General features: G+C 62.2%; 49 protein-coding genes and 1 pseudogene (2 of these 50 only partly in view). 21 read left to right on the top strand and 29 right to left on the bottom strand.

The annotated features are described in order from the left end of the window. From HJB82_RS08375 to HJB82_RS08335, 9 genes and pseudogenes are all read left to right on the top strand, one after another. A protein-coding gene (locus HJB82_RS08375) for a hypothetical protein (RefSeq protein ID WP_207583548.1) crosses the window boundary here: on the top strand, positions 1-352 show its 3' portion. Its footprint begins 74 nt before the window's first position; the window shows 352 of its 426 coding nt (coding positions 75-426); its start codon lies beyond the left edge, outside the window; the stop codon is at positions 350-352. A 51-nt stretch (positions 353-403) separates the two neighbouring features. Continuing rightward, positions 404-1598: pseudogene (gene ccmI / locus HJB82_RS08370) on the top strand (c-type cytochrome biogenesis protein CcmI). Next, on the top strand, positions 1595-2083 hold the full coding sequence (gene ccmE, locus HJB82_RS08365; protein ID WP_207583550.1) for a cytochrome c maturation protein CcmE: 489 nt from the start codon (positions 1595-1597) through the stop codon (positions 2081-2083). Before ccmI ends, ccmE begins: the two are co-directional and overlap by 4 nt. Beyond that, positions 2080-4077, top strand: coding sequence for a heme lyase CcmF/NrfE family subunit (locus HJB82_RS08360; RefSeq protein ID WP_207583551.1), 1998 nt, complete (start codon positions 2080-2082; stop codon positions 4075-4077). The genes ccmE and HJB82_RS08360 overlap by 4 nt, the downstream gene beginning before the upstream one ends. After that, on the top strand, positions 4074-4529 hold the full coding sequence (locus tag HJB82_RS08355) for a cytochrome c-type biogenesis protein (RefSeq protein WP_207583552.1): 456 nt from the start codon (positions 4074-4076) through the stop codon (positions 4527-4529). Before HJB82_RS08360 ends, HJB82_RS08355 begins: the two co-directional genes overlap by 4 nt. A gap of 170 nt (positions 4530-4699) precedes the next feature. Continuing rightward, positions 4700-6301, top strand: a complete 1602-nt coding sequence (locus HJB82_RS08350; RefSeq protein ID WP_207583553.1) for a Do family serine endopeptidase — start codon at positions 4700-4702, stop codon at positions 6299-6301. A gap of 67 nt (positions 6302-6368) precedes the next feature. Then, positions 6369-7124 carry a response regulator transcription factor gene (locus HJB82_RS08345; RefSeq protein ID WP_405048986.1) on the top strand — a complete coding sequence of 252 codons (756 nt, stop codon included), beginning with the start codon at positions 6369-6371 and terminating at the stop codon, positions 7122-7124. Next, complete coding sequence (locus HJB82_RS08340) at positions 7121-8530, top strand: HAMP domain-containing sensor histidine kinase (RefSeq protein ID WP_221115325.1); 1410 nt, start codon at positions 7121-7123, stop codon at positions 8528-8530. The genes HJB82_RS08345 and HJB82_RS08340 overlap by 4 nt, the downstream gene beginning before the upstream one ends. A 137-nt stretch (positions 8531-8667) precedes the next feature. Next, positions 8668-11625 (top strand): bifunctional [glutamine synthetase] adenylyltransferase/[glutamine synthetase]-adenylyl-L-tyrosine phosphorylase, encoded by a 2958-nt coding sequence (locus HJB82_RS08335; protein ID WP_221139814.1) that lies wholly within the window; start codon positions 8668-8670, stop codon positions 11623-11625. A 24-nt stretch (positions 11626-11649) separates the two neighbouring features. Here the strand turns inward: HJB82_RS08335 and HJB82_RS08330 are convergent, their stop codons facing one another. From HJB82_RS08330 to HJB82_RS31895, 3 genes are all read right to left on the bottom strand, one after another. Then, positions 11650-13959 (bottom strand): PAS domain-containing sensor histidine kinase, encoded by a 2310-nt coding sequence (locus HJB82_RS08330; RefSeq protein ID WP_221139813.1) that lies wholly within the window; start codon positions 13957-13959, stop codon positions 11650-11652. A gap of 191 nt (positions 13960-14150) precedes the next feature. Further along, a complete protein-coding gene (gene pepN, locus HJB82_RS08325; RefSeq protein ID WP_221139812.1) occupies positions 14151-16799 on the bottom strand; it encodes an aminopeptidase N in 2649 nt (882 codons plus the stop codon). Positions 16800-16986: 187 nt separating this feature from the next. Next, on the bottom strand, positions 16987-18093 hold the full coding sequence (locus HJB82_RS31895; RefSeq protein ID WP_221139811.1) for a methyl-accepting chemotaxis protein: 1107 nt from the start codon (positions 18091-18093) through the stop codon (positions 16987-16989). A gap of 338 nt (positions 18094-18431) precedes the next feature. On the opposite strand from HJB82_RS31895, the gene HJB82_RS08315 reads away from it, so the two are divergent. Together HJB82_RS08315 and HJB82_RS08310 are read left to right on the top strand one after the other, a co-directional pair. Further along, a complete protein-coding gene (locus HJB82_RS08315; RefSeq protein WP_221139810.1) occupies positions 18432-19370 on the top strand; it encodes a DMT family transporter in 939 nt (312 codons plus the stop codon). A gap of 245 nt (positions 19371-19615) precedes the next feature. Continuing rightward, positions 19616-20488 carry a hypothetical protein gene (locus HJB82_RS08310; protein ID WP_221139809.1) on the top strand — a complete coding sequence of 291 codons (873 nt, stop codon included), beginning with the start codon at positions 19616-19618 and terminating at the stop codon, positions 20486-20488. On the opposite strand, the gene HJB82_RS08305 is transcribed toward HJB82_RS08310, so the two are convergent. The 6 genes from HJB82_RS08305 to HJB82_RS08280 all read right to left on the bottom strand — a co-directional run bounded on the left by HJB82_RS08305 (position 20489) and on the right by HJB82_RS08280 (position 27936). Next, positions 20489-20644: a hypothetical protein gene (locus HJB82_RS08305; protein ID WP_207583561.1), complete on the bottom strand. Its 156-nt coding sequence runs from the start codon at positions 20642-20644 to the stop codon at positions 20489-20491. Between the two features lie 45 nt (positions 20645-20689). Next, positions 20690-20881, bottom strand: coding sequence for a hypothetical protein (locus tag HJB82_RS08300; protein WP_007626614.1), 192 nt, complete (start codon positions 20879-20881; stop codon positions 20690-20692). A gap of 132 nt (positions 20882-21013) precedes the next feature. After that, positions 21014-21919, bottom strand: a complete 906-nt coding sequence (locus HJB82_RS08295) for a uracil-DNA glycosylase family protein (RefSeq protein ID WP_221139808.1) — start codon at positions 21917-21919, stop codon at positions 21014-21016. Positions 21920-21987: 68 nt separating this feature from the next. Continuing rightward, on the bottom strand, positions 21988-23280 hold the full coding sequence (locus HJB82_RS08290) for an Hsp70 family protein (protein ID WP_207583564.1): 1293 nt from the start codon (positions 23278-23280) through the stop codon (positions 21988-21990). Positions 23281-23500: 220 nt separating this feature from the next. Further along, positions 23501-26617 carry an efflux RND transporter permease subunit gene (locus HJB82_RS08285; protein ID WP_221139807.1) on the bottom strand — a complete coding sequence of 1039 codons (3117 nt, stop codon included), beginning with the start codon at positions 26615-26617 and terminating at the stop codon, positions 23501-23503. Continuing rightward, positions 26614-27936 (bottom strand): efflux RND transporter periplasmic adaptor subunit, encoded by a 1323-nt coding sequence (locus tag HJB82_RS08280; protein WP_221131468.1) that lies wholly within the window; start codon positions 27934-27936, stop codon positions 26614-26616. The genes HJB82_RS08285 and HJB82_RS08280 overlap by 4 nt, the downstream gene beginning before the upstream one ends. A gap of 292 nt (positions 27937-28228) precedes the next feature. On the opposite strand from HJB82_RS08280, the gene HJB82_RS08275 reads away from it, so the two are divergent. Then, complete coding sequence (locus HJB82_RS08275) at positions 28229-29107, top strand: phosphotransferase family protein (protein ID WP_207583567.1); 879 nt, start codon at positions 28229-28231, stop codon at positions 29105-29107. A gap of 10 nt (positions 29108-29117) precedes the next feature. On the opposite strand, the gene HJB82_RS08270 is transcribed toward HJB82_RS08275, so the two are convergent. Beyond that, positions 29118-29906, bottom strand: coding sequence for an SDR family oxidoreductase (locus HJB82_RS08270; protein ID WP_207583568.1), 789 nt, complete (start codon positions 29904-29906; stop codon positions 29118-29120). Positions 29907-30158: 252 nt separating this feature from the next. Between HJB82_RS08270 and HJB82_RS08265 the strand changes: the two genes are divergently transcribed. Together HJB82_RS08265 and HJB82_RS08260 are read left to right on the top strand one after the other, a co-directional pair. Beyond that, the gene (locus HJB82_RS08265) at positions 30159-31823 is read left to right on the top strand and encodes an electron transfer flavoprotein-ubiquinone oxidoreductase (protein ID WP_221115316.1); all 1665 of its coding nucleotides are present in this window, start codon (positions 30159-30161) and stop codon (positions 31821-31823) included. Positions 31824-31957: 134 nt separating this feature from the next. Further along, positions 31958-32572: a L,D-transpeptidase gene (locus HJB82_RS08260; protein WP_221115315.1), complete on the top strand. Its 615-nt coding sequence runs from the start codon at positions 31958-31960 to the stop codon at positions 32570-32572. Positions 32573-32653: 81 nt separating this feature from the next. Here the strand turns inward: HJB82_RS08260 and HJB82_RS08255 are convergent, their stop codons facing one another. Then, the gene (locus tag HJB82_RS08255; RefSeq protein WP_207583571.1) at positions 32654-33559 is read right to left on the bottom strand and encodes a DMT family transporter; all 906 of its coding nucleotides are present in this window, start codon (positions 33557-33559) and stop codon (positions 32654-32656) included. 144 nt (positions 33560-33703) lie between these two features. Between HJB82_RS08255 and HJB82_RS08250 the strand changes: the two genes are divergently transcribed. Further along, positions 33704-34177 (top strand): Lrp/AsnC family transcriptional regulator, encoded by a 474-nt coding sequence (locus HJB82_RS08250; RefSeq protein WP_207583572.1) that lies wholly within the window; start codon positions 33704-33706, stop codon positions 34175-34177. Between the two features lie 31 nt (positions 34178-34208). Here HJB82_RS08250 and mgtE read toward each other — a convergent pair whose 3' ends face one another. Next, complete coding sequence (mgtE, locus tag HJB82_RS08245) at positions 34209-35582, bottom strand: magnesium transporter (protein WP_221115314.1); 1374 nt, start codon at positions 35580-35582, stop codon at positions 34209-34211. A gap of 264 nt (positions 35583-35846) precedes the next feature. Further along, positions 35847-37073, bottom strand: a complete 1227-nt coding sequence (locus tag HJB82_RS08240; RefSeq protein WP_221115313.1) for an MFS transporter — start codon at positions 37071-37073, stop codon at positions 35847-35849. A 300-nt stretch (positions 37074-37373) separates the two neighbouring features. On the opposite strand from HJB82_RS08240, the gene HJB82_RS08235 reads away from it, so the two are divergent. Next, on the top strand, positions 37374-38318 hold the full coding sequence (locus HJB82_RS08235) for a diacylglycerol kinase family protein (protein ID WP_207583575.1): 945 nt from the start codon (positions 37374-37376) through the stop codon (positions 38316-38318). 15 nt (positions 38319-38333) lie between these two features. Here the strand turns inward: HJB82_RS08235 and HJB82_RS08230 are convergent, their stop codons facing one another. Continuing rightward, complete coding sequence (locus tag HJB82_RS08230; RefSeq protein ID WP_221139867.1) at positions 38334-39686, bottom strand: glutamine synthetase family protein; 1353 nt, start codon at positions 39684-39686, stop codon at positions 38334-38336. A gap of 80 nt (positions 39687-39766) precedes the next feature. On the opposite strand from HJB82_RS08230, the gene HJB82_RS08225 reads away from it, so the two are divergent. Further along, the gene (locus HJB82_RS08225) at positions 39767-41134 is read left to right on the top strand and encodes an aspartate aminotransferase family protein (protein WP_221139806.1); all 1368 of its coding nucleotides are present in this window, start codon (positions 39767-39769) and stop codon (positions 41132-41134) included. 6 nt (positions 41135-41140) lie between these two features. Here HJB82_RS08225 and HJB82_RS08220 read toward each other — a convergent pair whose 3' ends face one another. The 4 genes from HJB82_RS08220 to HJB82_RS08205 form a co-directional block, all read right to left on the bottom strand. Then, entirely contained in the window at positions 41141-42628 is a 1488-nt protein-coding gene (locus HJB82_RS08220; protein WP_221139805.1) for a glycosyltransferase family 39 protein, read from the bottom strand. After that, a complete protein-coding gene (locus HJB82_RS08215; RefSeq protein WP_221139804.1) occupies positions 42629-44128 on the bottom strand; it encodes a glycosyltransferase family 39 protein in 1500 nt (499 codons plus the stop codon). A gap of 12 nt (positions 44129-44140) precedes the next feature. Continuing rightward, complete coding sequence (locus tag HJB82_RS08210) at positions 44141-45157, bottom strand: glycosyltransferase family 2 protein (RefSeq protein WP_207583579.1); 1017 nt, start codon at positions 45155-45157, stop codon at positions 44141-44143. Positions 45158-45294: 137 nt separating this feature from the next. Beyond that, positions 45295-46788 carry a glycosyltransferase family 39 protein gene (locus HJB82_RS08205; RefSeq protein ID WP_221115309.1) on the bottom strand — a complete coding sequence of 498 codons (1494 nt, stop codon included), beginning with the start codon at positions 46786-46788 and terminating at the stop codon, positions 45295-45297. 196 nt (positions 46789-46984) lie between these two features. Here HJB82_RS08205 and HJB82_RS08200 point away from each other — a divergent pair, with 196 nt between their 5' ends. Then, positions 46985-47947 carry a lysylphosphatidylglycerol synthase domain-containing protein gene (locus HJB82_RS08200; RefSeq protein WP_221139803.1) on the top strand — a complete coding sequence of 321 codons (963 nt, stop codon included), beginning with the start codon at positions 46985-46987 and terminating at the stop codon, positions 47945-47947. On the opposite strand, the gene HJB82_RS08195 is transcribed toward HJB82_RS08200, so the two are convergent. The 4 genes from HJB82_RS08195 to HJB82_RS08180 are packed head-to-tail and all read right to left on the bottom strand — an operon-like array spanning position 47915 to position 50254. Then, positions 47915-49156 (bottom strand): RNA polymerase sigma factor, encoded by a 1242-nt coding sequence (locus HJB82_RS08195; protein WP_221139802.1) that lies wholly within the window; start codon positions 49154-49156, stop codon positions 47915-47917. The two genes, HJB82_RS08200 and HJB82_RS08195, sit on opposite strands and share 33 nt — an antisense overlap. A gap of 9 nt (positions 49157-49165) precedes the next feature. Beyond that, entirely contained in the window at positions 49166-49525 is a 360-nt protein-coding gene (locus tag HJB82_RS08190) for a YciI family protein (protein ID WP_221115307.1), read from the bottom strand. Positions 49526-49527: 2 nt separating this feature from the next. Beyond that, complete coding sequence (locus HJB82_RS08185; RefSeq protein ID WP_207583584.1) at positions 49528-49887, bottom strand: YciI family protein; 360 nt, start codon at positions 49885-49887, stop codon at positions 49528-49530. 10 nt (positions 49888-49897) lie between these two features. Then, positions 49898-50254 carry a YciI family protein gene (locus HJB82_RS08180; protein ID WP_207583585.1) on the bottom strand — a complete coding sequence of 119 codons (357 nt, stop codon included), beginning with the start codon at positions 50252-50254 and terminating at the stop codon, positions 49898-49900. Between the two features lie 155 nt (positions 50255-50409). Between HJB82_RS08180 and HJB82_RS08175 the strand changes: the two genes are divergently transcribed. After that, positions 50410-50628 carry a hypothetical protein gene (locus HJB82_RS08175; RefSeq protein WP_207583586.1) on the top strand — a complete coding sequence of 73 codons (219 nt, stop codon included), beginning with the start codon at positions 50410-50412 and terminating at the stop codon, positions 50626-50628. A gap of 9 nt (positions 50629-50637) precedes the next feature. Here HJB82_RS08175 and HJB82_RS08170 read toward each other — a convergent pair whose 3' ends face one another. The 3 genes from HJB82_RS08170 to HJB82_RS08160 all read right to left on the bottom strand — a co-directional run bounded on the left by HJB82_RS08170 (position 50638) and on the right by HJB82_RS08160 (position 53012). After that, positions 50638-52140, bottom strand: a complete 1503-nt coding sequence (locus tag HJB82_RS08170) for an AMP nucleosidase (protein ID WP_207583587.1) — start codon at positions 52138-52140, stop codon at positions 50638-50640. A gap of 88 nt (positions 52141-52228) precedes the next feature. Next, the gene (locus HJB82_RS08165) at positions 52229-52408 is read right to left on the bottom strand and encodes a hypothetical protein (protein WP_164010299.1); all 180 of its coding nucleotides are present in this window, start codon (positions 52406-52408) and stop codon (positions 52229-52231) included. A 265-nt stretch (positions 52409-52673) separates the two neighbouring features. After that, positions 52674-53012, bottom strand: a complete 339-nt coding sequence (locus tag HJB82_RS08160; protein WP_207583588.1) for a DUF2147 domain-containing protein — start codon at positions 53010-53012, stop codon at positions 52674-52676. A gap of 444 nt (positions 53013-53456) precedes the next feature. On the opposite strand from HJB82_RS08160, the gene HJB82_RS08155 reads away from it, so the two are divergent. Further along, entirely contained in the window at positions 53457-53723 is a 267-nt protein-coding gene (locus tag HJB82_RS08155) for a sel1 repeat family protein (RefSeq protein WP_018071017.1), read from the top strand. A gap of 200 nt (positions 53724-53923) precedes the next feature. Here HJB82_RS08155 and HJB82_RS08150 read toward each other — a convergent pair whose 3' ends face one another. The 3 genes from HJB82_RS08150 to HJB82_RS08140 form a co-directional block, all read right to left on the bottom strand. Next, positions 53924-55036 (bottom strand): pyridoxal phosphate-dependent aminotransferase, encoded by a 1113-nt coding sequence (locus HJB82_RS08150; RefSeq protein ID WP_207583589.1) that lies wholly within the window; start codon positions 55034-55036, stop codon positions 53924-53926. Between the two features lie 160 nt (positions 55037-55196). Continuing rightward, on the bottom strand, positions 55197-55598 hold the full coding sequence (locus HJB82_RS08145) for a PilZ domain-containing protein (protein ID WP_116405296.1): 402 nt from the start codon (positions 55596-55598) through the stop codon (positions 55197-55199). A gap of 235 nt (positions 55599-55833) precedes the next feature. Then, a complete protein-coding gene (locus HJB82_RS08140) occupies positions 55834-56235 on the bottom strand; it encodes a DUF2177 family protein (protein ID WP_221139801.1) in 402 nt (133 codons plus the stop codon). A 161-nt stretch (positions 56236-56396) separates the two neighbouring features. Between HJB82_RS08140 and HJB82_RS08135 the strand changes: the two genes are divergently transcribed. Beyond that, entirely contained in the window at positions 56397-56843 is a 447-nt protein-coding gene (locus HJB82_RS08135) for a host attachment protein (protein ID WP_207583591.1), read from the top strand. 105 nt (positions 56844-56948) lie between these two features. Here HJB82_RS08135 and HJB82_RS08130 read toward each other — a convergent pair whose 3' ends face one another. After that, positions 56949-57671, bottom strand: partial view of a LysR family transcriptional regulator gene (locus HJB82_RS08130; protein WP_207583592.1) — the 3' portion only. It continues 144 nt past the right edge of the window; 723 of the gene's 867 nt are visible here — the last part of the coding sequence; the start codon falls outside the window, past its right edge; it ends in the stop codon at positions 56949-56951.

Below are 57671 nucleotides of genomic sequence, written 5' to 3'. Positions count from 1 at the left end.
GAAGGGTGCCGCTTCACGCGGCATTTTTTCGAGCAAGCCCTCGGCCTCGGCCGCCTTCCTCACCGCGCTGCAAGGCGGCCTTGCCGGCCGCAGCGGCGTGAGCTTGAGCGATAGCGACAAGCAGCGGGCGCTCGAGGCAGAATATCGGGCGCTGGAAGGCGCAGCCGTCGGCCAGCCGGTGCTGTGGACCGGCGAGGACGTCACCGGCAAGGTGGTCGCGGCAGCACCCTATCAGGTCGGTTCGCAGAACTGCCGCCAATATACCCATACGCTGACCGCCGACGGCAAGGACACCGTGGTGCGAGGCGTTGCCTGCCGCAACAATGACGGAAGCTGGTCGCCGCTCGGCTGAATCTGGTGAGTTGCGGCTCAAATCTTTGTCATTCCGGCTTTGGCAGTTGGAATGGCGGCGCGCATCAAGTATTTGGGCCGATATGCTGTTCTGGATTCTCGTTGCCGTTCTGACGGCAGCCGTCGCCATCATCCTGCTTTACCCCCTTCTGCGCGGAGCGAAGGCGGCGGAGAATATCCGCGCGGGCGAGGCGGCAGTCTACCGTGACCAACTGCGCGAACTCGACCGCGATCTCAATGGCGGACTGATCACGCCTGAAGAAGCTGACTATGCCAGGGCTGAAATCGGCCGGCGGTTGATCGCCGTTTCTGCCGATGAGCGGGAAGAAACGCCGAAACCCGCACGGCATCGCCGTTTCACCGAGGCCTTCGTGCTGCTGGTCCTGCCGGTTCTCGGGCTCTGTCTTTATTTGACGACGGGCAGGCCGGACCTGCCCTCGCAGCCGCTGGAAGCGCGGCTGGAAAATCCCGGCAACGATATGGCTGTGCTGATCACCAAGGCGGAACGGCACCTGGCGCAGAATCCCGATGACGGCAAGGGCTGGGACGTGCTGGCGCCGATCTATGTCCGCACGATGCGCGTGAACGATGCGCAACTGGCCTATCGCAATGCCATCCGGCTTCTCGGCCCAAGTCCGGTCCGGCTGGACGGCCTGGCCGAGACGCTGATGGCGATCTCCGACGGCGTCGTGACGGAGGAGACGCGCCAAGTGCTGGAACAGTCGCTGACGCTGGAACCCGACAATCCCCGCGCCCGCTTTTATATCGCGCTCAGCATGGAGCAGGCCGGACGGCCCGATGAGGCGCGCCAGGCCTTCGAGGCGCTGGCGAAACAATCGCCGGCCGATGCGCCCTGGCTGCCGCTGGTCAACCAGCATATCGCCATGAACGGCGGCGCGCCGGCAGTTCCCGATCAAGCAGCCCCGATTACCCCGGCTGCCCCGGCTGCCCCGGGCAATCCCACGCAGCAGGATTTGGCCGCGGCGGACAACATGAGCGCCGGCGACCGGCAGCAGATGATCCGCGGCATGGTCGAGAGCCTCGACGCCAAGCTGAACGAGGATCCGAACAATTTCGAGGGATGGGTGCGGCTCGTCCGCTCTTACGCCGTATTGAACGATAAGGATCGCGCCGCCGCTGCGCTGAAGCGCGGGCTTGCTGCCTTTCCGTCGGCCGGCGAGCAGGGCAGGCAATTGCTGGCGCTGGCCCGGGAACTCGGCATCGCCACGGAGGGAATGACGCAATGACGCGCAAGCAGAAGCGCCTGGCGGTGATCGCGGGCGGCATGGGCTTCATTGCCGCCGCCGTGTTGCTGGTGATGTTCGCCTTCAGCCAGTCGGTCGCTTATTTCTATATGCCGGCCGATCTGGCGAAGACGCCGGTGGCGCCGGAAACCCGCATCCGGCTTGGCGGCCTGGTCGGCGAAGGCAGCGTTGTGCGCGGCACAGGCTCGACCGTGGAATTTGCCGTCACCGACGGCAGCGCCAATGCCGTGAAGGTCAAATATACCGGCATTCTTCCCGATCTCTTCCGCGAAGGCCAGGGTGTCGTCACCGAAGGCATGTTTGCATCAGGGACCAACGTCTTCGTTGCCGATACCGTGCTTGCCAAGCATGACGAAACCTATATGCCGAAGGACGTGGCCGACAGGCTGAAGCAGCAGGGGCTGTGGAAGGAAGGCCAAGGCCCAACGAAGGAAGGTCAAGCCCAGGAAGTGAAGGCGACGCAATGATCATCGAGATCGGCCATTACGCGCTGGTGCTGGCGCTGGCAACGGCGCTCATCCTTTCCATCGTGCCGGTGATGGGAGCCCGTCGCCACGACCGGGCGATGATGGATGTGGCGACGGTCGGTTCGCTGGCGATGTTTGCGCTTGTCGCCTTCTCCTTCGGCGTGCTCACCTATGCCCATGTCGTCTCGGATTTCTCGGTCGAGAACGTCTGGGAGAATTCGCATTCGCTGGTGCCGCTGATCTACAAATATTCCGGCGTCTGGGGCAATCACGAGGGATCGATGATGCTCTGGCTGTTGATCCTGACGCTGTTCAGCGCCCTGGTCGCCGTCTTCGGCCGCAATCTGCCGGAGACGCTGAAGGCCAATGTGCTGGCCGTGCAGGCCTGGATTTCGGTCGCCTTCACGCTGTTCATTCTGCTGACCTCCAATCCCTTCCTGCGGCTCGATCCGGCGCCGGCCGAGGGCCGCGATCTCAATCCGGTCCTTCAGGATATCGGCCTGGCGATCCACCCGCCGCTGCTTTATCTCGGCTATGTCGGCTTTTCCGTCTGCTTTTCCTTTGCGGTTGCAGCACTCCTCGAAGGGCGCATCGATGCCGCCTGGGCCCGCTGGGTGCGGCCTTGGACGCTGGCCGCCTGGACTTTCCTGACGCTCGGCATCGCCATGGGCTCCTACTGGGCCTACTACGAACTCGGCTGGGGCGGCTGGTGGTTCTGGGACCCGGTGGAAAACGCCTCCTTCATGCCGTGGCTCGCCGGCACCGCATTGTTACATTCCGCCCTCGTCATGGAAAAGCGCGAGGCGCTGAAGATCTGGACGGTGCTGCTTGCCATCCTCACCTTCTCGCTGTCGCTGATGGGCACCTTCCTGGTGCGCTCCGGGGTGCTGACCTCGGTGCATGCCTTTGCCAGCGACCCGAGCCGCGGCGTCTTCATTCTCTGCATCCTGCTGATCTTTATCGGCGGCGCGCTGTCGCTGTTTGCCTTCCGCGCTCCGAAGCTGTCGGCCGGCGGCCTGTTCGCGCCGATTTCGCGCGAGGGCGCGCTTGTCGTCAACAATCTGATCCTGACGGTTGCCTGCGGCACGGTTCTCACAGGCACGCTCTATCCGCTGCTGCTGGAAACGCTGACCGGCGACAAGATCTCTGTCGGGCCGCCCTTCTTCAACCTGACCTTCGGCCTGCTGATGGCGCCGCTGATCGTTGTCGTGCCATTCGGACCGCTGCTTGCCTGGAAGCGCGGTGATCTCCTCGGCGCCTTGCAGCGGCTCTATGTCGTCGCAGGTCTCGCCTTCACTGCTGCGGTGGTCTTCTTCTATCTCCAACATGGCGGCCCGGTACTGTCCGTGCTCGGACTGGCAGCCGGGCTGTTCCTGGTTCTGGGTGCTGCGGCCGATCTCTGGTATCGCGCCGGCATCGGCAAGGTGGCGGGCAACGTCGCCTGGCGCCGTCTGACCGGCCTGCCGCGTTCGGCCTTCGGGACCGCCCTTGCCCATGCCGGGCTCGGCGTGACCGTGCTCGGCATCGTCGCGGTGACGACGTTTCAGACCGAACATGTGGTCGAGATGAAGCCCGGCGAGACCACCGATGCCGGCGGCTATAGCCTGCATTTCGACGGCATGCAGCCGGCGACCGGGCCGAACTATACCGAGGAGCGCGGCCACTTCACTATTCGCCGCGCCGGTGTCGCGGTCGCCGATACCTGGTCGGCCAAGCGCCTCTACACCGCCCGCCAGATGCCGACGACCGAGGCGGGCATCCTCACCTTCGGGCTTAGCCAGCTCTATGTCTCATTGGGTGACGCCACCAAGGACGGCGGAATCGTCGTGCGCATCTGGTGGAAGCCGTTCATCCTCTGCATCTGGGGCGGAGCGGTGCTCATGGCCTTCGGCGGCCTCGTCTCGCTCAGCGACCGGCGCCTGCGCGTCGGCGCCCCACGCAGGAAGGCGAAGGCCGCAAAGCCGGTAGCGCCCGCAATGGAGCCGGCGGAATGATGCGACGTCTCCTCCTGGCTTTGGCTTTGGTGCTGATGGCCGCGCCGGCCTTCGCCGTCAATCCGGACGAGGTGCTGGCCGATCCGGCGCTGGAGGCGCGGGCGCGGGGCCTTTCGGCGGAACTGCGCTGCATGGTCTGTCAGAACCAGTCGATCGACGATTCCAATGCCGATCTCGCCAAGGATCTGCGTCTGCTGGTGCGCGAGCGCATCACCGACGGCGACAGCGACGATGAGGTGCTGAACTATATCGTCTCGCGCTACGGCGAGTTCGTGCTGCTGAAGCCGCGTTTCAGCATGAAGACGAGCCTGCTATGGGGCGCCCCGGCGCTGCTGGTGCTCGCCGGCGGGCTGTCACTGCTGGTTTTTGCGCGCAGGAGGGCCGGCAAGCCGACGGGAAGCAAGCTGACGGCGGATGAGCAGGCGAAGTTGAGCGAGCTTTTGAAAAAGTAGGCAGTCCGCCGGCGGCAATCGTCCGCCGCAACCGGGCCAAGCATTTTCATACATTACCAATTTTTCATTGGCCGGACAGTTCGCAGTAAGGTGCGGCGTCCTATATCTTCATTCATCGACTGATCCGGCGCCGCCGGTCTGAAGATTTAAGAACAAGAGAAGGTGCTCCAATGCTCAAGAATTTCAACGGACGTCCGTCCCTCGCCACTGTGCTCAAGGCTTCTACCGTCGCCGGTATCGCAGCCGCTGTGCTTGCAACCGGCGTTCCGCTCGAAATCACCCGGTCTTATGCCGAAGCAGTCAAGGTTCAAGCACCTGCTGTCCCGAGCTTTGCCAATGTCGTCGATGCCGTTTCGCCGGCCGTGGTTTCCGTCCGCGTTGAAAACCGCGTCAATCCCGTCTCTGACAATGACGGTTTCTCCATCGAAGGCCGCGGCTTCGACGATCTTCCCGATGATCATCCGCTGAAGCGCTTCTTCAAGCAGTTCGGCGGTCAGGACCCAAATGATCAGCAGGGCCATCAGCGGCGCTTTGGCCAGAACGGCCCGGGCGGCCCGAATGGTCCCGGCGGCCCGAATGCCCCCGGCGGCAAGGGCCGTCTGCGTCCGGTCGCTCAAGGGTCCGGCTTCTTCATCTCCGAGGACGGTTACATCGTCACCAACAACCACGTCGTTTCCGATGGCCAGGCCTTCGTCGCCGTCATGAATGACGGCACCGAGCTCGATGCCAAACTGATCGGCAAGGATCCGCGCACCGACCTCGCCGTCTTGAAGGTCGACGGCAAGGGCAAGAAGTTCACCTACGTCAACTGGGCCGACGACAATAACGTCCGCGTCGGCGACTGGGTCGTTGCGGTCGGCAACCCCTTCGGCCTCGGCGGCACGGTCACAGCCGGTATCGTCTCGGCCCGCGGCCGCGATATCGGTTCCGGTCCATACGACGATTACCTGCAGGTGGATGCCGCCGTGAACCGCGGCAACTCCGGTGGTCCGACCTTCAACCTCAGCGGCGAAGTCGTCGGCATCAACACCGCGATCTTCTCGCCGTCGGGCGGCAGCGTCGGCATCGCCTTCGCCATTCCCGCCTCGACCGCCAAGGACGTCGTCGCCGATCTGATGAAGGACGGCCAGGTTTCGCGTGGCTGGCTGGGTGTGCAGATCCAGCCGGTGACCAAGGACATCGCCGAATCCATCGGCCTTTCCGAGCCGAGCGGCGCCCTCGTCGTCGCCCCGCAGGCCGGATCGCCGGGTGACAAGGCCGGCATGAAGGCCGGCGACGTCGTCACGGCGCTGAACGGTGAAACGATCAAGGATGCGCGTGACCTCAGCCGCCGCATCGGTGCGATGCAGCCGGGCAGCAAGGTTGAGCTTTCCGTCTGGCGCGCCGGCAAGGCCCAGCCTCTCACCGTCGAACTCGGCACGCTGCCGGCCGACCAGAAGGATGCGTCCGCCGATGACAACAGCCAGCCGCAGCAGCCTGAGGCACCGGCTTCCGAGAAGGCGCTTGCCGATCTCGGCCTGACGGTCGGTCCTGCCGATGACGGCAAGGGCCTGGCGATCACCGGCATAGACCCGGACTCCGACGCCGCCGACAAGGGCATCAAGGAAGGTGAAAAGATCACCTCGGTTAACAACCAGGAGGTCTCCAGCCCCGCCGATGTCGTCAAGGTGTTGAACCAGGCCAAGAAGGACGGCCGCACCCGCGCGCTCTTCCAGATCCAGTCCAGTGAAGGAAGCCGTTTCGTCGCGCTTCCAATCAACGGCCAGGGCTGATCCTTTAAGAAAACAGGAGCCGTGCGGATGAAAATCCGCGCGGCTCAATTCTTCTGACCTTTGAAGGATGATCGCGATGAGCGCCGCCCCGCAGGAAGATGCTTTGAGCCTTGCCGAAACGCAGCCGGTGGGTAATGTCGGCCGCATGAAGATTCTCATCATCGAAGATGATCTCGAAGCCGCGGTATACCTCACGAAAGCCTTTCGCGAGGCGGGCATCGTCGCCGATCACGCCAGCGATGGCGAGGCCGGCCTGTTCATGGGGTCGGAAAATACCTACGACGTCATCGTCATCGACCGCATGCTGCCGCGCCGGGACGGTCTCTCCGTTATCAGCGAGCTGCGCCGCAAGGCGATCCATACGCCGGTCCTCATTCTCTCGGCGCTCGGCCAGGTCGATGACCGCGTCACCGGACTTCGTGCCGGCGGCGACGATTACCTGCCGAAGCCCTATGCCTTCAGCGAACTGCTGGCCCGCGTCGAGGTGCTCGGCCGCCGCAAGGGCACGCCGGATCAGGACGTCGTCTATCGTGTCGCCGACCTCGAACTCGACCGACTTTCCCACGAGGTACGCCGCGGCGGCAAGGAGATATTGCTGCAGCCGCGCGAATTCCGCCTGCTCGAATACCTGATGAAAAATGCCGGCCAGGTGGTGACCCGCACCATGCTGCTTGAAAATGTCTGGGACTATCACTTCGATCCGCAGACCAATGTCATCGATGTGCACGTCTCGCGCCTGCGCTCGAAGATCGAGAAGGATTACAGCCAGCCGCTCCTGAAGACCATCAGGGGCGCGGGGTACATGATCAAGGACGAGGGATGAGCCGTTTCAGGGTTCTTTTCAAGTCCACCGCAGTCCGCCTCTCGGCACTCTATATCCTGCTTTTCGCCATCTGCGCCGCGACGCTCGTCTTCTATGTGACGGCGATGTCGGAACGGCTGCTGACCGGCCAGATCCGCGATGCCGTCAAGCAGGAGGTGGAGCAGGTACAGCGCGCCTATGACACTGGCGGCATGAACCTTCTCTTGCGTACCATGGAGCGGCGCGCCCGTCAGCCAGGCGCCAATCTCTACATCATCGCCGGTCCTTCGGGCGATATTCTCGCCGGCAACGTCGCCTCGGTGCAGCCGGGTGTTTTCGAGGAAATCGGCTGGACGTCCGCGTCTTTCATCTATCAGCGCTATACCGACAGCGGCGTCGAGCGCCGCCACAAGGCGATCGCCAATATCTTCGTGCTCGACAACGGCCTGAGGATTTTGATCGGCCGCGACCTCGGCGATCCCGAGCGTTTTCGTCTCTTGGTACGCCAGGCGCTGATGGTGGCCTTGGCGATCATGGGGCTCGGCGCCATCATTATCTGGTTCGCCATCGGCCGCAATGCACTGAAACGAATCGACCGCATGTCGGATGCGAGCAAGAAGATCATGGCCGGCGACCTGTCGCAACGCCTGCCGGTCGGCGGATCCGGCGATGAGTTCGACCGGCTGTCGATGTCCTTGAATACCATGCTGGAGCGCATCGAGAAGCTGAACGAGGGCCTGCGGCAGGTCTCCGACAATATCGCCCACGATCTCAAGACGCCGCTGACCCGGCTACGCAACAAGGCGGCCGATGCACTCGATATCGCCGATGGCGAGACGCGGCGGGGAGCGCTCGAAGGCATTATTTCCGAATCAGACCAGCTGATCCGCACCTTCAACGCGCTGTTGATGATCTCTCGCGTCGAGGCCGGATCGGTGGCGGCCGAGATGTCGCCGGTCGAGCTTTCGGCGATCGTTTCCGACAGCGCCGAGCTTTACGAACCGGCGGCCGAGGAAGCCGGGCTAGGCCTCACCGCCAGCGTCGAACCAGGTGTCGAAGTGCAGGGCAATCGCGAGTTGATCGGCCAGGCAATCTTCAACCTGCTCGACAATGCCATCAAATATTCCTCCGATACCGAAGGAGCAGGCACGGTATCGCTGAAGCTTGCCCGCCGCCCGGATGGCATCTGCCTTTCGGTGGCCGACCACGGACCGGGCGTTCCCGCCGAAAGGCGCGACGACGTGGTGAAGCGCTTCGTCCGCCTTGATGAAAGCCGTTCGAAGCCCGGGACGGGGCTCGGGCTTTCGTTGGTGGAAGCGGTGATGGAGCTGCACAACGGCCGGCTGGAACTCTCCGACACCGATCCCGACAGACCCGGACAGCGCGGCTTGACCGTCAGCATGATTTTTCCGGCCAAGGCCGCCTGAACTCTTCTGCCGAATGACCATCGGCCGAATCGCGTATTGGCGGTTTGGCGCCAAGACCCTAGTTTAATTCCGATCGAAGCAGACGGTTCGCGGTTCTATGTGGCCGTTTTCTTCCGCTCAAAAGCCAGGGAGAGCGCATGCTGACGAAATCGACGCATGGCCTGAAGGATGTGGTCGAAGGGCTGCTTCGTCCGCTGAGCCAGACGGAGCTGAAGCTGGCGATGGCCGATCTTCAGGAGGCCGGCAAGAGCGAGCGGTCGGTGGCTGCAATGCTCAAGACCGACGGTCCGCTGCGCGATTTCATCGCCGCCGCGCTGACGCTGTCGCCTTACCTGCGCGAAATCGCCAATCTCGACCCTGCCGTCCTCGCTGGCGCCATCAGCGAGCCGCTGGAGCCGCAAATCGAGGCGCTGGTCGCTGAGGCCCGGCACTGCTGGCGGCCGAACGGCGAGGGGACAGCACCTACGGAATCCGTGGTGATGAGCAGGCTGCGCGTCATCAAGCGCAAGGTGGCCTTCCTCGTCGCATTCGCCGATTTGGCGCGGATCTTCGACGGGCGGGCGACGACGGCCTGGCTGAGTGCGCTGGCCGAAGCTTCGGTCGCGGCCGCAATCGACCACCTGCTGCTGTCGGCGCATGAGGGCGGAAAGTTGAAGCTGCACAATCCGGCAGCACCCAGCGACGGCTCCGGCCTGATCGTGCTCGGCATGGGCAAGCTCGGCGCTTCCGAGCTCAACTATTCCTCCGATATCGACCTCGTTGTCTTCTTCGACGAGGAGGCAGGCATCGTGCCCGACCCGGATGACGCGATCGAGATCTTCCCCAGGATGATGCGCCGGCTGGTGCGCATCCTGCAGGAGCGCACCGCTGACGGCTACGTCTTCCGCACCGATCTCAGACTGCGCCCCGATCCCGGCTCGACGCCACTGGCGATCCCGGTCGATGCGGCGATGATCTATTACGAGGGCAGGGGCCAGAATTGGGAGCGGGCAGCCTTCGTCAAGGCGCGCGCCGTGGCCGGCGACCTGACGGCCGGCAGCGAATTCCTGCGTGGGCTCGCCCCTTTCGTCTTTCGAAAATATCTCGATTACGCCGCCATCGCCGATATCCATTCGATCAAGCGGCAGATTCATGTGCATAAGGGCCACGGCGCGATCGCGGTCAAGGGCCATAACGTCAAGCTCGGCCGCGGCGGCATTCGCGAGATCGAGTTCTTCGTCCAGACGCAACAGCTGATCGCTGGCGGCCGCATGCCGGCCTTGCGGGGCCGGGCAACGGAGCAGACACTCGGCGAACTGACCAAGGCGAAATGGATAGACGCCGAGACCCGTGACGAACTGACCGAGGCCTACTGGTTCCTGCGCGATGTCGAGCACCGCATCCAGATGGTGCGCGACGAGCAGACCCACCTGTTGCCGGAGACGGATGTCGACCTGAAGCGCATCGCCTTCATGATGGGCTTTTCCGACACGCCAAGCTTCTCCGAACGGTTGGTCGGCGTGCTGAAGACGGTAGAGCGGCGTTATGCCCATCTCTTCGAACAGGAGAGCAAGCTTTCCACCGACACCGGAAACCTCGTCTTCACCGGCCAGGGCGACGATCCCGATACGCTGGAGACGCTGAAGAAACTCGGTTTTGGCAGACCGTCCGACATCTCCCGCATCATCCGCACCTGGCACTATGGCCGCTACCGCGCGACGCAATCGGTCGAGGCGCGCGAAAGGCTGACGGAGCTGGCGCCGGAGCTTTTGCGGGTTTTCGGCGAAAGCAAGCGCGCCGACGAAGCGCTGCTGCGCTTCGACAGCTTCATTTCGGGCCTTCCCTCCGGCATCCAGCTCTTCTCGCTGCTCGGCAGCAACCCGGCATTGCTGTCGCTGATCGTCAACATCATGTCCTCGGCACCACGGCTTGCCGAGGTGATCGCCGCCAAGCCGCATGTCTTCGACGGCATGCTCGATCCCGGCCTGATGGCCGAACTGCCGACCCGCGATTATCTCGGCGAGCGGCTGAAGGGCTCGCTTGTCCAGGCGCGCCACTATGAGGAAGTGCTCGATCGGTTGCGTATCTTCGCTGCCGAGCAGCGCTTCCTGATCGGCATTCGACTGCTGACCGGCGCGATCAACGGCCAGATGGCCGCACGTGCCTTCACCCATCTTGCCGACCTCATCATCGCAGCCGCACTCGAGGCCGTCGTGAGCGAGATGCGGGTAACGCACGGCGACTATCCCGGCGGGCGCATTGCTGTCGCCGGCATGGGCAAGCTCGGCAGCTTCGAGCTGACGGCCGGTTCCGACATCGACCTGATCCTGCTCTATGATTATGACGACAACGCTTCCGAATCCGATGGGGAAAAGCCGCTCGACGCGACGCGTTACTTCACCCGCATCACCCAGCGGCTGATCGCCGCCTTCTCGGCGCCGACCGCCGAAGGCGTGCTCTATGAGGCCGACATGCGGCTGCGCCCGTCCGGCAACAAAGGGCCGGTCGCCACCCGCATCAATGCCTTCGGCAAATATCAGCGTGAAGAGGCATGGACCTGGGAGCATATGGCGCTCAGCCGCGCCCGGCTGATCTCAGGCGATGAGAGCCTCATCGCCGAGGCCGAACATATCGTCCGCGAGGTGCTGTCGGCCGATCGCGACATTGCCAAGGTGGCGCATGACGTCGCCGAGATGCGCGAACTGATCGATAAGGAAAAGCCGCCCGCCGGCTCATGGGACCTGAAGCTGATCCCCGGCGGCGTCATCGACCTGGAATTCATCGCCCAGTACCTGGCGCTGATCGCGCCCACCAGGGGCGTCGGCATTGCGGTGAACGGCATGAGCACCGGCGAGGCCTTGAAGCTGCTTGGTGACAGGCTGATGGCAACAGTCGATCTCGACATTTGCCTGGAGGCCTTCGCGCTCTATACCGGCCTTTCGCAACTGATCCGCCTCTCCATCGACGGCCTGTTCGATCCGAAGGAAGCACCTTCCGGCCTCGTCGAACTCGTCTGCCGCGCCGGCGATTGCCCCGACATCAGGACGCTGGAAGGCGAGCTGAAGCGGCTTTCGAAAGCGGTCAGAAAGATTTTCCTGAAAATCGTGAAGGCTTGATGCATCGACGAACTGCGGCGTGTTTTAGACGTCGTCGGGAATGCGCAGCGAGATCACCGTGCCCACCGCTTCGCGGGAGCGGATCTTCATGCGGCCGCCATGCAGAGAGGTCAGCGAGCGGGAGATGGCAAGCCCGAGGCCGGAGCCGCCCTTGCTCTTGGCATACTGGCTCTGCACCTGCTCGAAGGGCTGGCCGATCTTCGCCAGCGCCGAGCGTGGAATGCCGATGCCGGTGTCGGCGATGGTGACGACGACGGCGCCGTCGACACGGCGTGTGCGCACCGCGATGCGGCCGCCATTGTCGGTGAACTTCACCGCATTGGAGAGTAGGTTGAGCAGCACCTGTTTCATCGCCCGGCGGTCGGCCATCAGCGTCAGCCCGGATGAGATACGCTGGTCGATGACGATGTTCTTTTCAGCCGCAGGCATGGCGGTGAAGCGCAGGCTTTCCTCGATCAGCGGCACGAGATCGATGCGCTCGCAGTGCAGCCTGACGTGGCCGGCCTCGATCTTCGACATGTCGAGAATATCGTTGATGACGTTGAGCAGATGTTTGCCGCTGTCATGGATATCGCGGGCATATTCGTCATATTTCAGCGAGCCGAGCGGACCAAACATCTCGTTTTGCAGAATTTCCGAGAAGCCGAGGATGGCGTTAAGCGGCGTGCGCAGCTCATGCGACATGTTGGCAAGGAATTCCGATTTCGCCTGGTTGGCAGCCTCGGCGCGTTCTTTCTCAGCCTGATAGTTGGCGTTCGCCGTTGAAAGTTCCGATTTCTGGCTCTCCAGCGTCTGGCGCGAGGCGGATAGGTCGCCGATCGTTGCCATCAGCCGGCGTTCGGATTCGCGCAGCCGTTCCTGATGGCGCTTCATCAGCGTGATATCGGTTCCGACCGAGACCCTGCCGCCGTCGCGGGTGCGCCGCTCGTTTATCTGCAGCCAGCGCTCGTCGGCAAGCTGCACTTCCGTCGTCCGTGAATAGCCGGAGCCGTCGGCATCGGAAATCCGCCGCTCGATGACAGGACGGGCGGCGGCAGCATTGACGGCCGAGCGCTCAGTGCCGGGCACGAGCACGCTGTCCGGCAAGCCGTAAGCCTGCTGGAAATGCGTGTTGCACATGACCAGCCGATCGTTTTTGTCCCAGAGGACGAAGGCTTCCGAGGTGCATTCGATGGCGTCGGCGAGGCGCTGGTCGGCTTCGGCGTAGCGCTGCGCGAGCCGATGCTGCTCGGTCACGTCCATGGCGATGCCGATCAGGTGCACGCGGCCGGAATTGCTGCGGATCACCTGGGCGCGGGCGCGCATCCAGACATAGTGGCCGCCGGCATGGCGCATGCGGAAGATCTGATCGACCTGACCGGAATGGCCCTTGGCGATGGCGCGGGCGATCTCGTAAAGCCCGCCGTCATCAGGATGCATCAGCCGCGCGGCTTCACCGAAGCCCATCGTCTTGTCGGAACCCGGCAGGCCGAGCATGTCGTACATCGAGCGTGACCAGAAGAATTCGCGGTTCTCGAAATCGAAGTCCCAGAGGCCGCAGCGGCCGCGCGACAGCGCCGTCTCGACGCGCAGGTTCGATTCCAGGAAGATGTCGTCGGCGTCGCGGGCGCGCTTCACCTGCGTGTAATAGGCATAGAGAATGACCAGCAGGATCGAGGAGATGCCGGCAAACAGCGTAACGTTGAGGGCCAGCTGCTCGCGCCAGAGCCGGCTGATCTCGTCGAGCGAGGTGGCGGCGACGATATAACCGCCGGCATTGCCCATCAGCGTGATCTCGGCATAGTGCGGCACGCCGCCTATGGTCGTTTCGATGACGCCGGCGCGATCGCCGAACCGCCGGATCGCCGAGACCTCGGGGAAGAAATCGCTGACGTTGCTGCCGACATGCGAAAGCCCGGCGGTCGTCGCGGCAAAAACCTTGCCGCTTGCCTGCACGAGCAGCACGAAGGCGCCGCTGTCGAGCCGATCCTGCGGCAGGAACCTGGCGAGCCGGGCCTGCGCTTCTGCGATATCGCCGCTGTCGAAAATGTCTGATGTATCGGCAAATACCGCAGAGGCGGTCGCTGCCGAAAGCGCGGTGGCATGGCGAGCCGAGGCTTCCAGGCGGGAGTATTCGCTGACCATGCCGAAGAAATGCGATGCGGCGACGATGAAGAGGAAGGCGACGATCAGCGCCGGAATGGCGCGCTTCAAGAGCAGCTCGGCCTTCGGCAGATGACGCAGAAGAGGTTCCGATGTCGCATGACCGGAAAGGCTGTCTCGCCAGGCTTTCAACCCGTCAAAATCGACACGCAGCCGTCCTCCGGCCACGGTTGCCCGCCGCACGTCCATCATCTCTTCGCCTTGTCCCTCGTGTGATTCGCGCGCCGCTCGCTCGAACCTGACCTAGAGAATCATGGGTGATTCGCCTTGTCCAGAGGCAAAGGTAAAAATCCGTTAACTATCTATGATTTCGTGCTTTTCGGGCGATTCGACTCGCTAGGCAACCGGTCGCCGAATTTTTCGCGACGACCGGTCGAAGCAAATTACCCTTTAAGCGTGCGCTCGACGATATCGCGCACGTCGGTCGAAAGAGCGGCAGCCTGCTCGATCTCGATTAGCGCCAAACGGGCGTGATCGGCACGTGCCGGTTCAAGCGCGCGCCAGGAGCGCATCGAAGTGAGAATGCGGGCGGCAAGCTGCGGGTTGCGTTCGTCGATATCGAGAATCTGACGTGCGAGGAAACGATAGCCTTCGCCGTCGGCGCGGCCAAAGCCGGTCGGATTGGCGAAGGCGAAGGTGCCGACCAGCGCCCGCATCCGGTTCGGATTGGTCCGCTTGAACAGCGGATCGTCCATCAGCGCGCGAATCCGTTCCAGGGTTTCCGCGCCCGGAATGCCGGCCTGGATTGCGAACCATTTGTCGATGACGAGCGCATTTCCCGCGAAGCGGTCGCGGAAGTTTGCCAGCGCCTCGTTTGTCTCCGCGCTGCCGGCGAAACGATGGGCGAGGATCGTCAGCGCATGGCTGAGATCTGTCATATTGTCGGCAGCATCAAAGGCGGCCTTGGCGCGGGCCGGCGTCTGCTCGGCATAGGAGAGATAGGTGAGGGCGGTATTGCGCAAGGCCCTGTGGCCGGCGCTTTTCGCGTCCGGGCTGAAATCGCCCAATGTCGTCATCGCCGCGTAGAGGTCGGCAAAAACATCCTTTCCGGCATCGGCGATCTGCTTCAGAACCGCTTGCCGGCCGGCATGGATGGCATCGGGATCATTGTTGCCGCCGAGTTCGCGGGCGATATCGGATTCGCTCGGCAGAGCCAGCGCCTGGGCGCGGAAGGCAGGCTCGAGGCGCTCGTCGGCGGCCGCCGCAATCAGCGTCTCGACGAAGGTCGCCTCGCAGACGACAGGCTTGCCCTCGCGAGCGTCGCGGGCTGCTTTCAGGAGGTTCGGCAGCGCCAGATCGGTCAGTGCCTGCCAGCGGGCGAAATGATCGGTCTCATGGCGGGCGAGGTGGGCGAGATCGGCCGGACTCTGATCGAAATGCAGGTTGATCGGCGCGGAAAAGCTGCGGTTGATCGAAACGACTGGCCGCGAGCCAATGCCATGAAACACTGCCGTTTGCGTGCGGCCTGTGAGATGCAGCACCTCGCCGGCATATTCCGCGCCGTCGACCGAGCGAGGCTCGATCTTGCCGCCGTTTTCGCCGAAGAGCGCCAGGCTGAGCGGAATGTGCATCGGCTCCTTGTTCGGCTGGCCGGGTGTAGCGGGCGTCATCTGTTCGAGCGACAGGGTGAAGCTGCCGGCGGCCGCATCATAGCTGCCCGATGCGGTGACGAGCGGCGTGCCGGCCTGATGGTACCAGAGCGAGAATTGAGTGAGGTCGCGCCCGCTTGCATCCTCGAAGCATTTGATGAAATCCTCGATCGTCACGGCCTGGCCGTCATGACGATCGAAATAGAGGTCCATGCCCGTCTTGAAGCCGTCCTTGCCGAGCAGCGTCGCGATCATCCGCGTCACTTCACTGCCCTTCTCGTAGACGGTCGTCGTGTAGAAATTATTGATCTCGCGATATTGCGTCGGCCGCACCGGATGAGCGAGCGGGCCGCCATCTTCCGGGAACTGCTCCGACTTCAGATGGCGCACCTCGGCGATGCGCTTGACCGGCCGCGAGCGCTGGTCGGAAGAGAATTCGTGGTCGCGATAGACCGTCAGGCCTTCCTTGAGGCACAGCTGGAACCAGTCGCGGCAGGTGATGCGGTTGCCGGTCCAGTTGTGGAAATATTCATGCGCGATGATCGCCTCGATATTGGCATAGTCGGCATCGGTGGCGAGTTCCGGATCGGCAAGGACGTATTTGTCGTTGAAGACGTTGAGGCCCTTGTTCTCCATCGCCCCCATGTTGAAGTCGGAGACGGCGACGATCATGAAGATGTCGAGATCGTATTCGCGTCCGAACCTCTCTTCGTCCCACTTCATCGAGCGTTTCAGCGCGTCCATCGCATAGGCTGCGCGCGGCTCGTTGCCGTGCTCGACATAGATCTTCAGCACCACCTCGCGGCCGGACATGGTGGCAAACGTGTCTTCGACGACGCCGAGATCGCCGGCGACGAGCGCGAAGAGATAGCTCGGCTTCGGATGCGGGTCGAACCAGGCGGCGAAATGCTTGCCCGGGCCGTAGCCGGCGCCGCCGAGGAAGTTGCCGTTCGACAACAGCAGCGGGTTGGCGTCCTTGTCGGCGATAATGTTGACCGTGAACGGCGCAAGCACGTCGGGCCGGTCGGGGAAATAGGTGATGCGGCGGAAGCCCTCCGCCTCGCATTGCGTGCAGTAGATGCCGCCGGTGCGGTAAAGGCCCATCAGCTTGGTGTTGGCCTCGGGGTTGATGACCGTAGTGATCGTCAGCTCGAAAGGCACGCTCTCCGGCAGGTCGCGCACCGTCAGGCTTTCCGCTGTTGCGTCATAACGCGAAGGGTCGAGCTCCACCTGGTCGAACAGCAGCCCGGACAGCGTCAGCTCGTCGCCGTCGAGCACGATTGGCGCCGTTGTATCGGCGCCCGGGCGGCGATGAAAGATCAGGCGTGCCTCGACTTTTGTCTCCGTCGGGTCGAGTTCGAAGGTCAGGTCCACGCGTTCCAGCACAAAGTCGGTGGGACGGTAATCTGCCAGATGGATGACCTGGCCGGTATCTGTTCGCATGGTGTTTCCTGAAGACCGTTATTTGACAACCGTGGAATACAGAGGCGGGCGCACTCTGCCATAATTTTGCCGGGCATGATTACATTAAAGTCTGAACTAAAGTTAAAGCAAATTGCCCGCGAACACCAAGTTCACGGGCAAAATATCCTCTTCAGAACTGAAGGACGCGGCTGTTGGGCGAAAGGTTCTATTTTAGATTGAGTGCCGCCTTGATCGTCGCGTCGCTTTCCGTCCGCTGCACGACGACGCCGTACCAGCCGAGCCCGTCGTAATCCTCGTAGCCGAGGGTGCGCGCGAAAGCGACGATCGAGCCGTTATTGTCGTAGTAGCTGCCCTTGGCCCGGCCGGACGGATTGGCGAGAGCAAAATGGGAAAACAGCAAGGCGGGATTAGTGGTGGCGATCACCCGGCTCTTGCCGTCGAGCAGCATGACTGTCGTCCTTTCCGCCAGTTGCGGCGGCAGGTTCGCCTCTTTCTCGACGATCGCCTGGCCCTGGTTCTGCCAGTCGAAATAGACGCCGAGCGTGCCGATCAGCCGTCCGTCGAGCTTGCCTTCTTCGCGGATGCCGGTGGCATAGACGAGCGCATGCCTGTTGTCATGGATCGGGCTCGCTTTGACCTCGTCGACACTATACGCCTCGCCGGAGGCGCAGGCAGACGCCGCGCGAAACCATGCATCGCCGGCAAGGCTCGTGCCGGCAATCTTGCGCTGGAACTTGGGATTGGCCGATGCGATCACCTTGCCCGAAAGATCGGTCATGACCAGATCGAGGTAGACGGTGTAGAAGCGGTTGATGGCGCCGAGACGCTCCGCCGCAAAGGCGACGGTTTCCCGATCCGGGTTTCGCAGCGCCTGCCAGAGTGCCGGGTCCGTCGCCCACCAGCGCACATCGGCCGTGCGCTCGAAAAGATTGCGGACAATGAGCTGCACCAGCGTCTGCGCCAGATCGGTGAGGCGAACGCCCTCCATCTCCTCGACCAGCGAATCCGCCATGGCGCGGCTGAGGCCGATGCGCCCGAGCACGTTGCTCTCGAACCTGCCGGTGATGTCGGTGGCGATCTGCGCCAGCCGCTGCACCTCGTTGGCAACGACCGCAAAGCCCTTTCCGGTCTCGCCGGCTCTTGCCGCTTCGATCAGCGCATTAATGGCGAGCAGCTTGATCTGCTTGACGATATTGGTGTTGTCGGCGCTGAAGCGCTCGAGGTCGGTGCTGATGCCGTCGGTGACAACGCGCATCGAGCGCGGCGTCGCATTTTGCGACTGGGCAATGGTTTCGGCGCTAAGCGGCTTCATCAAATGATCATGGAAGGGGCGGGCAATCGTTGCAGGGCGAAGAAAATTTCGAGTAAGCAAAAACGATGCGTGCCTATGGTTTTCAATTGGTTAACACCGACCGGTCAGAGGTGAACATTTTGCGGCGAAATGGCTGAAGAGAGCAAAAAATCGACGCGAGGGCGCGCATTCCGCACCGTCGGGCCTGCGCCGGAAGGTGACTTTGCGATTCTTCCACGCTGCTTGCGATTTTTTCGCCAATCGGGATTTTCTTCGCTACGATGGGAGACGTCATCTTCTGCGTTCCCGAGTCGAACGCGTCTCCCCGTTGCTGTTAAGTCGACATAAGAGCCAGGATCATGCACGCGGTTCTCAAAAACCCGATGAGAGGCATTGCGCTGAAGGTCTCGTCGGTCGTGGTCTTCCTGGCCATGCAGACTTTCATCAAGCTGGCGGGCTCAGACATCCCACCCGGTCAGGTCACCTTCTGCAGGTCCTTCTTCGCGCTTTTCCCGATCATGGCCTATCTCGCCTATATCGGGCAACTGCGCGCGGCCTTCTACACCGCCAATCCGATCGGCCACCTCAAGCGCGGCACGATCGGCATCATGTCGATGGCTTTCGGTTTCTACGGCCTGCTGCATCTGCCGCTGCCGGAAGCGATTGCGCTCGGCTACGCCTTACCGCTCGTCGCCGTCGTCTTCGCCGCGGTTTTTCTCGGCGAGACCGTGCGCATCTATCGCTGGAGCGCCGTCTTGGTCGGCATCGTCGGCGTCGCCATCGTCTCCTGGCCGAAACTCACGCTGTTTCGTGACGGCGGCATGGAAGCCGAGCAGGCCTTCGGCGCGCTCTCGGTGCTGTTTTCGGCCGTTCTGGGCGGCATGGCGATGATCCAAGTGCGTCGTCTCGTCGAGGAGGAGAAGACGGCGACGATTGTGCTCTATTTCTCGCTCATCGCATCGGTCTTCTCGCTGGCCTCCCTGCCGTTCGGCTGGCTCGTCCTGCCATGGCCGTCGGCACTCTATCTCGTCGCCGCCGGTTTTTGCGGCGGCGTCGCGCAGATCCTGCTGACGGAAAGCTACCGCCATGCCGATGTCTCCACCATCGCGCCGTTTGAATATACCTCGATCCTACTCGGCATCATCGTCGCTTATTTCGTCTTCGGCGACGTGCCGAGCTTTACCATGCTGATCGGCACTCTCATCGTCATCTCCGCCGGCATCTTCATCATCTATCGTGAGCACCAGCTCGGCATCGAGCAGAGGGAGGCGCGCAGAGCCACGACGCCGCAAGCCTGACGCTTGCAACCGCATGATATGAAAGCTTTTAAGGCGAATATCGCCGCTTGGGGAAAATTGCTCGCTAAGAGCGAAAAGAATGGTGAATTCTTGGGATATCGCTGCCGCACGGAATATGTTTGTTGAAGATGAGAGAGTATCATTTATTCGAAGCTGTGCATGTCTGAATGGCCGCTGATACCGGGGAAGCTTTCGGTATTGCTGCTCCGAACGCCGGCCGGCGCGCGGAGGTGGAGAAAAGCATAATGGCATTCACGGCGGAGCAATTGGCGGGGAACTGCTCCTTTCTGATGAGCATCCGCTTTTTGGCTGGGCAGATGCGCTGCATGTTCGATGCCGGCCCGCGCCTGGCGCGATTGCTCGCTTCGCATCAGCGCTGGCTTCTGACCCAGACTGCCTATGCCCTCAACCTGGAATATGACCCGCGCGACCCGACCTCGGGTTTCACCGCCGTTCGGCTGACCGGACGCATCACCGCGCATAAGGTGGCGAGCCGCAACACCGTTCTCGCCTTTATCGAAGAACTCTATACCTACCGCTTCATTGTTCACACGCCCGGCGACGAGCGGCGGCGGCCACGTCATTTCGAGCCGGCCGACGTCAGCCATCAGGCGATGTTTGCCTGGATTCATTCCAATCTCGGCGCGCTCGATCTGCTTGACGGCGGTCGAAGGGCAGCGTTTTTTCAGTCAAACCCATCAATGATGCGGCTGGTTCAGCCGCGCATCGCCCGCCATTGCCTGGAAGACGCCGCCTGGCGCGAGCCGCCCGAACAGGTGGCGCTGTTCCTCTGGACGGAGGCTGGTGGCCTCGTCGTCGACAACTTCATCGCTCGAATGGATATGGAAAGCAGCGAGCCGGATAGATTTTCCGTCGGCCGCGTCGAAACCCGTGCGCTCGCCGCCGATTTCATGATGTCGCGCACCCATCTCCAACGGCTCTTGGCAAAGGCGGCGCAGCGCGGCTGCGTCGGCTGGCATGACGAACCACGCAAGGCGCACATTTGGATATCGCGGGATTTCGTCGAGCAATACTGCGCCTGGCAGGCGGTCAAGTTCGCCTATGTCGACGAAGCCTTCGAATGGGCAAAAGCCCAGATCGAGGAAATTGCCGTCTGATCACAGAACGATTGCCGCAACACTTGGTCCAATGCAGGGGGCGGCGTCGACCGGCTTGAGCGATAGCTCGCGCTCATATTCCCGCGCGGCTGAGACCGCGACGCGGATATGCTCGAAGGTTTCGATGTTGCGCAGAAGCGATATCAGGATCGTCATCTTTGAGTACTCTTAACGCAAAAGGGCAGGCGAAGCGCCTGCCGCTCAATATTGCTGGAAGTCCGAAAAAATCGCGTCGGGGCGCGCTGTGCGGCCGTTGATGCCGGTGCCGCGGGCGATCATCTGTTCATTCGCGGCAAAGCCGAAACGGCTGTAGCCGTGAGTGGTACGAACTTGGTCGCCGGCGAGGCGAAGGGTTTCAAACCCGCTATGGATAGGACGAAATCGTTTGTTCATGGCCTTGGTTCCTGTGGTTCCTCCCAAGACACCACTTCATATTGCGGTGCAGCATTGATTCCGCAATGCGTCATGGCGGGATGCAGCCATGCGTAAGGCGCATAGATCGATTCATAATATATTCAACTTTGGCTAATTTCTAAGCAAAGAGAGGGACTTAAGCTTCGCTTGAAAGGCGAGCAGGTCATTCCACGCCAGCCGCTTGTTGACGGGCGCGGTCAACAGATCCTGCGGATGCAGGCTGGCTATGGCAGGAATGACACAGTCCGCAGCGGCAATCTCCTTCCAGCGGCCGCGCAGGCCGTGAATCGTGTCGTTTTCGCCGAAGAAGAAGCGGGCCGAAAAATTGCCGAGCAGCAGGATCGCCTTGGGTTCGGCCAGCACGATTTGCCGTTCGATAAAGGGCCGGCATATGTCAATTTCGGCTGCCGAAGGCGCACGATTGCCAGGTGGCCGCCAGGGGATGACCTGCGTCAGCAGAACGCTCGAGCGGTTCAGCCCGATCGCCGCCAGCATCTTGTCGAACAGCTGGCCGGATTTACCCGAGAAGGGCACACCTTCGCGATCGTCTTCGGCGCCCGGTGCCGAGCCGATCACCATGATACCGCTTTCGGCATCGCCGCTGGCAAAGATGGTCGAGCGGGCGCTGTGCTTGAGGTTGCAGCCGTTAAAGGCTTCGATCGCGGTCTTGAGTTCGCTCAGGGATCGCGCCGTCTCGGCGACGAAACGCGCCTGCTGCACCGCTTCGCCGTCCGGGATCGCCGGCTGCGGGCCGGAAGCGGCGCGTTCGGCCGGGGCCGGGCGTGACGCTGTATTCGGACGCGGCGGTGTCCGGCCGTCCCGAGCTACAGGACCTTCCCCAGTGATGGGAGCTTGTGGCTGCGCCTGTGCCGCCGGGCGTCGGGCCGCCTTCATCGCCTCGAACTCGGCGAAGCGGTCGATCGCCTCTTCCTCCAGCAGCCATTCCACGCCGGCATCCGCATGGAAATGCAGAAGCGCTGCAAGCTCGGCAGGGGAAAGGTCGTTGGCGGAGATCATATGGCAGGTTTAGCGGAGAGACAGTGGCATTGGAAGGGCAGGCGACAGATTGCCCACCCCTGCCTGATCTATTGCACAGTCCATTGCGCGATGTCCTCGCGTTCGCCGATCAGCGCCAGACCGTGGGCGATCGACAACAGCTCGCCACCGCTTTCGATCCGGTCGCGCTCGAAACGCTCGGTGAAGATGCGGCGCACCGCCGGCACGAAGGAGGTGCCGCCGGTCAGGAACACCTTGTCGATCTCCCCGGGCTTTGTCCTGGTCTTGTCGAGCACGTCATCGAGCGCGCCTTCGATGCGGGCGAGATCCTCGGCGATCCAGCCTTCGAAGTCGCTGCGTCGGATGCTGCGATGCCCGCCGCGGCCGAGCGGCGCGAAATCGAAAGGTGCTTCCTCCGCGGCCGACAGCGCCATCTTCGTCGCCGACACCGCCTGATAGAGCGGGTAGCCCTCGTCATGGTCGATGAGATCGATGAAGATTTCGAGCTTTTCCGGCTCCAGGCTGGTGCGCACCAGCTTCTTCAGATCCTCGAATTCGCGGGTGGTCTTGAAGATCGACAGCTGGTTCCAGCGGCCGAAGCTGGAATAGTAGTTGGACGGGACTTCAAGGATCTTGTCGAAGCTTTTGAAATGGCTGCCCTTGCCGATCAGCGGTGCAACGATGTTGTCGATCATCCTGTAGTCGAAATGGTCGCCGGCAACGCCGACGCCGGAATGGCCGATTGGCGTTGCCGTCAGCTTGCCGGCGGCCGTCTCGAAGCGGATCAGCGAATAGTCGGTCGTGCCGCCGCCGAAATCGGCAACCAGCACTGTCGCATCCTGCTTCAGGTTCTGCGCGAAGTAGAAGGCGGCGGCGACCGGCTCGTAGACGTAGTGGATTTCGGGAAAGCCGAAGCGCGACAGCGCCTCGTTGTAGCGTTGGGTCGCGAGGTCAGGATCGGGGCTGGCGCCGGCAAAATGCACCGGCCGGCCGGTGACGATGCGGCTGACATCCGAAGGCCAGTGGTCGCCGGCGTAATTGCGCAGGCGCCTGACGAATACCTCCATCAGATCCTCGAAATTATGCCGCTTGGCGTAGATCAGCGTGCCCTGGAACAGCGCGCTTGCCGCAAAGGTCTTGATCGACTGCAGAAAGCGGCATTCGCCGGGATTGTCGATGAACTGGCGGATCGCGGCATGGCCCGCCTCCACCTTCAGGGCTGAAGCGCCGAGTTGCGCATCCTTCATGAAGGAAAGTGCTGTGCGCATGCTGTCGGCCGTGCCTTCCGTGTTCGTGAACGCCATCGAGCGCGTTGCCCCGCCATCCGCCATGGCGAGAACCGTATTCGTCGTGCCAAAGTCCAAACCCAGCGCCTGAGCCATGCCCGCACCTCTTCATGCCGATTGTTATTGGAGACGGAGCATCGCTCCGCGACGGGCGTAAGCACGCCCCAGATTCAGGAGGGCGGGTGATGCCACAGGGGCGGGACACATTCAAGGGGATCGAAAGCTGATGTGATCGCGGGCGCACTTCTTCTCCCGGTCGGAAGAAGAAGTGCGCCGCAAGGGTTGATTGGCAAATGCCGAATTCAGAGGGCCATCATCATTCGGCAGCCATTGCCCTCGCCTCCTGCACCACCGGCTCCGCAACCTTCTTTCCGCCGATCAGGCGGCCGAGGAAGTTTCCGAAGCGGTCCATCTCGACGAAGATGACCGGGGTGATGAACAGTGTCAGCATCTGCGAGACGATCAGGCCGCCGACGACGGCGATGCCGAGCGGCTGGCGCAGTTCCGAGCTTGCGCCGGTGCCGAGCGCGATCGGCAGGGCGCCGAGCAAGGCGCAAAAAGTCGTCATCATGATCGGCCGGAAGCGTCGCACGCAGGCCTCGTGGATCGCCGCCGTCGCCTTTTCGCCCGTCGTGCGCATGGTCTCCACCGCCACGTCGATCATCATGATCGCGTTTTTCTTGACGATGCCGATCAGCATCAACAGGCCGATAAGCGCGATGATCGACAGATCGAAGCCCATGATCTTCAGCGCCAGCAGCGCGCCGAAGGCCGCGGCCGGCAGGCCGGAGAGGATGGTGAGCGGATGGATGAAGCTCTCATAGAGCACGCCAAGCACGACATAGATGGTCAGCACCGCCGCCAGGATCAAATAGGGCGTATTGCCCTGCGACTGCTGGAAAATCTCCGCCGTACCGCCATAGGAGGTGAAGACGTCCGCCGGTGTGGCGATGTCCTTCTTGATCTGGTCGACCGCCGTCGTCGCATCGCTGAGCGAGACGCCTTCCGGCAGGTTGAAGGAAACAGTGGTCGAGACCAGCTGCCCCGTCTGGTTGATGGTGACCGGGCCGGTGGTGCGTTGCACATGGGCGAAGTTCGACAGCGGCACCAGGCTGCCATTGGCGGAGGCGACACGAATTTCCGACAGCTTCTGGTCGTCCCAGGGTTTGCTGGTGTCGTATTCGACGATGACATTGTAGCTATCGCCGGTCGACTGGATTTCCGCAGCTGAATAGCCGCTGAAGGATTCCTGCAGCGTCGTGCGCAGCGTGTCGTTGTCAATCCCATAGGCGGCCGCCCGCTCGGTATCGATGACGATGTTGGCCTGCAGGGCGTTGTTCTGGGCGTCCGAAGTCACGTCGGTGAACAGGCGGTCCTTGCGCATCGCCGCCTGGATCTTGCCGGCCCAGAGGTTGGTCTGATCGGCACTCAGCGCCTGCACCACCAGCTGATACTGGCTGGCGGTCTGGCGGCCGCCGAAGCGCAGGCTCTGGTTCGGCGTCACGAAGGCCTGCAGTCCGGGGATCTTGTTGATCGCCGTGCGCAGCTCGCGCAGCGTCTGGTCAAGCGGCGGACGCGCCTTCTTGTCCTTGAGTTCGACGAACATCGAGCCGTTGTTCTGCGGTTTGTTCGGATTGCCGCCGATCGTCGACATCACGTGGTTGACCGCCGGGTTCGCCTTGACGGCGGCTGCCGCCTGCTGCTGCAGCGCTTCCATGGCCGAATAGGAAATGTCCTGCCGGGCCTGCGTGCTGATCGTCAGGCGGCCGATATCTTCCTGCGGGAAGAAGCTCGTCGGCAGCGTCATGAAGAAGTAGATCGTCAGCGCCACCGAGCCGAGGAAAACCCCGAGGATTGTGGGGCGATGCTGAAGGCACCAGCCAACCGCCCTGTCGTAGCCGTTGAGCGTCCGCTCGAAGCCGGCATCGAAGATGCGGATGATGAGCGGTGGGCGGCTGTGGTTGTTGGACAGACGCGAGCCGAGCATCGGGGTCACGGTCAGCGAGACGATGGCCGACGAGATGATGGCGATGGCGACGACCATGCCGAATTCGTTGAACACGCGGCCAACGACGCCGCCCATCAGCAGGATCGGGATGAAGACAGCAATCAGCGAAACCGACATGGAAATGATGGTGTAGCTGACTTCGCCGGCACCCTTGATCGCCGCTTCCCGCACCGGCATGCCTTCTTCGACATGGCGCAGGATGTTTTCGAGCATGACGATCGCGTCGTCGACCACCAGCCCCACCGCGAGCGTCAGCCCGAGCAGCGAGATGTTGTCGATGCTGTAGCCAAGCACATACATCATGCCGAAGGTCGAGATCAGCGACAGCGGAACCGCAAGTCCCGGAATGATCGTTGCGGTCGCATGGCCGGTGAAAAGGTAGATGACGAGAACGACGAGGCCGATCGTCAAGAGCAGCGTGAACTTCACGTCGGAAATGGCATCGCGAATGGGTTTTGCCGCGTCGTTCATGACGACGGTGTTCACCGAGGGTGGGATTTCGGCGTGAAGCTGCGGCAGCTTGGCGTTGATCGCATCGACGACATCGACCGTGTTGGCATCCGGCTGACGCTGGATGGCGAGAATGATGCCGCGCTGGCCGTCATACCAGCTTCCGGTATACTGGTTCTCGACACTGTCCTGCACATCGGCGATATCGCCGAGGTGGATCGGCGCACCATTCGGATTGGCAATGACGAGCGAGCGGAATTGTTCGGCGTTGGTGCGCTGCGTGTTTGCCGTGATGGTCATGCTCTGCGAGTTGTTCTGCAGCGTTCCCACCGGCTGCTGGCTGTTGGCCGCAGCTAGCGCCTTGTTGACGGTATCGATGCCGATGCCGCGGGTCAAAAGCTTGTTGGGATCGACCTCGACGCGCACGGCGTAGGTCTGCGCACCGTAGACGCTGACCTGAGCAACGCCGGGGAGTGTGGAAAGCGACGGCGAGATGATGTCCTCGGCGATCTCGTCGAGCTTGCTGCGCGGCATGGTGTTGCTCTGCACCGAAAGCAGCATCACCGGCGCATCGGCCGGATTGGTCTTGCGGTAGCTCGGCGGTGTCGTCAAGTTGTCGGGCAACTGCCGGGTTGCATGCGAGATCGCCGCCTGCACGTCGGCTGCGGCGGCGTCGATATTGCGATTGAGATCGAACTGCAGCACGATGCTGCTGCTGCCGAGCGAACTCGAGGCGCTGATTTCGCTGACCCCGGGAATGGTCTCGAACTGCTTGATCAGCGGCGTGGCAACCGAGGTTGCCATCGTCTGCGGCGAGGCGCCGCTCAACTGCGCCGAAACGTTGATTGTCGGGAAATCGACCTGTGGAAGTGCCGCGACCGGAACGAGTTGGTAACCGGCAAGGCCAGCCAGAATGACGCCGATGGCAAGCAGCGTCGTCGCGACGGGCCGCTGGATACAGAAATTGGGGATCATTGCTGAGCTCCCACCGCGATCGTCTCGGACTGCTGCTGCCGAGGCTCGTCGGCGGAGGCGACATCAAGCGCCTTTTCGTCGAACTGCTCGTTGATCGCCTGCTGATCGCTGAGCTGGCCCTGACCCTCGACGACAACGTGGTCGCCTGCCGAAAGACCCGCGCCGATGGCGGTGAAGCCGCCATTTGCGCGGGCGACGGTGACCGGCGTCAGATGCGATTTGCCGTCCTTGGCGACGAAGGCGAAGAAACCCTCAGGGCCGGGGCTGACGGCAACCGTCGGCACCACCACCTGCTGTTCGTCATTGTTGAAATGCACCACGATGTTGACCGACTGGCCGGGCCAGAGCGCACCGGAGGCATTCTCGAATTTCGCCTTGGCGAGGATCGTGCCCGAGGCCGTGTCGACCGTGTTGTCGTAGAAGCTGATCTCGCCCTTTCGGACCTGTCCCTTGGTGGATTTGGGAACCGTGCTGACCGCGACCGGACCGGCTGCCAGAGCGCTTTTCAACGTGCGCAGGTAGCGCTCCTGCAGGTGGAATTTTATATAGATCGGGTCGTATTTGGCGATGGTGACGATTGCCGCGCCGGCACTGAGAAAAGCGCCTTTGCTGACGGCGATATCGCCGAGCCGACCATCGAAGGGCGCGCGAATGTCGGTGTGCTCGAGGATGACCTGATCGGAGACAAGCGATGCCTTGTCGGCGTCAACAGTGGCTGCGGCGGTATCACGGGCGGCGACCGCCTGGTCGAGGCTCTGCTGGGTGCCCGCCTTCTGGTCGAAGAGATCTCGCGCGCGCGTCAATGCGGTCGCGGCCTCCGAAAGGGTGGCGGTGTCGCGCACGATCATCGCATTGTCCTTGTCGACCGCTGCCTTGGCCGTCCGCCCGTCCAGCTTGGCGATCAGGTCGCCGGTTTTGACGGTCGCCCCATCCTGCGCATCGATGCTGACGATCAGGCCCTGTTCCTGTGCGGCAATGGTCGTGTTGTCATCGGCATCGGCCCAGCCGGTCGCCGTCACATCGGTCGGCAGCGTGGTTTTCACCGCTGCGACGGTCTTGACGACCGTCGGGCCGCCGCCGCCGCGTCTGCGCCCGCCGCCCTGATGTTGACCACCGTTCTGCGTTTGATCGGCCTGCCCTTGGTCGGCCTGCGCCTGATCGCCCCGTGCTTGCTGCCCACCGCCATTGCTGCCGGCCGGCTGCTTGATGAACTGCGAGAGGGTGGGAATGCGAGAGGCATAAGGGATCAGATTCCCGAATTGCCAGACGCCGACGGCGGCAACTGCGATAACGCTGACAGTGATCCAAAATTTCTTCATGGGCGACAGACCGGGTGTTGAACGGGGTTGCGAATTTTATGCTCCGATTGAGCCGCTTATATTGCGGCGCAAAAAAGACATAATTCCCGGGTCGCAATCACTAAGTGGTTATAACGGCTTAAATTTTTGTAATGAATATTCCTTAATATTCAAACTATACTAATATAGGCCGAGCGTGCCCGATTGCCGTTTGACGGCTGCGGCGGGAGACCCTTCGCGAGAAGACGATATCAACCCGCAAGCCGTCGATGGCGCGGGAAAAACGCGGAAAAACCAGAGAAGGCAGGTCGTCATGACCGAGTTTAGCGCCAGCGAATTTCGCTCTCTCATCATAAGCGTGTTTCCCGAACTCACGGCCTCCGTCTTCAAGCTGGCGGCGCAGGGTTGGGACTCGCTTGCCGTCGACGTCGACGACACGCTGATCTTTAAATTTCCCCGCCATTCCGGCGCGGAAAGAGCGCTCGTCAAGGAAGCCGCCCTGCTCGACATCATCAGGCCGTCGCTGTCGATGGCGGTTCCAGACATGTGCATTCACGACGGGCCGCCGATCTTCTCCAGCCATGCCAAGCTCGAGGGCGAACATCTCATCGCCGAGGATTACGATGCGCTTGGCGAGAGTTATCGTCGGCGCCTCGCCGATGATCTTGCGCGTTTTTACGCCGAGCTGCACGTGCTCGATGCCGATCGCATGCGGTCGGCCGGCGCCGGGCCGATCCAGCCCTGGCAATCGTCGGAGGTGGTGCGAACCAAGGCCTTGCCGCTGCTGCCGCTCGACCTCCGGAGTTTTGCGCAGGCCATTATTTCCGATTTCGAAACCCTGCCGCCTGATCCCCACGGCAACATCTACGGCTTCTTCGACGGTCATGGCTGGAACATGGCCTTCGACCATGCGCAAGGGAGGCTCAACGGCATCTACGATTTTGCCGATTCGGGCTTCGGCCCGTTGCACCAGGAATTCATCTACTCGAACTTCATCTCGCCCGATCTCACCGCTCGCATCGTATCGGCCTATGAAATGCTGACCGGACGCCGGCTCGACCGGCGGCGCATTGCGATCCTGACGGGCTTCCATCGGCTTTCCGAGCTCGCCGAATTTGCCGACGATCCGGCCTACCTCGAACAGATGATCCGAAGTGCTGCGACGTGGGCGGGGGCCGTCCACGTCGGCTGAAGTGAAACTGCTAGACTGATCGCGCCGCGCCGCCGTCGCAGCGGATCAGCGAGCCGGTGATGTAGCTTGCCGGCTGGCTGCAAAGGAAGGCAGCCGTTGCGGCAAATTCCTCCACCCTGCCATATCGGCCGACCGGAATGCGCGCTTCCTTGTCGGTACGGATATCTTCGAGGCTCTTGCCCGTCCGCTTTGCCGCCGCCCCGTCGAGCTCGTCGAGCCTCCCGGTCAGGATGCTGCCCGGCAAGAGCAGGTTGGTGGTAACGCCGAAGCCGCCCACTTCGGAGGCAAGCGTTTTGCTCCAGCCGGCAAGTGCCGGGCGCAGCGTATTCGACAGTGCCAGATTGGCGATCGGTTCGATCACCCCTGAGGAGGCGACCGTCAGGATGCGGCCCCAGCCCTGCGCCTTCATGCCGGGAAGCAGCGCATTGGTCAGCGTGATGACGCGGGCGACCATGGAGATAAAATAGGTCTCGAGCTTTTCACCGGTCATGTCCTCGGTCGTACCGGGCTTCGGCCCGCCGGTATTGTTGACGAGGATATCGAGCCCGCCGAATTTTTCGTTCACCGCCGCCGTCGTCGTCTCGACGAAGCGTTCATCCCCGAGGTCGGCCCAGATCCAGTCGGCCCGGCCTTTGCCTTCGGCATTGATTGCCTTGCAGTTGGCGTCCAGCTGCTCGCCGCTGCGCCCGCAGAGCAGCACATTTGCGCCTTCGCGCGCCAGTGCTGCGGCGATGCCGAGGCCGAGGCCACGCGAGGAGGCGAGGACGAGCGCCCGTTTGCCTTCGATGCCGAGATCCATGATCGTTCCCTCCAATATCTTTGAGCGATGTATAAGGCGCATGCGCCGGAAAAGGGAAGGGCGTGTGGTCGGTTCGGCGTCGTTTGATAATTGACGTTCACGTAAACCGCATATAATTCTGGCGTCCAGGGCATATCATTGTGCGAATTGAAGATTGGCTGTCGTATCCCGGCTCGACAATGCTTTCTCGTTTTGACAAGAAAGTGCCTATGACGGGATGACGGCCGCGTGCCGCCAAGCGGAGACGAGTGAATGACCGAGACGACTGAGCTGCCCGAACGCGAGAGCATGGAATTCGACGTGGTGATCGTCGGCGCCGGTCCGGCTGGTCTTTCTGCGGCGATCCGGCTGAAGCAGGTCAATCCGGAGCTTTCGGTCGTCGTGCTGGAGAAGGGCTCGGAAGTCGGCGCCCACATCCTCTCCGGCGCCGTCGTCGATCCGATCGGCATCGACCGGCTGCTGCCCGGCTGGCGCGAAGAGAGTGAGCATCCCTTCAAGACCGAGGTCACCGCCGACCATTTCCTGCTGCTCGGCCCGGCCGGCTCGATCCGCCTGCCGAATGTGCTGATGCCGCCGCTGATGAACAATCACGGCAACTACATCGTCTCGCTCGGGCTCGTCTGTCGCTGGCTGGCCGGTAAGGCCGAAGAACTCGGCGTCGAGATTTATCCGGGCTTTGCCGCAACCGAAGTGCTCTATAATGACGAGGGCGCGGTCATCGGCGTCGCCACCGGCGACATGGGGATCGAGAAGAACGGTGAGCCCGGCCCGAATTATACGCGCGGCATGGAACTGCTCGGCAAATACGTGCTGATCGGCGAAGGTGTACGCGGCTCGCTCGCCAAGCAGCTGATCGCCAAGTTCGATCTGCAAAAAGGTCGCGAACCGCAAAAGTTCGGCATTGGCATCAAGGAACTCTGGCAGGTCAAGCCGGAGAACCATAAGCCGGGCCTGGTGCAGCACTCCTTCGGCTGGCCGCTCGGGATGAAGACCGGCGGCGGTTCCTTCCTCTATCACCTCGAAGACAATCTGGTCGCCGTCGGCTTCGTCGTCCATCTCAACTACAAGAACCCCTATCTCTATCCGTTCGAGGAATTCCAGCGCTTCAAGACCCATCCGGCGATCCGCGGAACCTTCGAGGGCGGCAAGCGGCTCTCCTATGGCGCGCGTGCCATCACCGAGGGCGGTTATCAGTCGGTGCCGAAGCTCTCCTTCCCCGGCGGGGCGCTGATCGGCTGTTCGGCTGGTCTCGTCAACGTGCCGCGCATCAAGGGCAGCCATAACGCGGTTCTGTCGGGCATGCTGGCGGCCGAGAAGGTGGCGGCGGCGATTACAGCCGGCCGCAGCCATGACGAGGTGGTCGAGATCGAAAACGAATGGCGCAAGGGCGACATCGGCAAGGATCTCAAGCGGGTGCGCAACGTCAAGCCGCTGTGGTCGAAGTTCGGCACGGCGCTCGGCGTGGCGCTCGGCGGTCTCGACATGTGGACCAATACGCTGTTCGGCTTCTCGTTCTTCGGCACGCTGAAGCATGGCAAGACCGATGCGCAGTCGCTCGAGCCGGCCGCAAACCACAAGCCGATTGCCTATCCGAAACCGGATGGCGTCTTGACCTTCGACCGGCTGTCCTCGGTGTTCCTGTCGAACACCAATCACGAGGAAGACCAGCCGGTGCATCTTCAGGTCAAGGACATGGGCCTGCAGAAACGTTCGGAGCACGACATCTATGCCGGCCCGTCGACGCGTTACTGTCCGGCCGGGGTTTATGAATGGGTCGAGAAGGACGGAGAGGAGACCTTCGTCATCAACGCCCAGAACTGCGTGCACTGCAAGACCTGCGACATCAAGGATCCCAACCAGAACATCAACTGGGTGCCGCCGCAGGGCGGCGAGGGGCCGGTCTATCCGAACATGTGAGGCGGATTATCCACGCCGCCGACAATTTTACGTGCTGACGCCTTCGTATCGCCTGCGGCGGGCGGCCGTTAGCCGTTCGTTAACCATAATTTCCTTAGCGTGCGACATCTTGTTGACGCACTAAGGACACATTCATGACGATCTCCCGCCGGGGTTTCCTGATCGCTCTGCCGCTTTTTGTCGCCGGCTGCTCTTCGACCGGCCTGAACAGCCAGACCAATTACGCCGCACTTCCGGATGAAAAATTCCCGTTGAGGCAGGTGCCGATCGACAAGATCAAGCCGGAACTCCGCCGTCAGGAAGTGGCCTACGAAACCACCCATGACGCCGGCACCGTGGTGGTCGACACCCCGACGCGCCGTGCCTATTATGTCCTCGGCGGCGGCAGGGCGGTGCGGTACGGCGTTGGCGTCGGTCGCGAGGGGCTGGCATTTGCCGGCAACGCCTATATCGGCCGCAAGGCCGAGTGGCCGAGCTGGACGCCGACGGAAAACATGCAGCGCCGCGAAGAGCGTTATCGCAAGCTCGCCGGCGGCATGCCGGGCGGTCCGAACAACCCGCTCGGCGCACGAGCGATGTATCTCTATCGCGGCGGCGGCGACACGCATTTCCGCATTCACGGCACCAATCAGCCGCAATCGATCGGGCTCGCCATGTCGAGCGGCTGTATTCGCATGATGAACCACGACGTGATCGACCTCTATAGCCGGGTCGAAGTCGGCGCCAGGGTCGTCGTCATCCAGGCTTGAGCGAGCAAAATCACGTTGATTGAAAAAGCCGCCGCAGCGATGGCTGTCGGCGGCTTTCGACGTTCGTTGGTCCGGTGGCGGTCAGCGGCGCTGGGCGGCGATCCCCGTGGAAAGCGCAACGCCCATGCCGGTGATCACGGCGGCGCTGATTTCCGTCAGGCCGATCGGTTCGCCAAGCAGCAAGCCGCCGCCAAGCGTTGCCAGCACAGGCGTCAGCGCCGTGAAGGCGGCGGCCTGCGTTCCGCCGAGCGTTGTGACGGCGGTGCCGTAGGCGACCATGGCGACGAGGCCGGAAAGAATGCCCTGGCTCAGCACCTGCAGGCCGATTTCCGGAAGCGGTGCCTGCTGCAGCGAGATGCCGAAGATGAGGGCCAGCGCGCCCATGATCAGGAAGGACCAGACGGCGATCAGCGCGCTTGCCTGCACGGCCGTCAGGCCGGAGCGGCGGAAGGCATGCGTATAGCTCGCCCACAATACGGCGCCGGCCGGTAGCAGCACGAAGCTCGTCCATGGAAGCGAGGCGTCTGCAAGGCTGTGGGTGAGCAGGATCAGAACGCCGGCGACGATTGCGACCAGCCCGGCGATGCGGGTGGTATCAGGTCTTTCGCCAAACAGCACGATGCCGATCAGCGCCGCCGCGAGCGGCATCGAGCCGCCGAGCAGGATGCCTGAAGACGCAGCCGGCGTCGAATGGATTGCCAGCGTGGTGAGCAGGAAGAAAACGGCGCCGGACCCGGACACCATGATCGCCACCAGGTGCAGCGGCAGGGACTTCGGCAACAGTCCGGTCTTCAGCCAGACCGGCGAAAGCACCAGCGCCGGAATGCCGAAGCGGATCAGCCCGATGTCGACCGAGCCGAGCGGCGTTGCGGCGCTGTGGCGGGTGACGAGAAACCATGTCGCCCAGATCAGTACGGTAACGGTGCCGCCGGCATAACCCAGTGCCTGCGAAGGCGATTTGTCGTTCGTAAATGCAATGGTGGTCATCGTCCTGTCCCTTCCTTCATCCGGAGCCTTTCCGGTTGAGGAAAAGATTAGTCCCAGAGGGCAGGGCATGTCCTTGCTATCTCTGGCTCAAAAATCATATTATGCGCAATATTCTGCCAATCGACGCCAACAGGGATCGCGAAAATGCCAAATCTCGATAAATTCGATATCGCCATCCTGAAGTGCCTGCAGGAGGATGCACGGGCAACCAATGTCGAGATCGCCGAGAAGGTGAACCTTTCGCCGTCGCCCTGCCTGCGCCGCATCCGCAATCTCGAACGCTCCGGTATCATCCGCGGCTACACGGCCGATATCGACCGTAAGGAGGTCGGCCTCGGCCTGACCGTCTTCGTCGAATTCAAGGTCGCCCATCACAGCCGTGAGAATTCCGAGGCGCAGCAGAAGGCGCTGCTCGCCATCCCCGAGATCGTCTCCTGTTTCCTGATTTCGGGCACGGCCGATTTCCTCGCCGAAGTGGTGGTCGAGGATCTCGCCGCCTACGAACGGCTTCTGACGGAAACGCTGTTGACCCTGCCGAATGTCAGCGACATCCGCTCCAACTTCGCCATCCGCAGCATGAAGACGCATGGGCCGTTGAAGCTGCCCGAGGGAAAATAAATCCCCTCGGGCTTGCTGCCATTTGCGGGTGCTACAGCAGCGTCCCGCTGAGGATGAGCAGGGCCACCGAGAAGTAGATGACGAGCCCGGTGACGTCGACCAGCGTGGCGACGAAGGGGGCCGAAGCGCTGGCCGGATCGAGCCGGAGCTTCTGCAGCAAGAAGGGCAGCATCGAACCGCAGATCGAGCCGAAGGTGACGATCCCGATCAGGGCGGCAAACACCGTGATGGCGACCATCTGCCAGTGCGGGCCGTAGTCGTAGAGGCCGGCCGACTGCCAGAAGACGATGCGAATGAAGCCGACGAGGCCGAGGATCGCGCCGAGCACGATGCCGGTCGGCAGTTCGCGCAGCAGCACCTTCCACCAGTCCGAAAGCTTCAGCTCGCCGAGCGCCAGCGCCCGAATGATCAGCGAGGTCGCCTGCGAACCGGAATTGCCGCCCGAGCTCATGATCAGCGGGATGAACAGCGTCAGCACCACGGCCTTTTCCAGCTCGCCTTCGAAATGCTGCATGGCGCTTGCCGTCAGCATCTCGCCGAGGAAGAGGGCGGCGAGCCAGCCGGCGCGCTTGCGGATCATGCCGGCGAAGCCGATCTTCATGTAGGGCTGGCCGAGCGCCTCCATGCCGCCGAACCTCTGGGCCGCTTCCGTCGTGTCTGATATCATCGTGTCGATCACGTCGTCGACGGTGACGATGCCGAGCATCTGCCCATGTTCGTCGGTGACCGGCAGGGCGAGCAGGTCATGCTTGCGGATCAACCGGGCGACATCCTCCTGCTTCATCAGCGGATCGGCCGAAACCGGCGCACCCTTCTGCGCCACCGAGAGGATGGAAGCATCCGGCTCGCCGGTGATGAGGCGGCGCAGCGTCACCACATGCATGAGCGCATGGCTGATCTCGTCGAGCACATAGATGGCGTAGACGGTCTCGCGCGAGCGTTCGACCTGGCGCACATGGTCGAGTGTCTGGGCGATGGTCCAGTTCACCGGCACGCTGACGAATTCCGTCGTCATGATGCCGCCGGCCGTGCGCGGCGGGTAGCCCATCAGGTGCTGGATCGCGATGCGCACCGGCTCGTCGAGGCTGGCAAACAGCCGGGCGCGGGTCTCGCCGTCGAGTTCGAGCAGCACGTCGGCGACACGGTCGTTGGACATGCCATGCAGCAGGCGTGCAGCGTCCTCGGCGCTGATCAGCGCCAGGATCTGTGCAGCGTTGCGAAGCTCCGGCCGGTCGAGGATGTTGACGGCATAGTCGAGCGGCATGCCGGTCAGCACGCGGCCGGCGTCCTGGACGGTCAGCGCGTTCAACGATTCGACGTGTTCGGCGATCGTTGCGCCGCGGCTGTTGTTGATGAAGGCACGGGCGGCATGGCCTGCCCGAAGAGGGAAGCGATTGATATTCATTTGAGGCTCGCCTTTCCGTCGATCCGCCGTAGCGTCCCGACCGGGCGAGCCGACAGGAGTCGGTCAGCGCACGAGGGCCGCGTACGGCAAGGGCAATCGACTGCTACTGTCGCTTGGCATCGTTAAGATGGCTCCGTTAAAATCCGCGGAAGACGAGTGCCGTCCACGTGAGATTCTAGGTGGTCCCGAACGCGAAAAAAGTCAAGCGGGGTAAAAGCTTAACGCCAGAATGTCGCACACCCGCGCATTGTGGGCGGAGACGCTCTACGCGGCCTGCGTGCTCCGGCTGCGACGCTCCAGCCGTGCTGAGGCCGCAAAGACGAAGAGGCCGAGGAAGGACAGTGCTGCGCCGACATAACCGGTTGCCGCAAAACCGTAGCCCCAAGCGATGACGAGACCGCCGAGCCAGGCGCCGATCGCATTGGCGATGTTGAAGGCGGAATGGTTGGAAGCGGCGGCAAGCGTCTGCGCATCGGCGGCGACATCCATCAGCCGTGTCTGCAGCGCCGGGCCGGCGGCAAAACCGCAGCCGACGAGGAAGACGGAGAGGCCGAGCATATAGGGATTGGCGGCGGTCAGCGAGAAGGTGGTCAGCACGACGATATTATAGACGAGCGAGCCGCCGATCGTACCGAGCAGCGATTTGTCGGCGAGCCATGAACCGATGAAATTGCCGGCATTCATGCCGACGCCGAAGAGCACCAGCATGATCGGAACCGCTGTTTCCGGCAGCATCGCCACCTCGGTTGTCGTCGAGGCGATATAGCTGAACATCGCAAACATACCGCCGTAACCGACAGCGGCGATGCCGAGCGTCAGCCACACCTGCGGCCGGCGGAAAGCCCCGAGTTCGCGCAGGAAGCTTGCCTCCTCGGAAACCCTGTCCTTGGGAACGTAGAACCAGATCAGCGCCACCGTCAGCAGGCCGAGCACGCCGACCGAGAAAAATGCGATCTGCCAGTCGAGCGACTGGCCGAAGAACGTCGTCAAGGGCGTGCCGAGAAGTGTTGCGACGGTTAGGCCGAGCATGACGCGGCCGACGGCACGTGCGCGGCGGTGCACAGGCACCATCGAGGCGGCGACAAGGGCTGCGACGCCGAAATAGGCGCCATGCGGCAGGCCGCTGACGAAGCGCAGCAACGTGAAGGTTTCGAAGGTCGGCGCCATGGCGCTGAAGATATTGCCGGCGGCAAAGATCAGCATCAGTGTCAGCAGCAGCGTACGGCGCGCCATCTTCGCGGCGAGCACGGCGATGACGGGCGCGCCGATGACGACGCCGAGTGCATAGGCGCTGATGACGTAGCCGGCTTGCGGGGTCGTGACCGAGAAGGTCTTGGCGACATTGGGCAATAGGCCCATAATCGCGAATTCGCCGGTGCCGATGCCGAAGCCGCCACAGGCGAGCGCCAGCTGGACCAGCGCTACTGTCGTTGCCGAGGGCAGCCCTTCATCCTGGCTATCGATGGAATCATTGACGGTGATCTCACTCACGAGAGCTCCTCGATGCGGTTTTCTGATTGGCGATGGCCTTGGCGCTGGCACGGCCGCGGGCCGATCGTTCAAAATGGCGGGAGGTGGAGACCTGTCTCCGATCCTTCCATCTATCCGTGACGACCCGGCCGGCGTCGAGTGCGTTTTTTGCAGTGCAGCGTCCTGCTATGTGCATATGTCCGTTGCAATTTTTGCATTTCTGTCGTCTCCCGGGAAAGGTACTGGCGCTTGAAATCGCCGATCCCGAAACCATCTGATGGGCAAGGCAGGATTATTTCCGCGCCAGAGACGGGAGCCCTCATGAAGCTTGTAGGCTTTTTCAATCGCGACGGCGGTACCTTCAGGACCACCGACATGCTGGCCTACGAAAAGAGGGCGGAGGCGGCTTTCCGCGAAGCTGGGCACGATTTCGACGCCATCGTCTTCTCCGGAAAGGAGATCATTCCCGCCATGGAGCGGGCGGCCAAGCGCGACGACATCGACGGGATCGTCGCCGGCGGCGGCGACGGCACGATTTCGGCGGCGGCATCGATCGCCTGGAAAAACGGCATTGCGCTCGGCGTCGTGCCGGCCGGCACCATGAACCTGTTTGCCCGCTCGCTGCGTGTGCCGCTCGATATCTGGCAGGCGCTCGATGTGCTTGCCTCTGGCGAGATCGACAATGTCGATATCGCCAGCGCCAACGGCCGGCCCTTCATCCACCAGTTTTCCGCCGGCCTGCATGCCCGAATGGTGCGCTACCGCAACGCCTACAGCTATCGTTCGCGGCTGGGCAAGATACGGGCGAGCACAAAGGCGGCCTTGGGCGTCATCTTCAACCCGCCGGAATTCGAAGTCGAGTTCGAGGCGGCCGGCATGCGCGAGCGCCGCAGGGTGTCGGCAATCTCCGTCTCCAACAATCCCTTCGGTGAGAATGCGCTGCTTTACGCCGACAATCTGAGAAGCGGCGAGCTCGGCTTCTATACGGCAAATCCGCTGAAACCGGTCGGTGTCGCCCGTCTCGCCATCGACATGCTGCGCGGCAAGGTCCGCGAGAATGCCGATGTCATGGTGATGCATCCGGCGGAGGTGCAACTGCATTTCCCGAAACTGCGTTACAAGGCCAATTGTGTCATGGACGGCGAGTTGCTGCCGCTCGAACGCGACGTCTCGATCCGACTGCATCCAGGCGAGTTGAAGGTTCTCGTCAAGCAGGGTCTCGCCGCGCAGGTGGATGCGGCCGAGCGCCGCGAGCCGGCTGTGTAGGTCTTCTGCTGAATTTCAGAGCCGCGGCAGATAAGTGCGATAGTCGAAATCCGAGACGGTGCGCAGATGCGCAAGCGCTTCCTTGCGCTTGGTGTCGCCGTAGAGCGCCTGATAACGTGCGCCGAAGATATCGGCGATGAAGGGCGAGGCACGGAAGGCTTCGACGGCACTCAGGAAATCATGCGTCAGCCGCGCGGTATTCGCCGGTGTGTGCGACGGCGACGTCTCCTCGCCGGGGTCGAGTTCGCCGTCGAGACCGATAAGCATGCCGCCAAGGATCGCGGCGAGCAGCAGATAGGGATTGGCGTCGGCGCCGGCGACGCGGTGCTCGATGCGGGCGGCCGGCCCATCCTTGTCGGGTATGCGGATCGCCGTGCCGCGATGGCCGCTGCCCCAGGTCAGATCGACAGGTGCAAACGAGCCCGGCTGGAAGCGGCGATAGGAGTTGGCGAACGGGGCGAAGATCAGCTGCGCCGCGCGCATGGTGTCGAGCAGGCCTGCTGTCACCGATTTCAGCAGTTTCGGTTCGCCGCCCTTGGCATCGAGAATGTTGCGGCCTTGCACATCGATGATGCTCGCATGCACATGCAGGCCGGAGCCGGCATGGTCGGAATAAGGCTTGGCCATGCAGGTCGATTTCAGTCCGTGGCGGCGCGCCGCCTGCTCGGCGATGCGCTTGAGGTAGAGGCAATCGTCCGCCGCGGCCAGCGCATCGGGGCGGTGCAGCAGGTTGACCTCGAACTGACCAGGGCCGAATTCCGCCGTCGTCGCATCCGCCGGCAGCCCCTGCGCCTTCGCATAGGCCCTCAGCGTCCCGAGATAGACGTCGAGTGCATCGACGGCGCTCATGTCGTAAAGCTGGAAGCCGTTCGGTTCGCCGCGATAGGTGAGGCTTTCGGGCGGGGAGGGGCGGCCGGCCTCGCGCCAGTCCCCTGACATCACGTAGAATTCCAGCTCGGTCGCCACCACGGGTGTCAGGCCGCGTGCACGATAACGATCGAGCACCGAGGCGAGGATGGCGCGCGGATCCATGAAGCTCGGGATGCCGTCGAATTCGTGCATGGTGGCAAGCACCTGCATCGAGCCCTCGGGCGCCCAGGGCATCGGCGCGAGGCTCCGCCGGTCGGGGACGAGCTTGCCGTCCGGATCACCGATCGTCAGCGACAGGCCGGTAATGTCGTCATTGTCGTCGCCCCAGATGTCGAGCGATTGCGTCGAGGTCGGCAGGCGGATGTCGCCGGCCCAGATCTTGTCTTCGGCGCCGGGCAGAAGCTGCTTGCCGCGCAGATCGCCGTTCATGCCGACGATCAGGATCTCAAAACGAGGATCGCCGCCCTCGGCCTTGCCGTCCACCCTGTCGCTCGCCATGACCTTGAAAATCCTCCGGGACAAGGCCAAGCTCCTATCCCATCGATAACAGCCTTTCAATCCGCGAGGGTCTTCCCATTATGCCCGATACCTACCCACCCTCGAACCTTGCGGCGATCGACGCCGCGCATCACCTGCATCCCTTCGCCGACATGAAGAAGCTGAATGCCGAAGGCACGCGCATCATCCAGCGCGGCGAGGGCGTTCATATCTTCGACAATCACGGCAGGAAATATCTCGATGGCTTCGCCGGCCTCTGGTGCGTCAATATCGGCTATGGCCGCCGCGAGATCACTGACGCCGTTGCAAGACAGATGAACGAGCTGCCCTATTACAATACCTTCTTCGGCACGAGTTCGACGCCGGCGACGCTGCTTGCCCAGAAGGTCACCGCCCACGCGGGGGCGCGTTTCAACCATATCTTCTTCACCGGCTCCGGCTCGGAGGCGAACGACACCTGGTTCCGCATGGCCCGCGTCTATTGGAGCGCCGTCGGCAAGCCGTCGAAGAAAATCGTTATAGCAAGGAAGAACGGCTATCACGGTTCGACCGTCGCCGGCGCCAGCCTCGGCGGTATGAAATACATGCACGAGCAGGGCGACCTGCCGATCCCTGGCATCGTTCATATCGGCCAGCCCTATTGGTACGGCGAGGGCGGCGATCTCTCGCCTGATGAATTCGGTCTCAAGGTCGCCCGCGAACTCGAAGCGAAGATCGACGAGTTGGGCGAGGAAAATGTCGCAGCCTTCGTCGCCGAACCGGTGCAGGGGGCTGCCGGCGTCATCATCCCGCCCGAGACCTACTGGCCGGAGATCGACAGGATCTGCAAGGCGCGTAATATCCTGTTGGTGACCGATGAGGTGATCTGCGGTTTCGGCCGGCTGGGCGCCTGGTTCGGCTATCAGCATTTCGGCGTCGAGCCCGATCTGGCGCCGATCGCCAAGGGACTGTCCTCCGGCTACCTGCCGATCGGCGGCGTGCTCGTCAGTGACCGCATCGCCGACGTGCTGATCAACGAGGTCGGCGAGTTCAATCACGGCTTCACCTATTCCGGCCATCCCGTCTGCGCTGCCGCCGCCCTCGAAAACCTGCGCATCATCGAGGAGGAGAAATTGGTCGAACGGGTGCGCGACGATATCGGCCCCTATTTTGGCAAGGCCTGGGCGGCCCTTGCCGAGCATGATCTGGTCGGCGAGGCCGTCAGCATCGGCCTGATGGGCGCCCTGCAGCTGACTGCCGACAAGAGCACGCGCACGCGTTATGACAAGCCCGATCAGGTCGGTGCGCTGGTGCGCAACCATGCGCTGGCGAACGGCCTCGTGCTGCGCGCCACGGGCGACCGCATGCTGGCCTCGCCACCGCTTGTCATCAGCCATGCGGAGGTGGACGAGATGGCAAGAATTACCAGCCTGGCGCTGGATTTGGCCTGGAAGGAACTGAAATCCTGATTTCGCTTAGTCCGGCTGGTTGATCCAGGCATAGCCGAAACGGTAGCGATCCTCGCCGCGCCCGTAGAAATAGGGCGCGTCGATCACCGACCCATCCGGTGCGGACGTGCCGAGATTGGCTTGGAGCCATTGAGCCATGGCCGGCGGGAGGGCTTCGCTTCCCCCTTTCGGCGGTATCAGCCAGACGAGGAGAAGCGGTCGCCGGTCGGTCAGATCCGGATGGAAGCCGGGATAATCCACGGAGAGAACCGGCAAGCCGGGAATATCCTGCCGGAGATTGCCGGCAAGCAGGCTGTCTCCGGCAAGGATCGCCGCCGGCTCGGCCTGTTTGCGCAGGCTTTCCAGCATCGTGGCATAGGGCCTGTTCAATCGTTCGTAGTGACCGGTGAAGCGTGCGGCCGCGACACTGCCGTAAAGGGCCGCTGGCACGCCGATCATGATGATCGCGACGATCGCCATAAAACGCCGGAACGCCCTGCCTGTCGCGACGCCGGCGGCCTCGATCTTCAGGCAGAAATAGAGCGGCAGGATGAAGAGCATCGGCACCAGCCAGCGGTCCTTGATACCGGCCGCGCCGCCGAAGACGATCAGAAACAGAATGCCGGTGAGGAAGACGAGCATCATCCGCTCGATGAGCCGTGTCCATTCCGAGCCGGCGGTGAGCGCCGGACGACAGCTCTTGCCGAAGACGATGGCAAAGACCGCCACCGTCAATCCGGCAAAGCTGATGGTGGCGAGAGCGAGCGAGCTGACACCCATGGCCACCTGCACGAGATAGCTCGCATGGCCGCTCGCAGTCATCTTCTCCAGGGTGCGTGCGGTGGCGAAATCGAGATTGTCCTTCAGCCAGAAGAGATGCGGCAGGGTGATGACGAATGCCACCGCCGCCGTCAGCATCAGCCGCCGGTCGAAGATCCGCGGCCGCAGGCGCGCATCCGCCAGCGCGGCAATCAGCGCTGCCGCCGGCAGGATCGCGAAATTATATTTAGCAAGCAGTCCGAAGCCGATTCCGATGCCGGCGATCAGATAGGAGGCAAGGCTCGGCTGTTTCAGGCTGCGGATGAAGCCGTAGAAGAAGATGCTGGCCGAGAAGAACACGGCGACCGTATGCGTGAGGTCGCGCTGCATCTCGAAAGCCATCTGCGGGATCGTCAGCAGCCCCAGTGTTGATATCGCCACCAGCGCCTTGTCGCGCAGCAGGAGACGCGCGGTCAGGCCGTAGAGCAAGTAGGACGTGAACAGCAGAAGGTTTTTCACCACCGAAAGCGCGGCAAGCGAGACGCCGGCAAATTGGAAGACGGTGTATTGCAGCCAGTTGTAGAACGGCGGCTGAGGGCCGTAGCCGGCGGCAAGCCATTGCGAGCGGAAGGCCTGTTCGGCTTCGTCGAGATCGAGCGAATGCGAGGTTGCCAGCCGCACGCCGACCTGAAGCACGAAATAGGCCGCCAGCAGAACGAAAATCCACCGGATGTCGCGGCTATTGGTTTCGCTCATCTATCTGGCCCTCGGCTGAACCCAGGCGTAACCGAGCGCGAAATTGTCGCCCGGGCGGCCGAAATAATAGGGAAGCGACAGCGAGCCGATCTCCTGCGGCGCGATGCCCGCTGCCGTCAGCGCCGATGAAAACTGCTCCGGCATGACCGCATCGGCGGCCGTCGCCGTCTTCTTGCCGCGCCAGACGATCAGCACCGGTCCCTTCGCCTCGGCATAGGCTGGAATGCCAGGTGCCGGGAAATCGGGGATGACCGCGGGCACATCGGGAAATTGCAGCCGCATGTTTCCGCCGACATAGGTGTCCGAGGCGATCACCAACGCCGGTTCCGCCTGCCGCGACATCTCGCGGGAAAGGCGCGCCATCGGCACGTTCGGCCTGCTGTAGACGCCGATCAGCCCGGCGCCGACGACACGCAAGCCGAGTGCGATCAGCACGCAGGCCATCAGCACCGGCAGCACCGGCCGGAGGCGGCGTAGCCCTCCGGAAAGGTCGATGCCGGCAGCCTGCATCTTCGCCAGGAAATAGATCGGCAGCACGAGCAGGAACGGGTCGAGCCAGCGTTCACGCACAGTGGTGGAGCCGGTGAAGAGCACGATGAGAACGATGCCGGCAAGGCTTGCGAGCATCATCCGCTCCATCATCCCGGTCCAGCGGTTGCCGGCCGAAAGGGCACGGATAAAATCCCGGCGGAAGGTGGCGGCGAAGATAGCGGCCGGCAGGGCCGCAAAGGCAATGATGGCAACGACAAAGGCGATGATGCCCTTGCCAATTCGCACCATGCCGGCGGGTTCGTTGCCGGCCGCCATCTTCACCAGAGTATCCGAGGAGGCAAATGCGAGATTGTCTCGCAGCCAGATCGCGTGCGGCAGGACGATGACCAGCGCAACGGCGATCGCCGCCAATATGCGCCAATCGAGCGCCCTGCGGCGCCATTCGGCATCCGGCAGGATGGCGATCAAGGCGGCGGCTGGCATCAGCGCGAAATTATATTTCGAGATCAGGCCAATGCCTGTGGCAAGCCCGAGCACGAGATAGCTGCCGAGATTTGGTCGATCGAGCGTGCGGAAAAAGCCGTAGAGAAACAGCGAACTGGCAACGAGCAGTGCCGTCGTGTGGGTCAGATCCTGCTGGGCCATAAAGGAGACCTGGGGCAGGGTGATCAGCGCGAGCATGCCGATGGCGGCAAGCGCCTGGTCCTTCAAAGCTTCGCGCCCGGCAAGGCCGTAGAAAAGGTAGCACAGAAAGAGGAGAATATTCTTCGGAACGATCAGCGCGCCGATCGACATGCCCGTGACCGAAACGACGGCATATTGCATCCAGTTGTAGAAGGGCGGCTGCGGACCGTAGCCCGCCAGCAGATATTGCGAGAAGAAGGATTGCTCGGCCTCGTCGAGCTCCAGCGAATGCGGAAGCGCGAGGCGCAGCACGATGTTGAGCACGAAATAGGCCGCAAGCAGCAGGCCGGCGGTTTTGATCGTCCTCGTCGCGCGCTCCAGCATCGTGCTGCCGGCTTAGGCTTGGCTTCGATCGTCGAAGATCTGCCGCACGATATAATTCGGAGAGGCGTCGTCACGGTAATAGGTGCGCGCGATCATCTCCGCCAGGATGCCGGTTGTGATCATCTGCACCGACGACAGCAGCAGCACGACGCCGACCATCAGCATCGGCCGCGTGCCGATATCGTTGCCCATGATGAACTTGTCGAAGCCGAGATAGATGAGGATCAGCATCGCGACCGCACCGAGGCCAAGACCCAGCGAGCCGAAGAAATGCCCAGGCCGCGCCTTGTAGCGCATAAAGAACATCACCGACAGCAGGTCGAGAATGACGCGGACGGTGCGCGAAATTCCGTATTTCGAAACGCCGTGTTCGCGCGCATGGTGGGTGACGGCCATCTCGCCGATGCGCGAGCTCGGGACGACGCCGGCCACCCAGGCCGGGATGAAGCGGTGCATTTCGCCCATCAGCTTCACCTGCTTGATGATTGAGGCACGGTAGATCTTCAGGCTGCAGCCGTAATCGTGCAGCTTGACACCGGTGATGCGGCCGATCAGGTAGTTTGCGCACCAGGAGGGGATCTTGCGCAGCAGCAGACCGTCCTTGCGGTTCTTGCGCCAGCCGACCAAGAGGTCGAGTTCGCGCCGTTCCAATTCGGCGACCATCGCAGGAATGTCCTTCGGATCGTTCTGCAGGTCGCCGTCCATCGTTGCGATCAGCCGGCCCTGAGCGGTGTCGATACCAGCCTGCATGGCAGCGGTCTGGCCGAAGTTGCGCTGCAGCTCGACAATCCTGAGCACCAGCCCGTCGCGTCCGACGAACTTGCGGGCGTTGACGAGCGTCGCATCCGTGCTGCCGTCGTCGACGAGGAGCAGCTCCCAGCGATGGGGATAGGCTGCCATCGCAGCCACGACACGCTCGACGAGCGGACCGACGCTATCCTCTTCGTTGAAAATCGGCACGACCAGCGACAGCTCGAGCGATTGTACCGGATCATTCGTACCGCGAATGGGCTCTACGGTTGTCTGCAACGTTCATCTCCAAAAGGCCGGACGGCCGAGCAATCTTACTGCTGCCGTCGCGCTTGCGGAAGGCTAGTACATGAACTGTCCGCCGGTTGCCAGCGGGCAATGCCGGTTTCCCCGCAATCGCTTGACCTGCCGCAACGCTATTTGGCGCCGCCCTCTACCCAGGAATACCCGATGGAGAAGCTGCGTTTGCCGTCACCGAAGAGATAGGGCAGCGTCAGCGTGTTCAACTCCTGCAGATGAATGCCTGATCTTGCGAGATCGTTGGCGAAGCCGGGGGAAATCGTCGGGTCGTCTGCGGTCTCGCCGCGCCAGACAACCAGAACCGGTCCCTTCGCAGCCGCATATTCGGGAACCCCGGATCCCGGGAAGAACGGTATCACCACGGGAACATCGGGAAGCGCCAGCTTCAGATTGCCGGCCACGAACTTGGTTCCAGCGACGATGAGAACCGGCTTGCGGGTCGCGGTCAATTCAGCGACGTAGCCCGCAAAGGGTACGTTCGTTCTCGTATAGGTGCCGATATATTGAATGCCGATGATCCGGAAGAGAAGGATCGACAGGATGACGACCATGAAGACCGGCACCACGGGCCGGAAGCGCGCAAGGCCGGCGGAAAGATCGACACCTGCGGTTTCCAGTTTCAGGAACAGATAGAGCGGCAGGACGAGCAGGCAGGGGTCGAGCCAGCGCTCGTGGATATCGCTTGCGCCGGCAAAGAGCACCACGCCGACGAAAGCGACCAGACTGATGACCATCATCCGCTCGATCACCCGGATCATCGGGCTGGACGAGGAGAGCGCGCCAAAGAAGTCCCGCCGGAATGCGGCTGCGACGAGAACGATCGGCAAGGCGACGAAGCCGAGGACGGCGATGAGGAGAGATAATAGTCCCTGTCCGATGCGGGGCATGCCGGCGGGGGCCAAGTCTTCTGCGGTCATTCGCTCCAGTGTCGGCCCAGAGGCGCTGAGGAGATTGTCAGGCAACCAGAGCGCATGCGGCAGCACGATCAGAATGGCGACTACGATCGCCGGCAGCAAACGCCAGTCGATCAGGCGGCTGCGCCATTCCCGGTCAGGCAGCACGGCGAGGAGTGCTGCAGCCGGCAGGATGGCGAAATTGTATTTCGAGATCAGCCCGATGCCGGTGGCGATGCCGATGACGAGGAAACTTGCGAGCGTCGGCTGGCGCAGCGTCCGGAAAAAACCGAAGAGGAAGAGCGAGGTCGCAAACAGCAGGGCGACGGTATGGGTCAATTCGCGCTGCGCCATCAGGCCCACCTGCGGCAGCGTAATCAGGCTCAGCATGGCGACGGCTGCCAGCGAACGGTTCTTCAGCACCTCGCGGGCAGCAAGCCCATAGAAGAGATAACAGCCGAAGAGAATGATATTCTTGGGCACCGACAGCACCCACATCGATATGCCGGTCACCGAAACGATGGCATATTGAATCCAGTTGTAGAACGGCGGCTGCGGGCCGTAGCCGGCAAGCAGGTATTGTGAATAGAAAGATTGCTCCGCCTCGTCGAGATCGAGCGTATGAGGCAAGGCGATGCGCAGCGCGATATTGAGCAGGAAATAGACTGCCAGAAAAATGCTTGCGCTCGTAATGCTTTTGGTAATCCGCTCCAACATCGATCTCCACGTCAAGCCGGCAAGGCATGTGATTTACCGGTCAGCGCTCGGATCGTCGGCGGGGAAGCGGAGTTCGCCGCCACTGCCCATCAACTCCGCCGTTGTGCGCAACCGTCATTTCTCTTAAAAGGCCTGGCGACGGGATCGGGCCCTGCCGACCCAAGCCCTGCCGACCCAAGCAAGGAATGCCTACTACATGAAGAGTTCGATCGTTGAAAGCCGGCAATCCTGGTTTATGCGCAATCGCATGACGGTGCTGACGGTCGTCATCGTCGCAGCCTATGCGCTCTTCATCCAATGGTTCTGGGGTTGGCCTGTCATTATCAGGCAGTGGGCGGATGTCGGCGCCGGTCCGGTGATCGGCGCGCTGGTGCTCCTGACGAGCACCTATTTCCTGCGCACCTGGCGCATCTATGATTATTTTCCGAAGGAGACGGCCGGCCGGTTCGCGGTCCTCTTCCGCGTCACGCAGATCCACAACCTGTTGAACATCATGCTGCCCTTCCGCACCGGCGAGACCAGCTTTCCGCTGTTGATGCGCACGGAGTTCGGCATTCCGCTGACACGCGGAACCTCGGCGCTGTTCGTCATGCGGCTGCTCGACCTGCACGCGCTGGTCGCCGCCGCCGGTATCGGTTTTGCCGTCGCCGCCGCAGATGCAGTTGTTGCCTGGTTGCTCTGGACGGTGTTTCTGCTGCTGCCGGTCGCAGCTTTCGCCGCGCGCAAGCCGCTGCTGCGCCTCGCCGCCAGGCTGCTGCCGGGGAAGGCGCAGAAATTCGTCGCCGAGATCGAAAACGGTTTGCCGGTCGATGCCATCGCTTTTACACGCGCCTGGGCGATGACCATCGTCAACTGGCTGGTGAAGGTGATGGTGCTTGCCTGGGCGCTCGGCCTGATGGGCGTGCTGCCGATGGCGGCGAGCTTCGGCGGTGCGCTTGGCGGTGAGCTTTCCTCCGTGCTGCCGGTACACGCGCCGGGTGGCGTCGGTACCTATCCGGCCGGCATCACCGCCGGCGCCATTGCTCTCGGCGCTTCGAGCGAGCGGCTGGCCCTGGCCGCGTTGGCGCAGGCAAGCGTCAACGCCCACCTGCTGATCATCGTCTCAGCGCTGACGGGCACGGCGATCTCACTGCCGCTCGGGCGCCGCGGCAAGCTCTGAAATCCGTTTTCTGAGAAATGCCTGCTCCGGCTCCTGCCGGCAAAGCGACAGCGCCGTTCCATAGGCCGCGATCGCCTCCTGCCGCCGGCCGAGGCGCCGCAGGAAATCGGCGCGCGCCGAATGAGCGAGATGATAGGCCTTGAGCTCCTGGCGTTCCAGAATGGCATCGACCAGATCCAGCCCCTTCGCCGGCCCTTCCGCCATCGCGATCGCCACGGCGCGATTGAGTTCGACGATCGGGGAGGGCTGGGCCGCCAGAAGAAGATCGTAATAGAAGGCGATCCGCCGCCAGTCGGTCTCATCGGCAGCAGGTGCCCTGGCATGCTCGGCGGCGATTGCCGCCTGCAGTGTGTAGGTGCCGATCTCTCCCTCCCGCATTGCCTCGGCAAGCAGCGCCGATCCTTCCGCAATCTTTTCATGATCCCAGAGCGAGCGGTCCTGATCGGCAAGCAGCACCAGCAGCCCCTGCTCATTGCTGCGGGCGGTGCGGCGGGAATCCTGCAGCAGCATCAGCGACAGCAGGCCGCGGACATCGGGATGCGGCAGCAGCGCCAGAAGCAGCCGGGCCAGACGGATCGCCTCCGCCGTCAGGTCGGCACGAACCACGGCCTCGCCCGAAGAGGCGGAATAGCCTTCGTTGAAGACCAGGTAGATGACGTGCAGCACCTGGTCGAGCCGCTCAGGCAGCGCCTCGCGGCCTGGCACCTCATAGGGGATATTCTCCGTTCGGATCCTGTTCTTGGCGCGCACGATCCGCTGGGCGACCGTCGGCGCCGGGGAGAGGAAGGCATGGGCGATCTCCTCGGTGGTCAATCCGCAGATTTCCCGAAGCGTCATCGCCGTCTGCGCATCGGAGGGGATGGCGGGATGGCAGCAGGTGAAGATCAGCCGCAGCATGTCGTCCTCGATTGGTTCCATGTCGCCGATCTCCGTTGCATCAGGCGTGTAGAGGCTGTCCTCGATGTGATGCTGCGACGCATCGAAGCGCGCTCGCCGCCGGATCGTGTCGATCGCTTTGAAGCGCCCCGTGGAAACGAGCCAGGCGAAGGGATTGCCGGGAATGCCGTCGGCCGGCCATGTCCGGGCGGCCGCGGCGAAGGCGTCGTGCAGCGCTTCCTCGGCCCGGTCGAAATCGCCGAGCAGGCGGATCAGCGTCGCCAGCACCCGGCGCGATTGGGTTCGATAAATCTCCTCGATCAGGCTTTCCAACGGCGCACCTCAGTCCGGCAGGGTCAGCATCCGCACGGGCCGAAGTTCGACCGCGCCGAAACGCGCCGAAGGGATCCGCCCGGCGATCTTTTTTGCCGTCGCCATATCAGGCGCCTCGATGACGTAGAAGCCGGCAAGATGCTCCTTCGTCTCGACATAGGGACCGTCGGTCGCGGACAGAGTGTTGTCTCGAACACGCAGCACGGTCGCCCTATCAGGCATCTCAAGCGCATCGGCGTGGACCATGATACCGTCGCGGCGCAGTTCCTCGTCGAAGGCGAAATGCGCTTTGACGAGGTCATCGGTCTCTTCAGATGTCAGCGTGCCGTCGGTGTCGGCGCTGTTATAGATCAGGCAGATGTAGCGCACGACTATTTCCCATCCTGGATGGCATAAGTCGGGCGCACTTCGATTGAGCAATATCTGAGGATCGGAAAACTGGACACGATCGTCTTCGCCTCCTCGATATTCTCGGCTTCGATCAGCACGAAACCACCGAGGTGCTCTTTGATTTCGGCAAAAGGACCATCGGTCGCGGAGGCTTCGCCGTTGCGCAGGCGGACGGTGATCGCCGCTGACGGTTCATGCAAGGCGAGCGCCACCAGCAGATGACCGCTCTCGCGCCAGCGATTGTCGCTGGTGATGCACTCCTGTGTGAGCGCATCCCATTCGGTCTGAGGAACCAGCTTGCTTTTTTCCGTGTCGAACCAGATCTGGCATAGAAACTTCATTGGTACCTCCTCATTGAGCTGCGAATTCGTGGATGGGCCGCACCTCGATCGCGCCGAGCTTGGCAAGCGGGATGCCAGCGGCGATGCGGATCGCGTCGTTGAGATCCTTGGCCTCGATCAGGATGAAGCCGCCGAGCGCCTCCTTGGTCTCGGTAAAGGGACCGTCCGTTACCGACATTTCACCGCCCCGCACCCTAACGGTCACCGCCGCTTTCGGCGACTGCAACGCCTGGGCGACGATCATATGTCCGCTTTCGACGAGGTCCTTGTCATAGTTCAAGGAGTTCGTGTCGAGCTTGGCCTTCTCCTCTTGCGTCATGGCGTCGAGCACGCCGTTATCGAACCAGACCTGACAGAGATATTTCATCGCGGACAGCCTCCCTTGCGGCGCTTCAATGACTCTGGACGATCGAGCTTCGCGCATTTCGACATCGCCCTAAAAAAACTTTTGGTGGGTCGGCTGTCGAAACGGCAAGTCAGCACTCGACAAGGCTTCATCGAAACCTGTCGAGGAGAACGACAATGAGCATTCTTGAAATCGCGCTGGCAAGCCAGATCTGGGCACGTCGCCATGAAAAGCGTCAGCAGGAGTTCCTCGAAAGCGATGGGCTGAAGATTCTCCAGCGCGTCGCTTTCGCCTTCCTGGCCTTCACCCTGTTGATCGCAGGGCTGAATATTGCCGCTGGCAGGCCGCAGACGCTTGCACAGCGCTCAGTGCCTGTTGTGATGACAGGCCGATGAGGAAACGGCCTATTGGAAGGCCGTTTCGAAGAAGCTGCGCAGCTTGCGCGAATGCAGCGCTTCCGTCGGCATGGCGGCAAGCTTCTGCACGGCGCGGATGCCGATCTGCAGATGCTGGTTGACCTGTGTGCGGTAGAAGGCCGTCGCCATGCCCGGCAGCTTCAATTCGCCGTGCAGCGGCTTGTCGGAAACGCAGAGCAGCGTGCCGTAGGGCACGCGGAAGCGGAAGCCGTTGGCGGCGATCGTCGCCGATTCCATGTCGAGCGCGATTGCGCGCGCCTGGGACAGCCGCTTCACCGGCCCGCGCTGGTCGCGCAGTTCCCAGTTGCGGTTGTCGATCGTCCCGACGGTGCCGGTGCGCATGATGCGTTTCAGCTCGAAGCCCTCGTAGCCGGTGATTTCGGCAACGGCTGCCTCAAGCGCCACCTGCACTTCGGCCAGCGCCGGGATCGGCACCCAGACCGGCAGATCGTCGTCGAGAACATGGTCCTCGCGCATATAAGCATGGGCAAGCACATAATCGCCGAGCCGCTGGCTGTTGCGAAGACCGGCGCAGTGGCCGAGCATCAGCCAGGCATGCGGGCGCAGCACGGCGACATGATCGGTGATCGTCTTGGCGTTGGAGGGGCCGACGCCGATATTGATCATGGTGATCCCGGCATGGCCCTTCTTCTTTAGATGGTAAGCCGGCATCTGCGGCAGGCGCGTAAGCGCCGCATCGGTTTCCGGCGCGCTCGAGCCGGGCAGGGTGACGATGTTGCCGGGCTCGACGAAGGCCGTATAGCCGTCGCCGCCCTCCGCCATCAGCTTGCGAGCCCAGCTGCAAAATTCGTCGATATAGAACTGATAGTTCGTGAACAGCACGAAATTCTGAAAATGCTCGGCATGCGTCGCCGTATAATGCGACAGACGGGCGAGCGAATAGTCGATGCGTTGCGCGGTGAATGGCGCAAGCGGCGAGGGCTCTCCCGGTGGCGGGATATATTCGCCGTTGGCGATCTCGTCATCGGTGGTGTTGAGGTCGGGCGTGTCGAAAATATCGCGCATCGGAACGTCGATGAAGGCGTTTGTCGATGCTTCCACATGCGCACCCTCGCCGAAGGCGAAATGCAAGGGGATCGGCGTCGTCGATTCCGACACGATGACCGGAACATTGTGGCTCTTCACCAGGAGCGCCAGCTGCTCCTTCAAGTAATGCTTGAAGAGCTTCGGCCGGGTGACTGTCGTCGTATAGATGCCCGGTGCCGTGACATGGCCGTAGGAAAGGCGCGAATCGACATGGCCGAAGCTTGTCGTCTCGATGCTGACCTGCGGATAGAAAGCACGATAGCGCGAGGAGATCGGAGCGCCCTGCGCCAGCTCGGTGAAGCTCTTGATCAGGAATGCCGTATTGCGCTCGTAAAGCGCCGTCAGCGCCTCCACCGCCTTGGCGGGATCATCAAAGCTCTGCGACTGGAAAGGGGGTGGCGAGGATATGTCGAGCGGCGACAAAGGGGAGATTCGTTTGTTCATGACGCATTATAGAGAGTTGTTTTTGACAAGCAAACGACGCGCGCCGGCGGAATCCGATTATTTTATCGTCTTCCGCGTCAGATGCCGCTCACTGCACCGATGGCGCGCAGAAGGTGCCGTTTCTCTCCAGGCAGGTATAGCTCGCCCCGAAATGCGACTGTGCGCCACCGCCGCCATTGTGCACCACCACCGCCGAAAACGTGATCGCGAAGATCGCCGCAAACAGTGTGATGATGCTGAAACGCCTTGCCAGAATATACATGTCCATTGCCTTGCCCCCGATACGCAACTCTATCGTGACAAGGGTTTTGCCATGGGGCGGCTGAATGAGTGCTGAGATACCGGTTCATCCAGCGTTCAGCTTGCCGGGGAGGCTCGGGCGGGTTGCGGAGGGGATTTACAAGGGTTCGCCAGGCCCGGCTCAACGCGTTCGATTTTGCCGGGTCGCTTGGGTGAAGGGGCGGAAAAGGGCCGCTGGCATGCCGGGGCGTTGGCATGCCCCGCGTTTGGTGATCGTCGTGCAGCCGCCAGGCTCAGAGCCGTGTCCATGTCTGGGCCTTGCAGAGGACCTTCATCACGCAGCCTTGCATCCTCAGCGAATTGCCGGAAATCTTGCCCGAGCCGCTATAAGTCTTGTCGGCGGCCGGGTCGATGATCTCGCCGGCATAGCTGCCACCGGTTCCCGCAAGCGTGCCGATCTTCCGGCCGGCATATTTGCCGGTCTTCAGCGTCACGCAATAACTGCCGCCGCAGGAAGCGATCACCGCCGTATCGCCGGCGGCCGTCTTCCAGTTACCGACGATCGGCTCCTCGGCATGCGAGATCCCCGCGATCATTGTTATGGCGGCGGCGAGAACGAAGCTGCGGATCATCTTTTCCTCCATGATGTCCCTGATCGGCCGCGAAACTAACTGACGCGAACGTAAAGGTAAATAAGCATGATTGTTATCCCGCAGACTGGGCAAAAGACGCGAGAAAAAGCCGTGCGGCGGCCTTTCAAAAATATCGCCTGCTGATTTCATGATGAACGATCCCTTTATTTTCAGATCTGAATCTTTCGTAAAATTCGAGCGAAAATCCCTAATCCGCAAGGCATCTGATGTTTAACAAAAACCCAAATTTACCAAGCATTTGCACTTTGTTTGTCTAGAATTAATCATGCATTTTAGGCGTTTTTTGAAAGCCGTTTGGCATAGTGAACCCATCAAACGAGCGGGGCAAACCCGCCGGACCGCAAGGGCCGCAAGCCGCGATAGACGGCAAGGCCCAGAGGTAAAACAGGGTAAGTCATAAACAGGCTAACAGGGATAAAACCGATGGCACGCTTTGAAATGCACAATGCTGAAACGGCCACCATGGGTGGCGACAACAGCGCCGATGTCTTCTGCGAAATGGGTCTGATGTATGCGACCGGCCGCGGTTGCGAAGTCGATCTTGTCGCAGCTCACAAATGGCTGAACATCGCCGCAATCAAGGGCAACGACCGCGCCGCCGAGCTTCGTGCCGACGTGGCCGCCGCAATGGACAAGATGCAGCTCGTGGCAGCGCTACGCGCCGCCCGCGAGTGGATGACGGTTCACTGACATTGTCCTGCCGGCAAATCGGCAGGAACGATATAACAACCTCGAAAAGAGGGGCTGGCGGGCACTTTAGATGGGGCCGACGCCGGGAGAACGGAACCGCGACCGGATCCTCCACCCGGTCGCGGTTCTCGCTGTTTTACAGCAAAGAGTGAGAGCATGATGCCGCCCGAAAACCGCTGACATTTTCGGCACATGCTCCATCAGCCGATCTGTTTCAGCACCTGCGGCAGGGTTTCTTCGAGAAGCGCCATATCCGCCTCTGGCCCGACGCTGACGCGAATGCAGCGATTGAGGGGCGCCACGCCAGGCATGCGGATGAAGACGCCGCGTTCCATCAGACCGTCGACGATCGCCCTGGCATATGCGCCGTCGCGGCCGGCGTCGATCGCCACGAAATTCGTTGCCGAGGGCAGGGGCTCAAGGCCGTTTGCCCGGGCGATACCGCCGATCCGGTCGCGCGCCGCGTGGATTTTCCCGACCACCTCGACGAGATAGGCCTGGTCCTTGAGGGCGGCGAGCGCTGCGGCCGTCGCCAACCGGTTCATGCCGAAATGATTGCGGATCTTGTCGAAGGCCTGCGCCGTGCCGGCGGCCGAGATCACGTAGCCGGTGCGCGAGCCGGCAAGCCCGTAGGCTTTGGAGAAAGTGCGGGTGCGAACGACGTTCGGCAGGTCGATAAGCGAGGAAATCGACGGCAGCGACCCTGCCGGCCCGGTCTCGCTATAGGCCTCGTCGAGCACCATCAGCGTCGTCTCGGGCAGCGCCCGGGCGAAAGCGACGATCCTGTCGGCATCCCACCAGCTCCCCATAGGATTGTCGGGATTGGCGAAATAGACGAGCGGCGCATTCTCGCGCTTCACGGCATCCAGCAGCCCGTCGAGATCCTCACGGTCGTTTGCGTAGCGAACCGTCACCAGTCGGCCGTCGAAACCGGTCACATGGAAGTTGAAGGTCGGGTAGGCGCCAAGCGAAGTGACGACAGGCGCGCCCGGCTCGATCACCAGCCGGACGATTTGGCCGAGCAATTCGTCGATGCCGCTGCCGATGGCGATATTGGTGGCCGAGACGCCGAGATGGGCGGCAAGCGCTTGCCTGAGCGCGAAATTTTCCGGATCATTGTATTTCCAGATATTGCCGGCCTCCTCGCGCATCGCCGCAAAGACGGAAGGGGCTGGACCAAAGCCGTTCTCATTGGCGCCGATACGGGCCAAAACGGCAAGTCCGCGTTGGCGCTCGATCGCCTCGGGGCCGACGAAAGGAACTGTGGAAGGCAGGGCGCTGGCAAGAGGCGTGAAGCGCGAAAAGGCGGACATGCGACGGCGGTTTCCCGGATATCGTGACAATTGGCGAAACAATAGGCCCGGGCACGGCCAACGCAAGCAAGATTATTTCCGCAACGGCAGCCCAGCGCGTCTTTTCAGACGCGCGAGACGCCAATCCCGATTCAAGGAATTATGCAGCCTCTTGGCCTGTTCACGCCCGGAAGATCGGCCCGCGCCGGGCGGCGATCGCTTCCATATTGCCGACGAGGAAATCGGTGCGGACGACGCGGCGCAGAACCTCGGGGTCCATAATGTTGATGAACCGCACGCCGATGCGTTCCTTGTGACGATAGACTTCGGCGCATCCGATGCGATAGGCGAGGCCGAGAATGTTGAGATAATAATGCTTCGGCAGGCCGGCCGTGGTCGATACGACAAACGTCGCGCCACCCTGGGAAATATCGATGATCTCGGCGCTTCGCATCGAGACGCCTGTGAGGCACGGCCGGACGGCGACGATGCGGGCTGGCCGCTTGACGCTGAATTCTTCCCAGCGCAGGTCGTAAACAGCGGACTTCACCGTGGCAAGGTGTGTGGCGCGGAGCATAGACATTCACATTCTCCGTCAGGACGCATTTGGGGTCTATGATCTCGATCAGGGCGGTTTTGATCGAGCAAGCTGGTCTTCATCCCGAGCAATCTGGTCTTGCTCCCAACCAAGGTCACATGAATGTTTTGCACATTCGTCAAATATAAAATTACAATTTTAACGAGTTCAAACTTTGTTCCTATGCGGGACGCCGTCATGTCCATTATCGGGACGCGGGCTTTCACTCCTTGGTATCGTTTCAGGCAAGAATTCTGACGGCGAGATATCCGCCGCCGGCGGTCAGCGCCGTCAGCAACGTGCCCCACGCCATGTCGACAAGGCTCATGGCGAGTGGCCAGTTGCGGAGTGTGGCAAGATTGGTGACGTCATAGGTGCCATAGGCCGCCAATCCTAGAATGGCGCCGTGAAGAAACGCTGTGGCGATCGAGCCTGCCGACAGCGCGGGCAGCACTGCAAGCACGACCACTGCGGCGGCGAAGAACAGGTAGAACAATGCGGCGACCGCTAGATTGGGGGAAGGCAGCATCAGCGCCCCCAACTGGTCGCGATAAAAGTTGCGGGCGATGAGGCCAAGCCATATCCCGTCGCAGACGAGCAGGGTGAAAAAGGTGCCGGCATAGGCCAACAGTGATGTCTTCATCGTCAATCTCCCGAACCTGCCTTTTCTACGCAGCAAAGGCCGACCGGATTGCCGCCCGTTCGATTTCGGTGCAATTTTCCCGAACTCTTTCAACTGCCGGGCGTTCTGCCTTGATCGATGACGCAGGGCGCGCTTCGAATGACGACAGCGAGGAGTTGAAAATGGCCAACGTTAAAATCCCTTTGGAATCATGGGTTGTGGTCTGTGACGGAGCCAAGGCTCTGATCATGCAGAACGCGGGCGATGCCCAACTGATGAACCTGAAGGTGCTGGAAACCCTGACGCAGCCGAGCGCGCCGGATCGCGAGATTGGCGCCGATAAGCCCGGCCGAACCCATGCAGCAAATGGCTTCAGCGGCAGCGCTGTCGAGGAGACCAGCTGGCAGGATCAGGCCGAAGCCGAATTCCTGAAACAGGTGGCGGAAAAGCTTGACGAACTGGTGCAGGAAAAGAGTGCCCGCCGCATCGTTATCGTCGCACCGCCAAAAGCGCTCGGCACATTGCGGCCGGCGCTCAGCGCCGATACCCAGGCCGTGATCACCGCGGAAGTGGCGAAGGACTATACGAATATGCCGGTCGATGAGATCGAGCGCCATCTCGCCGCCTGAACCGACAGAAGCCTATCGACAGCGCCGCGCGTCGATTCCGGCGCGTTAAGGACGCTGTACACTTTGAATGATGGGGGCGCGGGTCGAGAGGCCCGCGTTTTTGTGTCATATCGACGGCCTCTGCCCGGCAAACAGGTCTTCATGATCGGCAAAGAGTGCCGCCAGGCGGTCGATGACGATCCTGACCTCCGGCCGTTGCCGCTCGTCGTCATGCGCAACGATCCACATTTCGTAGGTCAGTTCGTCGATGAGAGGCCCGGCGCGGACAAGGTGGCGTTCCGGGTCGCCGATGAAACATGGGAGCACGCCGCGGCCGGCGCCCCCACGGATCAGGTAAAACAGCATATGCGGCGTGTTGGTCCAGCTGGTGATCCAGTAATCCGGCTGTTCGAACGTCCATTTGTCCGCCGGCGTGACGGCGGTATCGGTGCCGAGCGAGATCCAGTTGCAGTTGGCTTCGTCATAGTCTGCCGCCTGGTAAACCGCATGCGCCACCTTGACCGAGCGGCGGATCGCGACGTTACCGCTGTCCGGCCGGCTGTGGCCAACGGCGATATGCGCTTCCCGGTAGGTGAAATCGACGCTGGCATCAGAGGTCTTGTAGCACATGCGGAAACTGTCCTTCGGCGTCCAGACGCTGGCCAGATGGTCGGCGATGAAACGCGACGTCCAGCTGTCGGCGGCCGTCGAGACGATCGGCAGTGTCAGAACCTCGCCGCGCCAGTCGGAGATCGCACGCGCCGCATCCTGCATCAGCCGGACGCGGTCGAGCAGCTCCTGCCCGTCCCTCGCGAGCAGATAACCGGTGGGGCCGCGGCTGAACAGTGA

It is taken from the genome of Rhizobium sp. NZLR10 (assembly GCF_019685125.1).
Classification (GTDB): Bacteria; Pseudomonadota; Alphaproteobacteria; order Rhizobiales; family Rhizobiaceae; genus Rhizobium.
The sequence above is the reverse complement of the archived record's forward strand: the minus strand, read 5'-3'. Positions and strand labels throughout refer to the sequence as shown.

Bases quoted from the DNA above. Each gene is read 5' to 3' on its own strand.
- HJB82_RS31895 (WP_221139811.1), bottom strand. From the start codon at position 18,093: ATGAAGCCGCTTAGCGCCGAAACCATTGCCCAGTCGCAAAATGCGACG.
- HJB82_RS08265 (WP_221115316.1), top strand. From the start codon at position 30,159: ATGACCGAGACGACTGAGCTGCCCGAACGCGAGAGCATGGAATTCGAC.
- HJB82_RS08160 (WP_207583588.1), bottom strand. From the start codon at position 53,012: ATGATCCGCAGCTTCGTTCTCGCCGCCGCCATAACAATGATCGCGGGG.
- HJB82_RS08155 (WP_018071017.1), top strand. From the start codon at position 53,457: ATGGCACGCTTTGAAATGCACAATGCTGAAACGGCCACCATGGGTGGC.
- HJB82_RS08135 (WP_207583591.1), top strand. From the start codon at position 56,397: ATGGCCAACGTTAAAATCCCTTTGGAATCATGGGTTGTGGTCTGTGAC.
- HJB82_RS08285 (WP_221139807.1), bottom strand. From the start codon at position 26,617: ATGATCCCCAATTTCTGTATCCAGCGGCCCGTCGCGACGACGCTGCTT.
- HJB82_RS08185 (WP_207583584.1), bottom strand. From the start codon at position 49,887: ATGAAGTTTCTATGCCAGATCTGGTTCGACACGGAAAAAAGCAAGCTG.
- HJB82_RS08290 (WP_207583564.1), bottom strand. From the start codon at position 23,280: ATGGCTCAGGCGCTGGGTTTGGACTTTGGCACGACGAATACGGTTCTC.
- HJB82_RS08175 (WP_207583586.1), top strand. From the start codon at position 50,410: ATGAGCATTCTTGAAATCGCGCTGGCAAGCCAGATCTGGGCACGTCGC.
- HJB82_RS08235 (WP_207583575.1), top strand. From the start codon at position 37,374: ATGAAGCTTGTAGGCTTTTTCAATCGCGACGGCGGTACCTTCAGGACC.
- HJB82_RS08145 (WP_116405296.1), bottom strand. From the start codon at position 55,598: ATGTCTATGCTCCGCGCCACACACCTTGCCACGGTGAAGTCCGCTGTT.
- HJB82_RS08225 (WP_221139806.1), top strand. From the start codon at position 39,767: ATGCCCGATACCTACCCACCCTCGAACCTTGCGGCGATCGACGCCGCG.
- HJB82_RS08215 (WP_221139804.1), bottom strand. From the start codon at position 44,128: ATGCTGGAGCGCGCGACGAGGACGATCAAAACCGCCGGCCTGCTGCTT.
- HJB82_RS08345 (WP_405048986.1), top strand. From the start codon at position 6,369: ATGATCGCGATGAGCGCCGCCCCGCAGGAAGATGCTTTGAGCCTTGCC.
- HJB82_RS08355 (WP_207583552.1), top strand. From the start codon at position 4,074: ATGATGCGACGTCTCCTCCTGGCTTTGGCTTTGGTGCTGATGGCCGCG.
- HJB82_RS08260 (WP_221115315.1), top strand. From the start codon at position 31,958: ATGACGATCTCCCGCCGGGGTTTCCTGATCGCTCTGCCGCTTTTTGTC.
- HJB82_RS08335 (WP_221139814.1), top strand. From the start codon at position 8,668: ATGCTGACGAAATCGACGCATGGCCTGAAGGATGTGGTCGAAGGGCTG.
- HJB82_RS08255 (WP_207583571.1), bottom strand. From the start codon at position 33,559: ATGACCACCATTGCATTTACGAACGACAAATCGCCTTCGCAGGCACTG.
- pepN (WP_221139812.1), bottom strand. From the start codon at position 16,799: ATGCGAACAGATACCGGCCAGGTCATCCATCTGGCAGATTACCGTCCC.
- HJB82_RS08280 (WP_221131468.1), bottom strand. From the start codon at position 27,936: ATGAAGAAATTTTGGATCACTGTCAGCGTTATCGCAGTTGCCGCCGTC.
- mgtE (WP_221115314.1), bottom strand. From the start codon at position 35,582: ATGAATATCAATCGCTTCCCTCTTCGGGCAGGCCATGCCGCCCGTGCC.
- HJB82_RS08150 (WP_207583589.1), bottom strand. From the start codon at position 55,036: ATGTCCGCCTTTTCGCGCTTCACGCCTCTTGCCAGCGCCCTGCCTTCC.
- HJB82_RS08340 (WP_221115325.1), top strand. From the start codon at position 7,121: ATGAGCCGTTTCAGGGTTCTTTTCAAGTCCACCGCAGTCCGCCTCTCG.
- HJB82_RS08140 (WP_221139801.1), bottom strand. From the start codon at position 56,235: ATGAAGACATCACTGTTGGCCTATGCCGGCACCTTTTTCACCCTGCTC.
- HJB82_RS08180 (WP_207583585.1), bottom strand. From the start codon at position 50,254: ATGAAATATCTCTGTCAGGTCTGGTTCGATAACGGCGTGCTCGACGCC.
- HJB82_RS08360 (WP_207583551.1), top strand. From the start codon at position 2,080: ATGATCATCGAGATCGGCCATTACGCGCTGGTGCTGGCGCTGGCAACG.
- HJB82_RS08330 (WP_221139813.1), bottom strand. From the start codon at position 13,959: ATGATGGACGTGCGGCGGGCAACCGTGGCCGGAGGACGGCTGCGTGTC.
- HJB82_RS08270 (WP_207583568.1), bottom strand. From the start codon at position 29,906: ATGGATCTCGGCATCGAAGGCAAACGGGCGCTCGTCCTCGCCTCCTCG.
- HJB82_RS08275 (WP_207583567.1), top strand. From the start codon at position 28,229: ATGACCGAGTTTAGCGCCAGCGAATTTCGCTCTCTCATCATAAGCGTG.
- HJB82_RS08300 (WP_007626614.1), bottom strand. From the start codon at position 20,881: ATGAACAAACGATTTCGTCCTATCCATAGCGGGTTTGAAACCCTTCGC.
- HJB82_RS08205 (WP_221115309.1), bottom strand. From the start codon at position 46,788: ATGTTGGAGCGGATTACCAAAAGCATTACGAGCGCAAGCATTTTTCTG.
- HJB82_RS08230 (WP_221139867.1), bottom strand. From the start codon at position 39,686: ATGGCGAGCGACAGGGTGGACGGCAAGGCCGAGGGCGGCGATCCTCGT.
- HJB82_RS08165 (WP_164010299.1), bottom strand. From the start codon at position 52,408: ATGGACATGTATATTCTGGCAAGGCGTTTCAGCATCATCACACTGTTT.
- HJB82_RS08350 (WP_207583553.1), top strand. From the start codon at position 4,700: ATGCTCAAGAATTTCAACGGACGTCCGTCCCTCGCCACTGTGCTCAAG.
- HJB82_RS08220 (WP_221139805.1), bottom strand. From the start codon at position 42,628: ATGAGCGAAACCAATAGCCGCGACATCCGGTGGATTTTCGTTCTGCTG.
- ccmE (WP_207583550.1), top strand. From the start codon at position 1,595: ATGACGCGCAAGCAGAAGCGCCTGGCGGTGATCGCGGGCGGCATGGGC.
- HJB82_RS08170 (WP_207583587.1), bottom strand. From the start codon at position 52,140: ATGAACAAACGAATCTCCCCTTTGTCGCCGCTCGACATATCCTCGCCA.
- HJB82_RS08310 (WP_221139809.1), top strand. From the start codon at position 19,616: ATGGCATTCACGGCGGAGCAATTGGCGGGGAACTGCTCCTTTCTGATG.
- HJB82_RS08295 (WP_221139808.1), bottom strand. From the start codon at position 21,919: ATGATCTCCGCCAACGACCTTTCCCCTGCCGAGCTTGCAGCGCTTCTG.
- HJB82_RS08250 (WP_207583572.1), top strand. From the start codon at position 33,704: ATGCCAAATCTCGATAAATTCGATATCGCCATCCTGAAGTGCCTGCAG.
- HJB82_RS08315 (WP_221139810.1), top strand. From the start codon at position 18,432: ATGCACGCGGTTCTCAAAAACCCGATGAGAGGCATTGCGCTGAAGGTC.
- HJB82_RS08200 (WP_221139803.1), top strand. From the start codon at position 46,985: ATGAAGAGTTCGATCGTTGAAAGCCGGCAATCCTGGTTTATGCGCAAT.
- HJB82_RS08305 (WP_207583561.1), bottom strand. From the start codon at position 20,644: ATGACGATCCTGATATCGCTTCTGCGCAACATCGAAACCTTCGAGCAT.